The sequence below is a fragment of the Bradyrhizobium canariense genome, assembly GCF_018130465.1.
Classification (GTDB): Bacteria; Pseudomonadota; Alphaproteobacteria; order Rhizobiales; family Xanthobacteraceae; genus Bradyrhizobium; species Bradyrhizobium canariense_C.
In genome coordinates, this window is record NZ_JAFCKJ010000019.1 from 55,364 (window position 1) to 111,570 (window position 56,207).

Sequence of the window (56,207 nt, forward strand, 5' to 3'; positions counted from 1 at the left end):
CCGTTGAGCTGAGTAACGGTCCCATCACGGGGTTTCCGGCGCCGAGCTATTTTCGGCGGTGGCTTGCATACGGGATTAGCGACGTATGCTTTGCGAATTCGGAGGCGTTGCTGGTCTTGCTGCGAACGCTTGGCTTTGCCACGGAGCGAGTGCTGGGGACCGGCGGCTCGAACTCGTTTCACGGCAGCGTAATCGTTCGGATCGACGAGCAGCGCTATCTCGTGGACCCGACCTTTCTGGCCGAGGAGCCTCTGGCGTTGCTGTCCAGCGAGCGCAGCACGGCGGGAGCCGGACCACTCAAAGTGTGGGCCGACACCGACGGGACGATCCGCTGGCAGCCGCCGCAATGCAGGTTCCATGCGGTGTTCCGGATCGACGAGTTCGATTGCAGTTTCGAGACATTTCGGGAGCATCATCGGTTGGTCGAGGCCGGAGATGATGAGCATCCATTGGCGCGGCTCTATCACGACAAGCTCTTCATACGCCGAAATGCCGATGGCGGCGTTCGCACCTACGACAACGGGATCGTTGTCCGAAAAACGGAGCGGCGCAGCAATATCGCCAAGGCGGCCGGCGACCACCGTGATCTGCTCACGGCGGAGTTCGGTGTCGCGGCCGGGCTGGTTGCGCAGATTCCAGCAAGGTTTTTCCCGCAACATGAAATGCAAAGTGCCCGTTAGCCAAGCGGCATCCCAGATATGACACGGAGGAAATGATGACGATAACCCTGGAGCAATTGACCAACGGGATGCGCAGGCGTGTGGCGACGCGCTCCGGCCTCGATGGAACGGTCAAGTATGATTTCGGCGCCGACGGCGTCATTTTCGTCGATAATTCGACGGTGCCGTTCTCGGTCTCCAACGAGAACCGGGAGGCTGACTGTGTGGTCAGCGTGTCGCTTGCTGACTACGTCGCGATCGTGCGCGGTGAGCTCGACGACAACCTCGCTTTTGTGATGGGTCGGTTGCAAGTCACGGGTAATACGGCCATCGCCATGAGCCTGCCGTCGGTACTGGGGAGCATGGGCGGGTCTCTTGAAGGTGCAAACGGCCTGGCGTTACCTTCCGCGGAGATACTCCAGGTGGCGCGAACGGAGCAGCGTTAGCGGTGGGCATGCCGCATGATGTGCCCATGACCGATCTGGAGGTCGAACCAAAAGGGGTGAGCCGAGGAAAATGACAACGGTTTGGTTGGACGGTTGCCTGGTGAAGGAGGAAACAGCACGGCTCGCACCATCCGATCGCGGGTTCACGCTCGCGGACGGGGTGTTCGAGACCATTCGGGCTGTTGGGACGCTGCCGCTATGGTGGCCGGACCATTTGCTTCGGTTGAAGGCCGGCGCGGCTTGTCTCGGCATTGATCTTCCATATGAAGACAAGATCATTGAGGACGCGATGTCGAGCCTGTTGTTGGCGGAGGGCCATCAAGAGGCCGCCTTGAGGGTCACGTTAAGCCGGGGCCCGGCCAAACGGCGCGGCCTCTGGCCGCCGGGGGATGCACGGCCGACCCTCCTCGTCACGGTGGCGCCATCGCCACTCGCAAGGTCGCCGCAGACAGTCGTGATTGCGCGCAGAACCAGACGCAACGAGCTGTCGCCGCTGTCTCGGATCAAATCGCTCGCCTATGGCGATAACATCATCGCGCGCCGGGAGGCACTGGAGCGCGGGGCGGGTGACGCGTTGCTGCTCAATACACGCGGCAATCTCGCATGTGCGACCGTTGGAAACGTCTTTCTACGCTTCGGCGGCAACTGGCTGACCCCTCCGCTGACCGACGGTGCGCTTGCCGGCATCGCGCGAAGCCGATTGATTTCCTTCCTGGGCGCGCGCGAGGAAACGATTGTTGCTGCAAGTGTTGAGCGTGCCGATGCAGGTCTCATCAGCAACAGTCTTGGCTGGAGCAGCATCGTGCGGCTGGACGAGCGTGAGCTGCCGCCGGCGGACGAGGTGCTCGATCTCGCCCCGCTTTATTCGTGCTGACAGTTCACTGGCGCGCAACTTGTCGCGGCCACGGAAGGACGCGGAGACCACGATATGGATAATGCGGCGTTCTCTTGCTGCTCGGACTTGAACGTTGCCCTCCGCGAGCGGTCCGTCTCGGCGGTTGAGCTGTTTGAAGCGGCTGTCGCCCGGATCGAGCGGCTGGATCCGGAGCTCAATGCCGTCGTCGTACGCGACTTCGAGCGAGCTCGCGCAGCGTCTCGCGAAGCCGATCGCGCCTTGGCCGCAGATGATCGGCGTCCGCTCCTTGGCATACCGATCACGGTGAAGGAATCATTCAATGTGACGGGGCTGCTCACGACTTGGGGGATGCCCGACTATCGTGACTGGCGGCCGCGATACGATGCCGAGGCGGTCACGCGACTGAAGGCCGCCGGCGCGGTCGTGCTCGGCAAGACCAACGTTCCCTATGCGCTCGCTGATTGGCAGACCTCGAACCAGATCTACGGCCGCACCGCGAACCCCTGGAATTTGGAGTGTACGCCGGGTGGCTCATCCGGCGGCGGCGCTGCGGCTCTGGCGGCTGGACTGGTGCCACTGGAGCTAGGATCCGATTTCGCGGGATCGCTGCGAGCGCCCGCGCATTTCTGTGGAATCGTCTCCCATCGGCCGAGCGTTGGGTTGATATCGATGCGCGGCCATGCGCCGCCCACCGTGGAGGGAGGCTTGCCGTTCGATCCTTTTGATCTGGCTGCGATTGGTCCGATGGCGCGATTCGCGGTCGATCTGGAACTGGCGTTCGAACTGCTGCTGAACGAAAATGCCGCGGAACGCCTCGAGGCGCTGCAGCTACAGAACCTGGGAAATGCCAGGGTCCTGGTCATAAGCCAGCATCCCCTTCAACCGACGGCGCGGGCGATAAGCGTCGCGCTGCACCAGCTCGTTGAGCGGCTCGAAGCCGTCGGTGCACGCGTTTCGTATGCCGGCCCGAAGAGCCTCGACCTCTCGCTCTGTACGGCGGTCTTTCTCCAACTGGTCAGGTCCACCCATCAACATCCCTTGCTGAACAGTGTTCTTGCGCGTGCGCCGGATCGTGGCAGGGTGTTCCATCAACTGGCGGCGGCGATCGATAGACTTTCAACCAGCTCGACGGCCGAGCTATGCGGGTTGCAGGCACTCAATCAAGCACGCTTGGACCTGAGCGCGCAGTGGCGCACGATCTTCGAGCAGTGGGATGTCGTCTTGTGTCCAGCCATGTCGACGCCGGCATTTCGTCATAACGAGGAGTCGGCGGAACAGCGAACGATCATGATCGATCAAAAGCCGTATCCTTACTTTGACCAGGTTGCCTGGCCGAGCACTGCGCCCGGTCTGCCGGCGACGGTGGCGCCGATCGGCTTCGATGACGGTGGTCAACCGATCGGCGTCCAGATTATCGGCCCCATGTTTGGAGACCGCACCACGATCCGAATGGCCTGCTTGATGGAGCGCGAGTTCGGTGGCTTCATTCCGCCGCTCCATTACCGCTGACACGTTGGCGGGCGCCCCCAGTCGATGCATCATTTGGGAGCCAGGCGCAGCGCGCGGCCTCCTTCACGTGACCCGCGGGGCCACGGACCGGCGCGATCCTGCCCTGAACCTGTCTCATCGATGAGCGTCTATAGGAGAAGGACTTATCGGGTAGTATCATCACCGCCAGAGCAGCGTTCTGTTCGCGTGTCGCCGGCAATAGTGCGCGTGGCTCCGGATGCCGAAGCATCGTCGCGGACGAAGAAAGTTTGATCGATTGATCTCGCTAGTGAGCAGGCAGTATGGCAAGCCCCGTCGAAAATGAAGAAGTCGTTACATTGCGCCGGCTGCTTGTCTTGAAGGAGGCACGACTAGCCGAAGCAATGGCCGAGATTGAACAGCTCAGGAGGCATATCGCCGCCGAGCCTCGCGATCACTCGGCTCTGTCGAGCAGCGTTCCGGCTGTCGCTGCCGATGATACGCGTCAGTGAAGGCTGCGGTGGCGCCGCCGTCGACGACCACGGTCTCGCCGGTCATGAAATTCGAGGCCACACTCTAGGGAATCTTGCCAGCCGTTGCACCGGTGTCGCGGTTCGAGCCGGTGACGGCGGTCGCCTTGCCGGTGAGATCGAATGCGGTGAATGTCACGGTCTGCCTACACCTCGTTCGTCGGTCGCCTTGGCTGCAGGATCATCGGCAGGCCGCCTTGGGGCCGCAGCGTGATTCGATGGACCGGCCGTACGACGTGGCCGTGCTTGAGCTCGAAGCGGAAGGCGTATGTCAGATGTGCCAACGCGACGATCGTTTCGTGCAACGCGAAGCTCATGCCGATGCAAACGCGTGGTCCGAAGCCGAACGGAATGTAGGCGAAACGGTCGATCCGCTCGCGGTTGCCCGGTAAGAAGCGGGTAGGGTCGAATTCGTCTGGCCGGTCCCATAACTTGCGATGGCGATGCAGAACGAAGGGCGCAACCGTCACCATCATGCCGGGCTCGATGCGCGTGCCGGCGATTTCGTCGGCGGAGATCGCCGTGCGCGTGAGGATCGCCGACGGCGGATAAAGCCGCAGCGCTTCGTCCAGCACGGCCTTGGTCACCGGCAGGCGGTCAACGAGCGTTTCCTTCGGCCCGGCATTGAGTTTGGCATCGACCTCCGCCTCGACACGGTCGCGCCAGTGATGCGATTGCGAAAGCAGATACAGTGCCCAGGTGAGCGAATTAGCCGTGTTCTCGTGACCGGCACCGATGAAAGTTACGGTGTTGGAGCGCAGGACGTCCTCCGGCATGCCTTGCCCCGTCTCGGGGTCCCGCATCTCGAGAAGCAGCGTAAGCACGTCGCGCGGCGGCGTGACGCCGGATGCAATCAGCTTGCGCCGTGCGCTGATGGTTTCATCGATGGTCCGGCAGAACCAATTGAGCACGGCGCGGCCGCCGCGCGGAATTGGGCGTGGCAAGCCCAGCAGATCCAGAATGCTGATGCGGCCGACGGTGTTGAAGTAGGACGTCATCGCCAGCCGGTATTCGTCGGCCTCGCAGCTGAGACCGGATGAGAACAGGGTATGGTTGAGCATTTCGATCGCCAAGCGGGCCATCTCGCTCAAGACGTCAATCTCGCGGTCGTCGCGTCGCCGAAGCCGTTCCACGCTCTGTCGGGCAGCCTCGGCCATGGCCGGTGCGAAAGCGCCGATTTGGCGGGGCGTGAACATCGGCGCGAGCAGGCGGCGTTGTGCGCGCCACTCGTCGGCTTCGGCAGTCAGAATGCCGTTTCCACGCTGCGGCCGCAGTAAACGCAGTTGCAGATCGTCCTTGCGGTAGTTGGCCGCGTTGTCGAGGAAGATGCGCCGGACTCCCGCGGGATCGCTGACCAGAACGCGCTTGCCGGACGGTCTCCAGGACACGATGGCCGGACGCTCATAGTGGGCCTGCGTCCAGGTCTCAATCGGATTGCGACGCACCGCGGCAAGCCAACCGAACAGACCCAATGGCGTTTCACGTGGTTGCGGCGCGGGCGGACGAAAAGCTGTGGCGGCAATCATCTGTCAAACCCCCATGGCACGATCAGGCGCGCATTGGAGCGCGCGTCGAAAAAACGGCCAGCGATTATACCATCTATCGAATTTGCCCGACATGCCCAGCACGGCGAGCGCAATGGCGGTATCACCGCGTATCCGCAGCGTTCGCGCCTATCAACGAGAGCCGCATCGGAGCGATCGAGCGTGGAATGTTTCAGTGCTGCCCATTCGCTCGAGTGGCGCTAAACTGCCCATCTAAAGTTCTCGAGTGAAGAGCCGTTCGATGACGATGACCGCGCAAGTCTCACACGCGAAGCTCCCTACGATCGAAAAGGAAAGGCTGCGCTGCAAGTATCTGGAGGAACGCAACAAGCGGCTGCGTCCTGACGGCAATGACCAGTATTTGCAGATCAAGGGGCAATTCGCCCGCTATCTTGACGACCCCTACATGCCGGTGGTGGAGCGTGCGGCGAAGACCGATCACGTCACCTTCGCCTTCATCGGCGGCGGCTTCGCCGGGCTCGCAACTGCGGCGCGGCTGGCCGAGATCGGTATCAACGATGTCCGCATCGTCGAGAAGGGCGGTGATTTCGGCGGCACCTGGTATTGGAATCGATATCCTGGCGCGCAATGCGACACGGCGGCAATGGTCTACATGCCACTCCTGGAAGAGACCGGCTATATGCCCTCGGAGAAATACGCGCATGCGCCCGAAATCCTGGCGCACTGCCGGCGGATCGGCAAACATTTCGGCCTTTACGGCAATGCGTTGTTTCACACGGAGGTAACGGGTCTCGACTGGGACGACACGCGGTCGTGCTGGATGATCCGGAGCAGTCGAGGTGACGCGTTCACTGCGCAATATGTCGGCATCGGCATCGGCCAGATGCACGTGCCGAAGCTGCCCGGCATTCCCGGCCTCGAGTGTTTCAAAGGGCACTCGTTCCACACCAGCCGCTGGGACTACGGCTACACCGGCGGCAATTCCCAAGGAGCGCTGATGGAGAAGCTCGCCGACAGGCGCGTAGGCATTATCGGAACGGGCGCCACGTCCGTGCAGTGCATCCCGCACCTGGCGCGCGCCTGCGGTGAGCTGTACGTGTTCCAGCGCACGCCGTCGTCGGTTGACGTGCGCGCCAACGCTCCGATCGATCCCGGGTGGTTTGCCGGTATTGCCACGCCGGGCTGGCAGCAACGCTGGCTGGAGAACTTCAGCGCCAACCAGACCGGTGGCTCGGCGGAATTGGATCTGGTGCAGGATGGCTGGACCGATCTGTCGCGGCGGATTCGCGCCCGGGTCATGGGCCTGCCACGCGAGCAGAGGTCCGTGGAAAACATGCGGATCGCGTTCGAGGAGTGCGATCTCGAAAAGATGGAGGAGATTCGCGACCGGGTCGACACCATCGTTCGCAATCCTGAGACGGCCCGACATCTCAAGGCCTGGTACGGGCAGCTCTGCAAGCGGCCGTGTTTCCACGACGACTACCTTCAGGCGTTCAATACGCCGGGCACTCATCTGGTCGACACCGACGGCAAGGGGGTTGACGCGATCACCGAACGCGGGATCGTCGCCGCAGGCCGGGAATATCCGCTGGATTGCATCATATTTGCTTCCGGCTTTGAGATCGGGACCGAGTATCGCCGGCGGGCGGGCTTCGAGCTGACGGGCCGGGCCGGCGTTAGGCTGTCGGACCATTGGGCTGGGGGCATGCGGACCATGCACGGCATCCACATCCACGGCTTCCCTAACGTGTTCTTGGTGCAGCCGACGCAGGGCGCAAATCTCAATGCGAACGTGCCACACAATCTGACGGACGCGGCGCGGAGCATTGCCCTGATGGTTGGCCATGCGCGAGCGCATGGATTTAGGGAAATAGAAGTCAGCAGGGAAGCCGAGGATCGCTGGGTCGAACTGCTCCTGACCGGCGTCGGTCAGATGATCGGCGGAAGCGCCTGCACGCCAGGCTACTACAACAATGAGGGGCGTGAGCCCAGTCCGGCCGCCAGGCTCAGCGTCGGCCATCCGGCGGGTGCGCTGGCCTACTTCAAGTATATCGATGCCTGGCGCAACAGCGGACAGTTCGAAGGCTTGCAGATCCGCTGAAGCGCCAGGCCCCGCTCGACGCACGCGGGCCGCGTCGTCTTCGCCCCGCATTCACCTCGTGTGGATGATCATCGGCATGCCGCCATGCGGCCGAAGGGAAATCCGGTGCATCGGTCGCACGCGATGCCCAGGTTTGAGCTCGAAGCGGAAGGCGCGCGCCAGATGGGCTAGCGCCACGACCGATTCCTGCTGTGCGAAGCCCATGCCGATGCAGACGCGCGGTCCGATGCCGAACGGAATGTAGGCGAAGCGGTCGATACGATTGCGGATGCCAGGCAGGAATCGGGTCGGATCGAATTCGTCCGGACGATCCCACAATGTACGGTGGCGATGCAACACGAAGGGGGCAATCGTCACCATTGTGCCGGGCTGAATGAGCTTGCCCCCGATCTCGTCGGCAGCGATCGCCTTGCGGGTCAGGATCGACGCCGGCGGATAAAGCCGCAATGCTTCCTCCAGCACCGCCTTCGTCACCGGCAGGCGGTCCGGGAGTGTTTCCAGCGGTCCGGCATCGACTTCCGATTCCGCTTCGGTCTCGACGCGATTGCGCCAGTAGGGCGATTGCGACAGCAGATAGAGCGTCCACGTCAAGCCGTTCGCCGTGTTCTCGTGACCGGCGCCAATGAAGGACCCGGTATTGGCGCGTAGAACGGCCTCCGAGATGTCGTGGCCGGTGTCGGGGTCACGGGCCTCCAGCAGCAGCGTCAGCACATCGCGCGGCGGCGTCCGGCCGGCCGCGATCAGCTTGCGCCGAGCATCGATGGTTTCGTTGACGGCCTTATCCAGTACGGCGAGCGCGGCACGGCCCTTGCGCTGCCCCCGGCGCGGCAGCAACGGTGGCAAGCCGGTCAGATCCCAGAGGCTCATGCGGGCGTAGATGTTCAAATAGTCGGTCAATGCCCGGTGGAATTCGCCGGCGTCGCAGCCGAGGCCCGATGAGAACAGCGTGTGATTGAGCATCTCGAACGCCAGCCGGGCCATCTCTTGCAGTAGGTCGATGTGCCGGTCTTCGCGCCGGCGAAGCAGCTCGACGCCCTGTTGCGCAGCCTCGGCCATGACCGGCGCGAAGGCGGCGATCTGGCGCGGTGTGAACATCGGCGCGAGCAGGCGGCGCTGCAGGCGCCAATCGTCAGCTTCGGCTGTCAGGAGGTCGTTGCCAGGCGAGGGCCGCAACATCCGCAGTTGCAGATCGTCCTTGTAGTAGTTCGCGGCGTTGTCGACAAAAATCCGCCGGATGCCGGCGGGGTCGCTGACCAGGGCGCGCGTGCCGGACCGGTTTACCGTGACCCGGCTTTCGTAATGCTCCCGAGCCCAGAGTTCGATCGGATTGCGGCGTAGCGCGGCAATTCGGCCGAACAGACCTAACGGCTTTTCATGAGGTTGGGGGGCCGGCGGTCGAAAGGCTGTCGCAGTGGCGATGGTCATCTGTCACCCTCCATGGCAGTCGATGTTGCGTGCGCCGCATTCGCCCATCGCGAACGGCCAGCTGAAACAATGGTAGCATCTTTAGGTTGTATTTTGCATAGTAAACCCACCGCGGCGTCGCGCGACAATCGTGTGGGATCAATTGGCGCGACATCGCTGCGATCGAATTCAGGACGTCTCGAACAACTCGCAACGCATCGACCGGCACTGCTGTTTCGCAAGACATGCCGCGGACGTTCGACGCCGAACTCCTCAGGCAACAGATTCTGGTTATATTGAGAAGCTGTGTTGTCGCTGGCCGATATGCTTACGACTTTTCACATGAGACACAGGTGAGGTCGAATGTTTGGATTGGCGTCCCTGGTCCCTTCTTCCGCGGAAGTGATGGAAGTGTTCGATTCTACGGCGGGCACGCTGCTGCCCGAAGAGTATGCGGCTCTGGGCAACGTAGCCGACAAGCGTCGACGCGAATTTACGAGCGGCCGCGAATGCGCACATTCGGCGCTAAGTGAATTGGGTATCGGGCCGGCGCCAATTCTGTTCGGTGCCGCGATGGAGCCGCTGTGGCCGCCGGGCATCTGCGGCAGTATCACCCATTGTCAGGGATACGTTGCGGCGGTGGTTGCGCGTCGGGTGGATGTGCATGGCATCGGCATCGACGCGGAATCCCGGCGGGCACTGGGCGCCGGCGTCTTCGAGCGAATTTCGTTACCGGAAGAGCGTGCGTGGATTGGCGCCGCGACGCCGTTGCTGCCCTGGGAACTGCTCCTGTTCAGTGCCAAGGAGAGCGTGTTCAAGGTGTGGTATCCTCTCGTTGGGACCATGTTGGGCTTCCGACATGCACGGATCGAGTTCGATTCGGCCCGGGCCGGCTTTCGCGCCATGATCCACCCGGACGCGCCACGAGCGGGAAGGGACGAGCCATCCGAACTGGGCGGACGCTTCTGCGTCAGCGAGCGGCACGTGCTGACCAGTGCCTTCATTCTGACGAAGGAAAAGTAGCGCCAGTCCGGACCGATGTCAGCCAGCCGTCAGCTTCCTCTGCGATATTTCGTGATTCCGTAACACGATCTCAAGTAGCTGTAGCGACAAGATACACGTCTTTCTTTTGCCGACTTTTTGTCTGCCTATGCGAGCACAGCATCGATTGCCGTTCATCAAGCGTGCTTGTTGAACGGCGAGAACATGCCGATCGAGGGAACGCTGGCTGCTGCTTCGTGACCGGCTTTCCGGATCAGTCCAAACACGATCTCGGGGGCAGCCCGCCCCATTGCATAGCTCGGCTCGCGACAAGGAGACAGGTTCATGCTTGGTAACGACGATATGGCCGGCACCGTTGAAAAGTACCCGCAACACCGGATATTCGACTATCGTGACTTGTCTGCGCCAGTAGCCGCGTTTCTCAAAGGACAAGCGGAACGAATTCGTCGTCAGGCGACGTTATCCGTCATCAACATCGGCAGAGACCTTGCTTCGGCCAAGCAATATGTGTCTCACGGTGCCTTCATCGCGTGGGTGGAAAGCGAAATCGGAATTCCGGCACGCACTGCGCAAGCGTATATGCGCCTGGCGAAGTGGGCTCCGCCGAAGAATTCAAAGATCGGGCATCTGCCGATTTCGCTCCTGTATCTGCTCTCGGCGTCGACGACGCCGGACGAATTCGTTGCGGATGTACTGACGCGTCTGGCTGCCGGTGAATGCATTACGACTCAGGCTGTCCGTGATGAATTGCGAAATCTGCGCGAAACGTCCGAGGGAACGTCTCGCGACAGCCGGCGCCGGCGGTTTCAGCGCCCCGACCAAAACGGGAGCTGCGAACGGGACCATGGCGAGGTGGTGACGAGCGACTTCGACGTCGAAATGAACAGCGCTGCGCTGCTTGAGGCTGTGACGATCTTCGCCCACAGGCTCCCCAGTCAGGATTTTGTGCGTGTTCAGGATATCCTGACCGATCGCATTACAATCGAGGATCCGGACCTGCCACAAAAGATCATGGATGCATTTTCGACTTTCGAGCGGCAGCGATCCGAACGGTCACCCTTCGGACGAGATGGTCTTCATGAGTCCGCAGCCGGGTTTCAATCCGAATGATTGTCAGCGCCGCAAACGAAACGTCGGAGCCGAGCGCGCTCGTCCGCGAAAGGCGATTGCAAAGAGAACGAAGGCAAATGCGCGGCTGTTGCGCTTTTGGAATCGGTTGGCCAAGCGATTAAGAGTCGATCGAGTTTCAGATGAGCGGAGCGCGCGACACTCTCCAGCCTGCAAAGGGAACTCCTGCCCGAATAGTCAGGGCGCGATTCACACCTGCCGGTCCCGGCTTCAGGCATGGAGGACCATCGCGTTGACAGCAAGGGATTAGCTCGATGAACGGGGCAGGCAAGATCGCGCTTGTGACCGGCGCTGGAACCGGCGTCGGAAGGGCTGTTAGCATCGCCTTGATACGCGAAGGCTATGTCGTCGTGCTCGCGGGGCGGCGTGCGGACAAGCTCGGCGAAACAGCCGCCGCCGGAGCCGCGCTTGGCGGGCAAAGTCTGGTCGTTCCAACCGACGTCACGGAACCGAGTTCGGTCAAGGCACTGTTTGAACGGATCAGGGATACTTATGGCCGGCTGGACCTGCTCTTCAACAATGCAGGAATTGTAACGCCGCCGATCCTGCTCGAGGACCTGCCGTTCGAGATATGGCAACGGGTGATTGCGACCAATCTCTCCGGCATGTTTCTGTGCACCCAGCAAGCCGTCAGAATGATGAAGTCGCAGAAGCCGGCCGGTGGGCGGATCGTCAACAATGGCTCGGTTTCCGCTCATACGCCGCGTCCGCGCGCCGTCGCCTATACCGCGTCCAAACACGCGGTCACGGGATTAACCAAGCAAATTGCGCTCGACTGCCGCGGTTACAATATCAGCTGCGGCCAGATCGATATTGGGAATGCCGAAACGCCACTTGCCGCGGCGATGACATCCGGCGTGTTGCAGCCGGACGGCGCCATACGGGCGGAACCGCGCATGGACGTCGACGGCATCGGCCGGGCAGTGGTGTACATGGCCAGCCTGCCGCTGGATACAAGCGTGCTTTTCATGACCGTCATTCCGAATCAGATGCCGTTTGTCGGACGAGGCTAGCTGCTCGACGCGCTCTTCATATTTCCGGCGTGCTCGCATGAAGCGCCGGGGTCCGCACACCGCATGGGAGTCTTGGCCGACCATGTCTGCGGCAAGCATTCACAATACCGATATAGTAATACAACTTTAAGAAGTATTCGCGACGGTCGTAAGGCGCGATCGGAGCTTTGTGAAATGGATGATTTGCTGTGATGTCACCGGATCGTCATTGCGACAAATCGCAGAACTCGCCTTAAAATTGTCTGGTCGATACTTTCGTTTTGTGGGACAGTTCGCTGCAAGAAACCACGAGTTGAAGGAGACGTGGTCGTGCCTGTCGGTAATCTTGTTGTACGAGCAACGGAGGTCACGGCGTCCGGGGGCCAGTGTCCGAGGTTCGATTATAGTGACATGTCGTCTTCGGTGGCGACCTTCCTGATGGGACGCGCGGAGCGCATCCGTCGACAGGCATCGTCGTCCGTCATCGGCATCGGGAAAGACCTTATCGAGGCGAAGCGCTACCTGTCCCACGGTGCATTCGTAGATTGGGTGGAGGGTGAGGTCGGCATTCCGGCACGCACGGCTCAGGCCTACATGCGTGTAGCCAAATGGGCGCCGGCAAAAAGCGCAAAAATTTCGAAGCTACCGGTATCGCTTCTGTATGTGCTCGCGGCATCGGGAACGCCGGAAGAGTTCGCTGCGGATGTCGTGAAGCGCGTCGAGTCGGGCGAGCGCATTTCAGTGCGGGCCATTCATGCCGAATTGCGCGACATGCGGGAGATGAAATGTGAAGATCTTCGGGGACGGCCGTCGTTCCGCGAAGCTCGAGGCAAGGAGACAGCAGCGATTGCCGTCAGGACCCATGTCGCGACTGCGGCCGCGCTGCAGGAAGCTGTCGCCATATTGGCGCATGCGCTGTCCGAACAGGAGTTCGCACGAGTGCAGGACATAATGACGGATAAGTCCATCATGAATGATCCGGAACTGGCGTGGAAGATCCGCAATGCCTTCTCAACGCTGGCAAAGGGTGGCGACCTGAGCGGACGCCATTTCGCGGCAGAGAACGCAGAGGCCGTCTGTGCGCAGTAATCAAGCCGAGATCGAGAGGAAGTCGTGACGGCGGGAACGACGCGTGAGGCCGCGTCGACAGCCGCCCTGCCGACACGGTGATCTGGCCTCAGGCCACGACGACTGTCGCGGTCGTCCCGGAGCTCCCGTTATGCACTCCAGCGTGTCAGAATGAAGAAACTGTCATTCGATTCCGGGCAAATACATTGTTATACATTAGACAACCAGAGGGTGTTATTCAAGCCGGGAGGCCGGTTCCATGGATGACAAGACACGGTTGTTGCGCTCGCTCGCGATCGATCGGCCCCAGCCAGCGACACCGTCGGTAACACGACGAGACCGCAGAGCTGGGTTATTGACCCTGGGAGCAGTCGGCATCGTGGCTGTGCTCGGGGCGGCCGCCGGGATGTGGCTATGGTTCGCGCCGCCTTCGGCGAAGGTGCCAACGGTCGAGACCGCCGCGGCCCACCCGCCGCAACCAGAACCGGTGCAGCGGGCAACGGCTGTATCAGAACAGCGCAACGGGAGCAGTCTCGTGGCATCGGGCTTCGTCGTCGCCCGCCGCAAGGCCACCATCGCGGCCGAGATCACCGGGAAGGTTGTCGAGCTTCTGGTTGACGAGGGTATGGTGGTGCAGGCCGGTCAGGTTCTCGCCAAACTCGACGATATCCTGGCCGACAAGGATTACGTGCTCGCCGAGGCGCGCGCCGAAGCGTCGGACGCGGCTGTTGCGGCGATTGCCGCCGATCTGCGCGACGCGGAACGCATACTCGAACGAACCCAGACGCTGTCGCAGAAGAATTTCGCCACCGAGGCCGATCTGACCAAGTCGCAGGCGAGGGTAGGCGTGCTGCGAGCCCAGCTCCGCCAAGCGGAGGCGCAGCGGTCGGCGGCACGGGTGGAGGCCCAGCGTTTCGGGGCGGTGCTGAGCAAGTATCAGATCCGCGCCCCGTTTCCCGGCATCGTGGTCGACCGCAGTGCGCAACCCGGTGAGATGATTTCGCCCCTGTCGGCCGGTGGCGGCTTCACGCGTACCGGAATTTGCACGATCGTCGACATGGACTCGATCGAAGTCGAGGTCGATGTCAACGAAGCCTCGATCGGCCGCCTGCATGCAGGTACGCGGGTCGGAGCGGCGCTCGATGCCTATCCGGACTGGACGGTGCCGGGTGCGGTCATCGCCATCGTGCCAACCGCCAATCGTGAGAAGGCCACTGTCAAGGTTCGCGTGGGCCTGGATGTCAAGGATCCGCGGATTCTGCCTGACATGGCGATCAAGGTGACATTCCTGGGAGACAGTCCGGGACGACCGGACGCTCCCTCAGCCGGCGAGAGCAAGAACAATGTCGTCAGCAAGTGATCCAATGATTGGCATCGTCGATCTGCGCAAGACGTTCACCAAGGGCAAGGAGACGATCACGATCTTCGATGGCCTCAACCTGGCCATCCCAAAGGCGGATTTCGTCGCCGTGATGGGACCGTCGGGCTCCGGCAAGACGACCCTGCTGAATTTGCTCGGTGGCATCGATTGCTGCGACGCCGGTACCATCGAGATCGCCGGTATCCGCATCGATCGGCTGTCGGAGGGGCAACTTGCGCACTGGCGGGCGTCCCATGTCGGCTTCGTCTTCCAGTTCTACAACCTGATGCAGATGCTGACGGCAGCGCAGAATGTCGAACTGCCGCTATTGCTCACCCGGCTCGGCGGCAAGGCGCGACGCGAGCGCGTCGAGGCTGCTCTGGCGGTGGTCGGGCTCTCCGACCGGCTCAAGCACTACCCGAAGGAAATGTCGGGCGGGCAGCAGCAGCGGGTCGCCATCGCTCGCGCCATCGTATCTGATCCCGAACTTCTTCTGTGCGACGAGCCTACGGGCGATCTCGATCGCCGTACGGCCGACGAGATCCTGTCTATTTTGCAATTGCTCAACCGGGACTTCGGCAAGACCATCGTGATGGTGACCCACGACCCGGCGGCGGCGCAATATGCCAGACGAGCGCTGCACCTCGACAAGGGGCACTTCATCGAGAAGGAGCTCGCGGCGTGAACGATCTCCTCATGATTCGGAAGAATCTATTCCGCCGGCGATTGCGGGCGATCCTGATGATCGTCTCGATCCTGATCGCGTTTGCGATTTACGGCGTGCTCGCGAGCTTCGAGCGTGCCTTCAACGCCGGTCAGGAGCGGGCCACGCCGGATCGACTGGTCGTCCTGAACAAGATCAATCTGAGCCAGCCGCTGCCGATCTCCTATTATAGCCGGGTCGGCGCGGTCGACGGTGTCGCCCAGCTGTCCCCGATCAGCTGGTTGGGAGGCTATTACCGGGAGCCGAAGAACTTCATCTCCGCCTTTGCGGTATACCCCGAGGACTGGATGAAACTTCGCGACAGCGACTTCGTGTTTTCGCAGGATGCGCGCACGGCTTTCGCCCGCGAACGCACCGGCGCGCTGGTCGGTGCGCGCATGATGGAAAAATGGGGCTGGAAGGTCGGCGATCGTATTCCGATATCGAGCAGCATCTACGCGCAGAAGAGCGGGGCGCGCGCCTGGGACTTCACCATCGTCGGCAGCTTCACGCCCCGCATTCCTCAGGCAGACACCAACATCATGCTTGTGGGCTATGACTATTTCAACGAGACGCGTTCGTTCGGCAAGGACTTGATCAACTGGCTGATGCTGCGCACCACATCCGCGGCCGTGAACGAGAGAGTTGGAAACACGATCGACGGGATGTTCGCCAACTCGCCCTATGAGACCACCACGGATAGCGAGAAGGCGTTCCAGAAGTCCTTTGCGGCGCAGCTGGGGAACGTCGCACTGATCGTCGAACTGGTAGTCGGGGCGGCCTTTGTGACGATCCTGATGATCGTCGGCAATACAATGGTGATGAGTGTGCGCGAGCGCACGCGTGAAATCGGTGTCCTCAAAACCCTTGGATTTCCCGGCGGCCGGATCCTGCGCATGGTGCTCGGTGAATCGATCCTGCTGGCCCTGATCGGCGGCCTGCCGGGCCTCGGCGTTGCAATGCTGTTGATCACACAGGTGCGTGGCAGCCTGATGAACTTCGTTCCCACGCTGACGCTGTATCCCGATATCGCAGTGGGGGCGATCGGCCTGATGATTCTTCTGGGCTTCATAACGGGACTACTACCGGCGCTTGGCGCAATGCGGCTCAGGATCGTCACCGCGTTGGGACGGAACTGATACGATGCGCTCGGTCCTTTTGCAGATGCTGGCGGTGACCGCCATCAACCTCAGGAGCCTGCCGAAACGATTGTGGCTCTCGCTGGCGACGGTCGTCGCCGTCGGCCTCGTGGTGATGGTGCTGCTGACGTTCCTGGCAATGGCCAACGGCTTCCAGCGCACGATAGCTGGTAGCGGGGCTGAAGATATTGCGGTGGTCTTGCGTGGCGGCTCGCGGGCCGAGCTCAATAGCGTGGTGTCGCTCGACCAGGTTCGACTGATCGAGGACGGGCCAGGTATCGCCAAGCGAGCAGACGGCAAGCCGCAGACTTCGGCCGAGCTCTATGTCACCGTCGATGGCATCAAGCGCAGCACCCGAACCAAGGCCAACCTGCCCCTGCGCGGCCTCGGTCCGCAGGGGCCTGCGTTGCGCCAGGGGATTGTCATCACTGCGGGTCGAATGTTCAATCCGGGCAGCAACGAGATCATTGTCGGAAGGGCGTTGGGCGGTGAATTCGAGGGCTTCGATCTCGGTCAGACGGTTGCCTTCAACAACACGAGATGGACGGTGGTCGGGATCTTTTCGGCCGAGGCCGGCGTGTTCGAGTCGGAGATTTGGGCGGATCTGCCGGTGCTTCAAAGCTTGTTCAAGCGTACTGGCGCGTTCCAGGTGGTGCGCGCACGGCTGACAATGCCGGCGTCGATCGAGGCGCTGCGGAGCTACAGCGACGGCGATCCGCGTCTCAAGCTCGACGTGATGTCCGAGGCCGACTATTTCGCGCAGCAAGCCTCCTCTACCGCGGATCTGATCCAGAAGCTTGGCTGGCCGCTGGCGATCGCGATGGCGTTCGGCTCACTGGCCGGTGCACTCAACACCATGTACTCTTCGGTCGCAGCGCGGGCGAGCGAGATCGCGACCCTCCGCGCCATTGGTTTCGGAGGTTTTTCGACGTTTGTCGGGACCTTGGTCGAGTCGATGATCCTCGCGTCGTTCGGCGGTGTGCTCGGCGCTGCCGCCACCTATCTGATGTTCGACGGCTTTACAGCATCGACGGTGGGGGGCAACTTCGGGCAGGTGGTGTTCCATTTTGAACTCAGCCTGCGGGTCATTGGCCAGGGACTATTGCTCGCGCTCGCCGTCGGCCTTCTTGGTGGCTTGTTTCCGGCAATGCGCGCCGCCCGCATGCCAATCGTTGCCGCGCTGTATGGATGATCGCATTCGAAAGTTGTGACGCCTTGCCGGTCAATCCCCACCATCGCGGCCGTTGCTCGGATCGTCGATCGTCGGGGGCATGCAGAAAAAGCTTCAGCCAATTTTATGGGACGAGGAACCGGAAGGCCTACGCGGCGGCCGGAGACGTGAAACGGCGTGAGCGACGTCCGCCGGTTAACGAGCAGTCAGCAACGCGTTACGGCCAAGAGCGCGGTTCTTCTCGTTGATGTTCGCTCAAAGTCTCGCGCGCATCGTTGTGCGGTTCACCGGCGGTTCCAAAATTCGGCTCTTTACGCCAATTCTAGTCATCGCCTGGAGGTCAAATTTAATTCATCCAATAGATGTTCAATATTACCATTGCTATGCTCGGTAGAGTGGATATCCTCAGACAAGCGCGCGACTGGACAGGGGTCGTATAAATGGAAATGCGCAGTGAAGTGGAAAGTCGTCTAGTGGCTTCTGATCGGTCCAAGGAGCTCGACAGCGCACAGTTTGACTACGATTGCGTCACCTCGTCCGTTGCCAAATTCCTGAAAGGCCAAGCGGATCGGATCAAGCGGCATTGCGTTACGTCGATCATTCAAATTGGCAAGGCGCTGCTCGAGGCAAAGCGTCATCTTTCTCACGGTGAGTTTGTGCACTGGGTTGAGAGCGAGGCGGGCATCCCCGCGCGCACCGCACAAGCCTACATGCGGGTGGCGAGCTGGGCATCCAGCAAAGACTCAATGGTGGCTCAGCTGGCGCCATCCACCCTCTATTTGCTATCGGCCTCGAGCACCCCCAAGGAGTTCGTATCCGACGTTCTCGGCCGGATTCGGGCGGGTGAATCCATTCCGCCATCGGTCTTGCGGCGGCAGCTGGCGGCCTTGCGCAAGACGGGACATCACGCAAGCTCGGAAGAGCTGGCGCCGGGTGTGACAGATGAAGCCCGCGGCAGGCAGGGCTGGAGCGCGATGGCCATCGCCGAGCTCGTCGAGATTCTGATGCGCGGGTTGTCGGAAGCCGATTTCGATCGGGTCCGATGCATCGCCACCGACGACACGGTTTTGTCCGACCCTTTTCTGGCAAAGAATCTCGAACGGGCCTTTGCGCGCCATGACACCGCAAGCCCGGCGCTGGTTTCAGCGAGGAGAAATATCGAAGAGCGGATGGGGACGTGATTGCCGGTGTGGATGGGCAGCCCCGGCCGCCGCCGTATCAAGACGCCGGCCGAAGCAATAGCCGTCCAGCGGCCTGAAGCGCCGTCTTATTCGTCAGATTGTCCCGAAAGGGAGCATGACATGAGAAAACGACACTGCTGGTCGGTTCCTGCCTGCGCTTGTTGTGATCGCGACACGCTTGCGCTGACCGGAGGGAGGTTCGATCGCCGCGGCTTCCTCGCCGGAGCCGCAGCGATTGCGGCGGCTGGCCTGCGGGTGCGAGGGGCGACTGCCCAGACTTCGCAGGCCGCAAAGCCATATCGGATCGATATCCACCATCATTTGTCGCCACCAAGCTACGTCGCGGCAGCGAATGCCAGACATTTCGGCGAGCCGCTGATGAACGGCTGGACGGTGGAGAAATCGCTCGAGGACATGGACGAAGCCGGCGTTGCCGTTGCAATGCTTTCGATTACCGCGCCGTCGCTCAGCTTCGTGTCGGGGGAGCAGGCACGCCGGCTGGCGCGTGAATGTAACGAGTATGCGGCGAAACTTGTCGCAGAGCATCCCGGGCGGTTTGGTGCTTTCGCGGCGATTCCGCTGGTCGACATCGATGGAAGCCTGAACGAGATCGCCTACGCCCTCGATACGCTCAAGCTTGACGGCATCGGCCTCATGACGAGCTATGGCGACAGGTGGCTCGGTGATCCCCTGTTCCAGCCGGTCATGCAGGAATTCCACCGGCGCAAATCCGTGGTCTATACCCATCCCACGGCAGCAAATTGCTGCGTCAACCTGATCAAGACCCTGCGGCCGGCTGTGATCGAGTTCGGCACCGATACCACGCGAACGATCGCCGACATCGTGTTCAGCGGAAATGCGCGAAAGTTTCACGACATCCGCTGGATATTCTCGCATGCCGGCGGCACCATGCCGTTTCTGATCGAGCGCTTCGCCCGCAACTCCCTGATCGTTCCCGATGCCAGGGCGGCGGTGCCGGACGGCGCCTTGGCCGAGCTGAAGCGCTTCTACTACGACACCGCGCAGACCTCGAACAAGGCTGCGATGGCCGCGCTTTCGGCGATTGTTCCAGTGTCGCAGATACTGTTCGGCAGTGATTTTCCGTACCGGACCAGCATCGACCACGTCAACGGATTGCGCAGCGCGGAAGTATTCACCGATTCGCAGCTGCTCGATATTGAGCGCGGCAATGCGCTGCGGTTGTTGCCGCGGCTTTCGAGCTGAAGGTTCGGCGCGGCCCGGCTGGCGGCATCACGGCGGCGAGGGATCGGCGAACGGTCTCACCCGCGCCAACAGTTCCGCCAGAAACTGATCGGGCCGGTCAAAAGGAATAAAATGATCACCGCCGTGGATGAGGACGAATTCCTTGTGAGGTGCTTCGATCTGCTCGAAGTACCGTTCGGCAGGTTCATACGGCGTCACGTAATCCTGATCGCCCTCGATGAAGAGAACGCGCATCGAGAATTCGAATCCAAGTGAAGCCAGGTCTCGTTGAAACATCGGACTACGCACTCCGCGCAGAAGCCTGTCGGAGAGCGCGATCCCCCTGTTCCAGTAGTACCAGTCCAGCAAGGAATAATCGGGCATGAAAGGCGGCGACACCGCGCCGGCCAGATCAAAGCTGTCGACCGGCGGCAGAGCCAGGGCCTTGCTCCATTTTTCCGTGACAGAATGATTTTGTTCGTTGACGGTGGGTTGGGAGGCGATCGGTGCCAGCTGCGCCAAAGCATCCACGTTGTTTGCGGACCTCGCCAGCGCTTGCAGGCGAGCGATGGTGAGTTCGAATGCTCTCTCGAAGGTCGCCCTTCCAACAACCTGGCCCGTGCCGATATAAGCATAGAACAAATCAGGGCGTTGCTTGACGATATGAACTCCCAGGAATGAACCCCAGGAATGCCCGATCAGGCCGATCTTGTCCTTATGCAGACGGGTTCGCAGCTGCTCCGCCAGCTCGATCCCGTCCTGTGTCATCCGCTCCAAAGTCATCGTTGGCGCGATCGCGTCTCCGGACTTGCCCCAGGTCCGGCCGGTGCCGCGTTGGTCCCACTGCACGATGGTGAAATGCCTTTCCCAGGAGCGCCAGCCCGATGACATCGGCAAGGTGGAGCTGCCGGGACCGCCGTGAACGAACAGCAGCACCGGGTTGTTTCGATCCTCACCCCGGATCTGCACCCATTGTTCGATCCCTCCGATGGTGAGGTATAGCCCCTGCTCCACCCCATTGGGGGAACGGATGGCAAGCTCACCGGCCGCGAGATGCTGAAGGTAGGCGCGAATAGTCAGCCCGGTGACGACGAACAGCAGAAGTAGTCCAGCGGTCCATAAGAGCGAGACCCGGATCAGCCCCGCAACGTCACGCGGCATCATCATGCGGCTCGTAGTCGAAGTAACGCGAGCTCCAGCGGCCTTTCAGCTCGCGTCCGCAATGGACACAAGATAGCTGCTCGTCGTTCGGCAGCGGAATCTCCTTGGAAACGACGACATAGCGCGCCCCGCACCTGCAATGATGGTTCAAATCTGCGAAGCGATCCTGCGAGATCATCGAATGGCCTCTGTGTAGCTGCCAGGCGGCGAAAGCGCGATCGAGCAGCTCCTGCGTCCTCGCCGGAAGCGAGGACGAATTCTACCACAGGACTATGAATCATACAGCACGATCCCTGAGATTGCTTGCCTGGGCGTCCCGTCGTTGACCGGTTTGCCCGGAGCGTTCAATCAGGCGTGCTGCGAGTTCGGCGCATTGGTTGCGGATGTCGGGAATTGCGATGATCTCCCAGAAGGCCGCCCGCGTCAGCGGCCCGATCGCGAACAGCCGTTGCGAGGAAGATCCGTTGCGAGCGACGATGGCGCAGTCCGTGCCGATTTCGATGCCGATATGTAAGGGATCGACGCGCGCGAGCCCCTGCTCCAGCAGGCTGCGCACGGCCGGGTTGCTGGACGTGGCGGGATCCTTGACGAGACCGGTGCAATCGACGATCGCGCCGACCCGAAGCTCCGACAGCTCGGTGCAGCCGCGTCTGCGAAAGCGAACCAGGGCCTCTCGCTCGTTCGGGGTGACCGCGGAGAGCTTGCCCGGGATCACGACGACGCGCCGTGCAGCAATCGCCTCTCCGAGGCGATGCTCCACTTCCGGCGCCATGCGATGGCGGTGAACATCCCACCAGGCGCGGGCGTGCTCCAGAAAGCGTCGTTTGGAGGCGTCTGGAAGCTGAAGCCACAGCCGCTGCGTGAAGGGCCTCAGTCCATCGATCACGCTACGCCAATCACCCCCACCTGCAATATGCGCTTCCGCGCGTTGACGGAACCAGCGCAACAGAACGGTGATGCTGGCCCCGAACGGAATCTCGCGCTCCTCAATCCGCAAGGAATCGACCCGTCGATGGCCCTTCGCCAGCAGGCCGCGGCGCGACAGCGCGACAATCGGCCCTTGATGTCCGTTGCGGAGCAGGGAGAGGACATAGTCGGCCATAGTGAGGCCGGAACCGAGGATCAGCACCGTCGCGAGCCTGTCGACACCGACCGCGGACAGCGAAGTCCAGGGATCGACCTGACAGTGAAAGTTGACGGCCGCGGCATCATGGCCGGTGGCGCAGATCGCCAAATCGCCAGTGAACCGCCGGCCGTCGTCCAACGTGGCCGCAACGCCGGCAGGACCTTCCTGGACCGAGACGCATTCGCCTTGCACGACGGCCAGGCGCGCCGCTCCGCCGTTCGACGTCAGGGACTCGATGAGGCCTGCGAGATAGTCGCCATAGATCTGACGCGGCACGAAGCAATAGGGATCCGGGCACATTGGACCGTCGGGGCGTGTACAAAGCCACCTCCAAAAATGTTCGGGCTCGTCCGGCAGTGCGCTCATATTCCCAACCCGCACATTCAAGAGGTGCTCGGGATTGCCGGTGTGATAGGCGACACCGCGTCCGATCTCGGGCCGCCGCTCAATCAGGGTCACACTAAGGTCCGAGGCGGGGTCCTTCAGCAGTTGATAGGCCAGCAGAACGCCGCTGGCGCCCCCGCCGATGATGATCGCGTGTTGCCATGCGGGAGCGTTCATGCGGCAGCCTCATGCGCCGGTGATCGACTGCAATGGCGCAAGCCTACCGTTGACGCGCAAATGCGTTGATCTTCAGATGAGAAATTCATGCCATTGGGAGCCTATCCGAAGCGGTCACTTTCCACGAAGCGTATCGCGTACTTTCGTTTGCCGGACGCGAAGTTCCGTATTGTGTGAGCCGGCCTTGAGGGTTGTCGAGTTGCCTCTGCTATCCCGACGCTAGCCCAATTTAGCCCATCTCGGTTTGAAACGAGAGTCAGGAAGAGAGTGCCAAGCGCAACCGCGGCGGACGTTGAATCTGCCAACAGGCGTATTGGGTGGCAAAAGATATGCGTTCGCTCCGGCCGCCAGAAGCGCGGCAAACATGTCGCCGCGCTTGAACTGTCTGCCCATCCATTCCATGTCGCGGGCGAGGAAACGCGGTTTGGTCATCTGAACTGGCGATACGTAGCGAAGGCATTCTTCAACGCAGCTTGGAATGAGCCCGGGATCGCGGCGCAGCCGCCGCAACTGATCCTCGCGTGAAAGTAACGCCAAAAGGCCGCCCGCGATGAGGTGGGTCGCAGTTTCCTGGCAGATAGCGGACGACTCGGATTATCCCGGGAATGGCGAGAATGACAGCGCCTACATTGGCCGTATCTTTCAGGGCCTTCGATACGATTTGGAGCGATTGACCTCACGCGGCACTGCGGCGGGCCTTTGCCTTCGCCTTCGCCTTTGTCTTCTCTGGCGCCGCTGATGCCGGGGTGCGTCGAGCTCCGGGGCCGGGGTGGGTATGAACCTCCCTGGCCGAAAGCGGTTCGCCGCATTCGGAGCAAACCATGACCGGATTGAAGTCCTTGCCGCATTTGCGGTGTTGATGCAGCAAAGGTCGCCCGCGCACGTCGACCATATGAGTGTCGCCCCAGTGCACGATCGCCATCATGATCGGATAGAGATCAAGTCCCTTCTGGGTGAGGATGTATTCGTGCCGCTTGGACGAGTCCTGATAGGGGATACGACGCAGCATGCCCTGCCGGACCAGCTTCTTCAGCCGTTCGGCGAGCAGGTGGCGCGTGATTCCGAGCGAAGACTGAAACCCCTCGAAACGGCGTGTGCGCAGGAAGCATTCACGCCGCTCGTCAAGGAGATCGAGAACGCCGGCGGCGAAATTCACGCGCGCACACTCGACGCGCGCAAGGAAGACCAGGTCATCTCGTTTCTCGGCGACGCCGACAAGCACGCCCCGCTCGAGGTCTGCATCTTCAACGTCGGCGCCAACGTCAACTTTCCGATTCTGGACACGACCGAGCGGGTGTTCCGCAAGGTCTGGGAAATGGCTTGCTATTCCGGCTTTCTCGCCGGCCGCGAGGCCGCGCGCCTGATGCTGCCCCGCGGCCAGGGCAATATCTTCTTCACCGGTGCGACGGCGAGCTTGCGCGGCGGGAGCGGCTATGCGGCCTTTGCCAGCGCCAAGTTCGGCCTGCGGGCGGTCGCGCAAGCCGCGGCGCGCGAATTGGGCCCGAAGAACATCCACGTGGCGCATCTGATCATCGATTCCGGCGTCGACACGGAATGGGTACGGCAGCGGCGGATCGAGGCGCTGGGTCCGAACGCGCTGGATGATCCCGACCTCCTGATGCCGCCATCGTCGGTCGCGGAATCCTACTGGCTGCTCTATCAGCAGCCCAGGAGTGCCTGGACCTTCGAGCTGGAGATTCGTCCCTTCGGCGAGAAATGGTAGCGGAGCCGCTCACGATCGGCCGTTTGCAACAGTTCAGAATGAATTGCCGAAGCGGTGTTCTGGAAGCCCCTGTGCAATCCCATCAATGGCCAGAACATGACCCGCCTGGGGTTCGAGGCTCAATTGGCCGCGATCCAGAAACTTTCTCGCCGTCGTCACGAACAGGGTCTTCAGATCGGCTCCTCCGAAGCACACGCAGGTCGGATTGGTCGCGGGCACTGGAATGACGGTGTCGATCCGGCCGTCCGGTCGATAGCGTATCACCCGGCCGCCGGAGAAGAATGCGGTCCACAGTCCGCCGGCGACGTCGATACACGCGCCGTCAGGCCTCTCCCCGGAGGCGCTGTAGTCCGCGAACAGCCGTCTGTTGCGGATTACGCCGTCATCGAGATCGAAGTCGAACTGCCAAGTGCGGTATCGCCTCGTATCCGTGAAATAGAGCGTGCGATTGTCGGGTGAGAACGCTAGCCCATTCGTCACGATGACATCGCCGAACATGTGCGCCGTCCGGCCGTCCGCGTCCACGCGATACAACGACCCGTTCGGCCGATGCAGCTGGTTGTCCATGGTGCCGATCCATAGCCGGCCCCGCGCGTCGACGCGCCCGTCGTTAAGGCGGTTGTCGGGGCCGCTTTCGACCTCACAGAGCTGGCTTGCAGCACCATCGCCGGACGAGCGGCGATAAAGGCGCAGATCCTGCGCGAGCAGGTGGGAGCCATCCGTCGTCAAGGCCTGACTGCCGAGGAAGTTGCACGCGTAGGGAAAGACCTGATGAGCGCCGGTCGCCGGATCGAAGGATTGATGCAGCCGCCGGTCGATGTCGACCCACCACAGCTTGCGGGAGCGGTCGCACCACAACGGCGTCTCGCCGAGGATGTCGGCCGTGGCCACGGCCGTCTCGACCCGATGCGCGGGGATCATGTCGGGCGTCATCTCAAGATCCGATTCCGGCCACGAACGTTGTTTCCGAAAGACGTCAGGCTGCGGGCGATCAGCCCTCGTTCCAGGAGGCGAGGGCGTGCGCGACGCAGCCGTTGATGTGATCGGTGAGTACGGCTCTGGCACTTTTGATATCGCGCTTGAGGGCACATTCCAGCAGCGCCTTGTGCTGATTGATCGTCTCCGCGCCGCGGTAGCGCAGCGCATAGCGGAAATATTTGTCGAACACGACCGCGTGGGTCTGCATCAGCTCGCGCGAACCGCAACTCGAGATGAGCGCCTGGTGGAATTCGCCGTCGTAGCGTTTGCGCAGCTCGGGATCGTCGCCTTCGCTGAGGACGGTGCGTTCGGTCGCCGCCAGCTTGTGATGCGCCGACACCACGCGGCCTTCCCACTCCACGTCGCCGGCGCGGAATGACTCGGCCATCGCATGATGCTCCAGCAGGATACGCAGACCGGCGAGCTCGCGCAGGTTCTGGATGGATATCGGCGCCACTTCGAAGCCACGCTGACCTTCGGCAACCACAAAACCCTCGGACGTCAGACGATTGAGGATCTCGCGCAGCGTGGAGATGCTGACGCCGTAGTCTTCCTTCATTGCATCGAGCTTGAGCCGCACGGAGGGCGTCAGCACGCCGAAAATGATGTCGGATCGAATCCGCTGATAACCGCTGTCGCCCGCCGACAAGGGGCGCCCCTCGAGTGACGTCATGCTCTCCGATCCCGCAAAATGCGCGCAACACCCTGTGACGGGCGGCCGAACCATCAATGTTACCAGCAATATAGCAGATACCGATGATCGTAGATATTCGAAAATCTCATATGAATTGTGATTTATCATTTGACCGAGAAATATAGTTATGTTTTTTGATTGGACTGAGGGTGCAGAAAAGAATGGCCAAAGCCGCCGTCGTGCCCCGATCGAACAGGGAGGTAAAAATGAGCTTGTTGGTACGGGCGCTGTCTGCGACGGCGATCTGCGTGGCACTGACGTTTGGCGCATCCGCTCAGGAGATTCAGGAGCGGACGATCAGGTGGGGACATCTGAACAACACCGATCATCCCGTCAGCGCGGGGGTGCAGAAATTTGCGGAGATCCTGCTGGCGAAGAGCGGGGGCAAGATGAAGATTCGCGAGTTCGCGGCCTCGCAACTCGGCAACGAACTGCAGCAGCAATCGGCGCTGCGCGGCGGCACGCAGGAAATGCTGTCGGCCTCCACGACGTCACTTGCCACCGTCGTTCCGGAATTCGGTCTGATCGATTTCCCGTTCCTGTTCAACACGACCGAGCAGGCCGATGCTCTCGCGACCGGCAAATTCGGCAAGGCGATGATGGATACGCTGCCGTCGAAGGGGCTGATTGGCCTCGGATATTGGGGCCTGGGCTTCCGCAACGTCACGAACAGCACCCGCCCGATCACCAAGCTTGAGGACTTCAGCGGCCTCAAGCTTCGTGTGATTCCGAATCCGGTCTATCTCGAAAGCTTCAGTGCCTTTAAGGCAAATCCGGTCCCGATGGCTTTCGGTGAGCTGTATTCGGCGCTCGAGACCCGCACCGTCGACGGCCAGGAGAATCCCTACACGGTCATTCTCTCGAACAAATTCTACGAAGTGCAGAAGTACGTTTCCGCCACCAATCACACTTTCACCCTGAACATCATCCTGGTGAGCAAGGCCTTCTGGGACAAGCTGTCGCCGACCGAGCAGGGCCTGATGCGCGAAGCCTATGAAGAAAGCCGCGGCTATCAGAAGGAGCAGACCCGCCTTCAGACCGAAAAGGCTCTGACGGAGCTGCAGGCCAAGGGCATGCAGTACAACGCGATCGCTCCCGAAGAAACGGAGCGCATGCGGAAGGCAGCGCAGCCGGTCGCGGACAAGACGTCGGCCAGCCTTCGTCCCGAGACGGTGAAGCTCTTCAACGAAGAGGTCGAGCGCATCCGCAAGGACGTGAAGTAGTCGACTTCTGCTGTCACGCAGGAGGCGGAGCCGGCCAGTAGCCGGCTCCGCCCCTCATTTGCCCGGACGTCACGCATGGCGCGAGTTCTCGACCTTTATTGCACCTTCCTGAAGGCCGTCATTGCCGCGTGCCTCGCGGTCATGGTGGTCCTGGTCTTCGGCAATGTCGTCCTGCGTTACGGCTTCAACTCCGGAATCACGATTTCCGAAGAGTTGTCGCGCTGGCTGCTGGTCTGGTTGACCTTCCTGGGCGCAATCGTCGCGCTTCGCGAGCACGCCCATCTTGGCGTCGACAGCCTCGTCCGGATGCTGCCGGCCTCTGGCAAGCGCATATGCTTCGTTATCAACTATTGCCTGATGCTGTTTGCCGACTGGCTGCTGCTGTCGGGAAGCTGGCGCCAGACCATCATCAACATTGACGATCGCGCTCCGGCGACCGGTCTCTCGATGGCCATCTTTTACGCGGTCGGCGTGATCTTCGGCGCGTCTGCCGCAGTCATCCTTCTCTACGACCTCGTCCGCGTGCTCACTGGACAGGCGAGCGAATCCGACATGGTGGCCGTCAAGGAATCGGAAGAGCACTGATGTCTCATCGAACCGTGCTAGGCGGCGTCCACATCCAGCAGTCCACCGGGATCACGCCATGACGATTGCCGTCTTCACCTTCTCGCTGCTCGGCGCCATGGCGCTAGGCATGCCGATCGCCTTTGCACTGATCGTCTGCGGCGTGGCCCTGATGAGCACGATCGACATGTTCGACGCCCAGATCGTGGCGCAGAACGTCATCAACGGCGCGGACAGCTTTCCGCTGATGGCCATTCCCTTCTTCATGCTCGCCGGCGAGGTCATGAACAAGGGCGGTCTGGCCAAGCGAATCGTCAACGTTGCACTCGTCGCAGTCGGACATTTTCGCGGCGGACTGGGTTACGTCACGATCCTCGCGTCCTGCATCCTTGCGTCGCTCTCGGGCTCTGCGGCCGCCGATGCCGCGGCGTTGGCTGCCCTGCTGGTGCCGATGATGGTGGCGGCCGGCCACAAGAAGTCCTATGCGGCGGGTCTGGTGGCGGCCGGCGGCATCATCGCGCCTGTCATTCCGCCCAGCATCGGGTTCGTCATCTTCGGTGTCGCCGCGGGCGTGTCGATCTCCAAGCTGTTTCTGGCCGGGATCGTCCCCGGGCTGCTGCTCGGGGCAGGGCTCTGCCTGGCCTGGTGGTGGGTGGTGCGCCAGGAGAACCTGACGCCCCCGCCAAGAGCATCGCTCTCGGAAATGGTGAAAGCGGTGGTCGACGGCTTCTGGGCGCTGATGCTGCCGGTCATCATCGTGGTCGGCCTGCGCTTCGGCATCTTCACGCCGACGGAAGCCGCAGTGGTCGTCGCCGTCTATTCGCTGTTCGTCGCGACCTGCATCTATCGGGAATTGAAGCTGTCGCAGCTTTATGAGGTATTCGTCTCCTCGGCCCTGACGACGAGCATCGTGATGTTCCTCGTGGCAGCGGCGCTGGTGTCGTCCTGGCTCATCACCGTGTCCGAGATCTCGGCACAGATCGTCACCCTGCTGAAGCCTTTCATGGGCAACAACACGCTCCTGATGCTGGCGATCATGGTCGTGGTGGTGATCGTGGGAACGGCCCTCGACATGACGCCGACCATCCTCATCCTCACGCCGATCCTGATGCCGATCGTCAAGGCGGCGGGCATCGATCCCGTTTACTTTGGCGTCCTCTTCATCATCAACAACGCGATCGGCCTGATCACGCCGCCGGTTGGCATCGTGCTGAATGTGGTCTGCGGTGTCTCCAGGATCAGCATGGAGGACATCATCAAGGGCGTCTGGCCCTTCTTGATTGCACAACTCGTGGTCCTGTTCCTGATGGTTCTGTTCCCGGGGCTCGTCACCGTCCCCGCCAAATGGTTTGCCGGCTAGAGCATGATCCGGAAGCGCGAAGCGGTTCTCGGAAAGATCGTCAATTCAGGATAAGGAGGGCGTAATGGCCGCAAGGATCATGATCCTCAACGGACCCAATCTCAATTTCCTCGGCATTCGCGAGCCCCACATCTACGGCTCGACGACGCTCGAGCAGATCCAGGCGAGCTGCCAGGCGCTGGCCGATCAGCTCGGAGTTTCGATGTCGTTCCATCAAACGAACATGGAGGGCGAACTCGTCAGCCTGATCCAGTCCGCCCATGGCAACGCGGACGCCATCATCATGAATCCCGCGGCCTATTCATTCACCTCGATCGCGCTGATCGATGCGCTGAAGATTTTCGAGGGTGTGAAGATCGAGGTGCATATCTCGAACATCCACGCGCGGGACGAGCTGCACCGCCACTCGATCACGTCGAGTGCCTGCACGGCGGTCATTTGCGGTCTGGGTCCATATGGCTATCTCGCCGCGATGCTCGCGGCCGTCCAACGGCTAGGGCAATTGCCTGAGACCATTGCACCGGCTCTGCGCGGGCTTGCAGCCGGCGGCAAGGCGTAAGCATGGAGGGCGGGATGCGCGGCACGGGATTTCTCGCCATCTGGAGCGACGTCGAGGCTCACGACCTGACCGACTACCGGCACTGGTTGACGCGCGAGCACACGACCGAGCGCGTGACGACGAAGGGCTTCCTGGCATCGCGCGTATTCCGCGCGGCAAGGGACGACATCGACCGCTTCTTCATTCTGTATGAGCTGGAAACACCGGAGGTCCTCGACGGCGAGGCTTATCTGGCGCGCCTCAACGCACCGACGCCGTGGTCACAGCGCATCATGCCGAAGCTCGGCAATTTCATCCGGGGCGGAGGTGCCATGATCGCGCGGGCAGGGCGGGGCGAGGGCGCATCGATCGTGGCGCTCCGGATCGAGGCGCTGCCGAAAGATCCCCAAGGTCTGGCCCAGGCGCTCGTTGCGTGCGACGGGGTTGCCGCCGTGCAGATCGGCGCGACCGACGAGGCGCGGACATCGGTGCCGACGACTGAGAAGGGCATGCGGAAGAACGAGGGCTCTTTCGCGGGGCTTTTTCTGATCGAGGCGCTCGACGTCGCGTCGTTGCAGGCTGCCTTGCAGCGGGCGAGCGAGCTTGCGCCTGACGTCCTCGGCCGGGCGAGCGAGCCGGAAGTCTATCGGGGCATGTTTGCGCTCGACGCCCGTATCGCGGATTTCGGCTGATGGCAACGTTCTCGCTCGCCGCGTTGACCGTGCTCGAGCTTGCGCCGCCCGAGATGATCGAATTGGCGGCGCACTGCGGCTACGAAAAGGTCGGGCTCAGGCTGCTGCCCGCCACGCCTGGCGGTGTTGCCTATCGCCTGATGGACGATGCGCCGCTGCTGCGGGAGACGCTCCGGCGGTTGGAGTTGACGGGGGTGACCGTCGCCGATCTCGAGGTCGTTGCGTTCAGACCGGAAACCGAGATTGCCTCGTTTACGCCCTTCTTCGAGGTGGGCGCGCGCCTCGGCGCCAAACACATCCTCGTCGCGGCCTACGATCCGGATCTGGCGCGGTTTTCGGATCGCTACCGGCAATTTTGTGAAGCGGCAGCAGACTATGGCCTGACCTCCGATCTCGAATTCATGCCCTGGACGAGCGTTCCGGACCTGAAGACCGCGCTGCGGATCGTCGGCGACGTCGATCGTCCCGGTGCCGGCATTCTGGTCGATGCGCTGCATTTCGATCGGTCGCAGAGCTCGCTTGCGGACCTCCGCGCCGTCCCGGCGCAACGCTTGCATTACTGGCAACTCTGCGACGGCCCGGCCGAACGCCCGGCGACCACGGAGCAGCTCATCCATGCGGCTCGCGAGGAGCGGATGTTTCCGGGCGAGGGCGGAATAGACCTGATGGCGCTTGCAAGCGCGATGCCGAATGATCTCACGATCAGCATCGAGGTTCCGACCGTTCAACTGGCCAGGAGCGTCGATGTCGTATCGCGAGCACGCCGGGCGCTGGCGGCAGGCCAAGCCGTCGTGGAGCGGGCGCGCAGCCAGAGGTGAAGAATTTCGGGACGGAAGGGTAGTTCGGGATGTCGCAAGCCGATCGCTGCTGGGACGTCGAGACCGATCTCCTGGTCGTCGGGGCGGGTGCCGCCGGCATGACGACATCGCTGGTGGCTGCCCTTGAGGGGCTCGACGTGATCCTTTGCGAGAAGTCGGACACGGTTGGCGGCACGACCGCGACGTCAGCCGGCACCGTCTGGATTCCGGGCAATCGGCAGGGACGGCTTGCAGGGACGCCGGACTCGACCGAGGCGGCGCGGATCTATCTTGCAGCATTGCTCGGCGAACACGCCGCGGACGCGCGCCTGGATGTATTTCTCGAGGCGGGTCCGCTCATGCTCGACTATCTCGATCAGAGGACGGGCGTACGGTTTGCAGCCCCACCGGTACACCCCGACTACAAGAATCTTCCCGGGGCAGCGATCGGCGGCCGCGCTCTCGGCGCCGTTCCGTTCGACGGCCGCAAGCTTGGCAAAGACTTCGATCGCATCAGGCCCCCGCGGCGAGAGTTCATGGTGCTCGGCGGCATGATGGTCGGAAAGGCGGATATCCCGGCGCTGTTGGCGCCATTCCGCAATTGGACGAACTTCAGGCATGTCGTGGGTCTTCTAGGTCGGCATTTGCTCGATCGGCTCCGCTACAGGCGCGGAACGCGTCTGATCATGGGCAACGCTCTCGTCGCGAGGCTGTTCGACAGTCTCCGCCGTTCCGGCGTCCATCTGAGATATGAGACCGAGCTCAGCGAGCTGATCCGCAACGGCGACGCAATCGTTGGGGCCGTTCTCTCATCACCTTCGGGAGCATTGGCGATACGTGCCCGCAAAGGCGTGGTGTTGGCAACGGGAGGCATCGGCTGGAGCCGCGAACTTCGCGAAAGGTTTTTTCCGGAGGCCGCGCGACGATTTTCACTGGCGCCTGCGTCCATTACCGGGGACGGAATGCTCGCCGCCGAACACGTCGACGCGGTCATCGAGCGCGATCTCGACAGCCCCGCTCTGTGGATGCCAAGCTCGGTCATGACGCAAGCGGACGGTTACGTCTCGGTATTCCCGCACATCATGCTGGATCGTGCCAAGCCGGGACTTCTAGCGGTGAACAAGTCGGGCCGCCGTTTCGTGAATGAAGCCGACTCCTATCACGACTTCGTGGAAGCGATGTTGCGCTCGAATTCGTCTTCCGTGTTGGCTACGCCGGCTTTCCTGATTTGCGATCGCGCCTTTATCAGGGTCTATGGCATCGGTCTCGTTCATCCCGGGACGAGGGATTTGGGCAAATTTCTGAAGGCCAAATATCTGGTAGCGGGCGAGACGGTCGAAGCACTGGCCGAAAAAATCGGCGTCGATGGCGGTGAGCTTGCTCAAACGGTCGAGCGATACAATCGCTACGCCGAGAGCGGCGTGGACGAAGAGTTCGGCCGCGGTTCAAGCGAATTGAACCGGTTCAATGGTGATCCCCTGACCAAGCCAAACCCGTGCCTGCGGCGGATCGGTCCCGGACCATACTATGCTGTCGCGGTATGGCCGACGGATCTCGCCAGCAGTGCCGGCTTGTGCACGGATTCAACCGCCCGGGTCTTGTCTCGCCGTGGGACGGTCATACCCGGACTCTACGCCGTCGGTACCGATTCATCCTCGATCTTTCGAGGCACTTATCCGGGGCCCGGCACGATGATCGGACCTGCGATGGCATTCGGATGGTGCGCGGCGATGCATGCCGCGAGCGCGTCAGTGCAAGACGCAGGCAACTGAGTTCTCGGGGCATCCTGGTCATGGGAGGATCCCGCCTTGATCTCGTGAGATCCAAAGTTCATAGAAACGCATTCGACGGGCAGGATAGTGGCTCCATTGTGCAGAAAGTGTAGTTCTCGTCGTCGTCAAGGAAAGCAATCAAAGAAGGTCGTCGATGGATTGGGAGCGGGTGCGGATATTCCTGGAGGTTGCGCGGGCGGGGCAGATCCTCAAGGCATCGAAGAATCTGCGATTGAACCACACCACGGTCGCGCGTCAGCTGACCGCGCTGGAAAAGAGCCTGAAGGCGACGCTGCTCGAGCGGCACACGACCGGCTGCACGCTGACCGCCGCGGGCGAGGCGCTGGTCCAGGCGGCGGAGCGTGCGGAAAGCGAGTTTCTCAAGGTCGGCGCCAGCATCGGCGGCAGTGCGGACGCCGTCACCGGCACGGTGCGGGTCGGCGCACCGGACGGACTTGGCAATTATTTCCTGGCCGAGCATCTCGGCGCATTGGCAGCGCGCCATCCGGGACTGGTCATTCAACTGGTGCCGCTGCCGCGCACGTTCTCGCTGTCGCGCCGCGAGGCGGATATCGCGATCACGCTGGACCGGCCGAAGCAGGGCCGGCTCATCCTGTCCAAGCTGACCGACTACACGCTGAGCGCCTACGCTTCGGAGCGCTATCTCAAGCGCGAGGGCCCGATCAAGGCTCATGCCGATCTGGCCGGTCGTCTGTTCGTGACGCATATCGAGGATTTCGCCTACAGCCGGGCGCTCGACTATGCCGCTGTCCTCGGCCGGCTGACGTCCCGCCGTTACGAATGCGGCAGCATCGTTGCCCAGATCGAAGCGGTCCGCGCCGGACACGGCATCGGCATTTTGCACGACTACGCGGCCAGCCGTTACCCCGAACTGCGCCGCCTGCTGCCCGACGTCCGCTTCGTCCGAAATTACTGGCTGACGTCACATCCCGACACCCACGGAACGCGCCGCGTCCAGGAAGTGCACCGTTTCATCGCGGCGTCGGTGAAGGCGGCGAGGGCTTCGTTCGAGCTGGAGTGATCGCAGCTTCGGGCTAGGAACTCTTGCGCACCATCGAGGCTTGACTCAGCGGGCCAGCGTCGCCGCCGATTGCTGGTCCGCACGGCCCCGCCTCCAAGCCCCCCATACCCCCCAGGTGGGGCCGTGTCTCTTCGCAGGAGACGCAATGCCTGAGCCGACCGAGCACGACATCAGAGAGCGCGCGCACCGATTGTGGGAGCGAGCCGGCAAGCCGGAAGGCCGCGAGGAAGAATTCTGGCACGCGGCCGAGCAAGAATTGCGCAACGAGGACAAGTCGAACACCCTGCGGACGCCGGATACGCTGTGACCGACAAGAGGTGGCACCAGGCGGAACAGAGCCTTCCAGAAGGAATTGAGGTTCTGAGCAGCACGGGCTGCGACGCAGGCCCGTCCCTACGGCGGTGTGTGCGGTGGACGAGCGGCAAAAGATAGAGCACCAGATTGAACTCGCAACGCGAGCGGCTGCGCTGGTCAAAGACGAAACCACCGTCCAGCGATTCAGGAACTTCGCCGAGGAGCTGAAGCAAAAGCTCCTTCGCATGATGCGGCGTGGCAAAGTGCGAGCGCGTGCGTACGAGATATGGGAGCAGGCCGGTCGCCCGGTCGATCGCGAAGTGGAGTTTTGGCTCGAAGCGGAACGGCAGATCGAAGACGAACGCGAACAGAGGGGGCTCCCGGACTCCTCGGAGAAACGATAGAATCCGTCGCTGCTGGTAACCAGATCGGCAGCGAACAAGTGGTCGGCTTCGGCGGCGCGTTTCCCTGGACAGAGAAAAAGCCGCCGAGTTCTTCACCCTGACGGCTTCGGAAGTCCGTAGCTGTTGGTGGTCTCTCCAGCCTCGAGCGTACCGCCGTTACCTTGTTTGCGGCCATGCAAGATCATTCTACGCGAAGGCGCTTCATTCTGCTGTGATCTGAAGCACACATTCGGGTGCGAGCCGGCACCCGGCCTTCGCTGCGCCCTCTTGGGCTCGGAGGGTGAAGCGACGAAGCAAAGCTCGGGCGAAACGCGCCGCGAGGATGCGAGGCTGTGTCCGCGAATTGAAATGTGCATTGGAGGATGGCGGTGCTGCCCCTTGCTCCGTCATTGCCCTACGCGCCGGCGGCGAGACCCAGGCGGCCGATGCCTGGCAGCTTCAGCGCCGGGCGGCGGATGTCGAGGCCGAGCACCGCGCCGAGGAAATTGATCTCGATCCCTTCGACCCAGCCGATGGTCATGCCGAGATAGCCCGACAGCGAGGCGTAGAGGCCGGTGCCGGACGCCGTGATGCCGGCCCAGCGTCCGCTGTAGGGAAAGTCCTTGCCGATCGCGGTCGGCGGCAGCACCGCGCGCAGCTCGGGAACGGCGTCCAGCGCCGCCTGCACAAAAGTGTTGGAATTCGGTCCCGGCCAGGCGCTGTAGTCGCCATAGGCGCGGAACCTGTAATTCTCGATGACGTCACGGATCTTCGGAATCAGCGCTTCGGCCCGCGCGCCGTCGACCGCGACGACCGTTTCCGGAAGGGCGCCGAACCAGCGGCCGTCGGGGGCAAAGCCGTTGCTGCGAATCGGGTCGCCCCAGGCCGTGTAGTCGTATCGGCTGTAGGTGGCGGCGCCCTTCTCCTTGACGACGATCCAGGTGTGGACGGCAAAAATGCTGCGCCAGCGCACGGTGCGCGCGGCGAACACGCGGATCAGCGCGTCCGGATTGGCGGATGCGGGCGGCAGCAGGCCGGCGCTGGAGCGATCCGCCGTCTGCCAATTGCCGCGGCCGTCGCCGCGCAAATAATAGCGGCCGGCCGACACGCCGATCGGCAGGAAGATCAGCAGCAGGAACAGAATCAAGAATTTCCTCAAGGGCAAACGGGGGGCAGGCGGGACGATGCCACCAATATAGTTCGCAAGGCACGCCGCGCCAGCGCGCTCCTGCTCTTGCATTCGGGTGGTGCGGCCATATGTTGCGTTCATGAGAAAGTTGTCACTCGTCGAGGACCAGGCCATCCAGGCGCGAATCGCGTACATCGCGGGCGCCGAGATCTTCGATCGCCTCTTCGCCGGCATCCGGTTCGACGAAATCGACGGCAATCTGCTGTTTGCCATCGCCTGCGACGAAGACCGCGCGGCCGAGATCGAGGACGAGTTCTCGCACCAGCTCGCCGTGGTCGCGACGCAGATTCTGGCGCAGAGCGTCGACGTGGTCGTGGTGCTGCCGAAGGTCCTGCAATAGCCTCCTGCCCGCTGGCCTTCCGCCCGCACAGGCCGCTTGCCTTCGCCCTGTGTCTCTGCTTTTCAACGCAATTGCAAAATTGTAATGACGTCATTGGGCGCTCAGGCCCGAGGTGCGTTATCGATCGAGCTCGATGGGAGGGCTCGTCGTCGCTCGCCTCCATTTGCGAAACAAAGTTGGATACAAATTGGCGCCCACCAAAAAAGCCCGGGCCACGACCGGCGCGATAAAGACAAAAAGCAAGAGCTCAAAAAGCAAGAGCTCAAAAAGCAGCGGCTCGAAAAGCACAAGCTCGACAAGCAAGCGCCCGAACAAGAGCGCCTCGCGTTCCGCGGTTGCCTCCTCGTCGCCGCTCGGCATGCTGGCGCTGCATCTGCTCGAGCAGTGGGAGAAGTCCGGCCGCGACGGCCTCGTCTTCCTCTGCGACGACGAGAGCAGGGCGGAGCGGCTGGGCGGCGTGATCCACGCCCTCGATCCTTCGGTCGAGGTGCTGGTGTTTCCGCGCCTGAACACGCTGCCGTTCGACGGCCTCGAGCCATCCCGCGAGATCGCGGGCCGGCGCAGCGCGGTGCTGCGACGCCTCGCCAAGGCAAAGAAGCCCGTCTTCCTGGTGTCGACCGCGGAAGCCATCATGGAACGGCTGCCGCTGCCGGCGAGCTGGTCGCGGTCGAGCCTCACGCTGAAGGTGGGCGCGCCCTATTCCGGGCCCGAGCTGAAGACGCGGCTGGAAGCTCTCGGCTACGATCTCGACGAAGAGGCGGAGTATCCGGGCGGCGTCCTGTTCCACGGCAAGACGTTCGAAGTGTTTCCCGCCGGCGCGCTTGCTCCATTCCGGATCGAGCATTCCGGCGAAACGATCCGCAAGATCGTCGCCGTCGATCCGATCGAGCACGAGGTCGTCTACGAGACCGCGGAATTGATCGTCGATCCCATGTCCGAGCGGATCGGGCTGGGAGCTACGCGCGGACAGCGGGCGACGCTGCCGGATTATTGCGGTCGCGCGCGATGGATCGTGGATGCCGGGGTGTCGGCCCACGCCGATAGCTGGATGGGCACGATCGAGGAAGCCGCGGGCCGCAGGGATGCGGAGCGCGAGTATCTGGGGCAGGCGGACTGGAAGCAGCTGAAGAAGCGCATCAGCGTGCTGCCGCGCAAGGCCGCCTTCATCTCGACGCCGGAGTTCTCGAAGCTGGCATCGCCGCGCAAGGCGCTTCGCGCCTTCGTCGCCGACATGCAGCGCGGCGGATCGCGGCTGCTGTTCGTCGCGGCCGTCGAGGACGACCTTCGTGCGATGGAGCGCATGAGCGGCATCAAGACGGAGCGCCTGGCCGATTGGAGCGAGGTGACGAAGGCACGGAGCCGCGAAGGCGCGCTGCTGGCTGATTTCGACGCAGGGTTCATTGGCGTCGGCCGAAAACCGCTTGTCGTCGTGACCGCGTCCGACGTGCTCGGCAGCCGGGCCCATCATCCTCAGCCCATGGCGCGCGCCTGGAATCCGGCTTTCGATCATCCTGACGTGCCGGAAAAGGGCGCCGCCATCGTCCATCTGCAACGCGGGCTCGCCGTGCTCGACGGCTTGCAGACCCTCGACATGGGGCGGGGATCACGGCGCGAGATGGTCAGGCTCGCCTTTGCGGGCGACAATGCCGTGCTCGTTCCGCCGGCCGATCTTGCGGTGATCTGGCCCTATGCCGGCGAGCCCGGCAAGCTGACGCTGGACAAGGCGGACGGCAGCAGCTGGTGGGCGCGGCGCACCGCGGCGGAAGCGGAAATCCAGGTCGCCGCCAAGGCGCTCGCCAAACACATCAGCCAGCGCCGCCGCCGCCGTGCACCCAAATTGGTGCCGCCGGGGGCGAATTATGAAAAATTCGTCGCGCGTTTCCCCTATTTCACGACGAGCGACCAGGCCAAGGCGATTCAGGACGTCCTCGACGATCTGGCGTCGGGCCATCCCATGGACAGGGTGATCTGCGGCGACGTCGGATTCGGCAAGACCGAGGTCGCGCTGCGGGCGGCGGCCGCAGTGGCTCTGTCGGGCAAGCAGGTGGCGATCGCGGCGCCGACGACCGTGCTGACCCGGCAGCATGTCGAAACCTTCCGCAAACGGTTCGGCCCCCTCGGGATCGAGGTGGGAAGCCTGTCGCGGGCCAGTTCGGGCCCGGAGACGCGAGAGACCAAGGAGGGGCTGCGGCGCGGCACGCTGAAAGTCGTGGTCGGCACGCAGGCTCTTGCGGCAAAGGACGTGAAGTTCGCCGACCTTGGCCTCGTCATCATCGACGAAGAGCAGCATTTCGGGGCGGCGGAGAAGGCAAAGCTTTCAGGTCTCGCCAAAGGTGCTCATTCGCTCTGGATGAGCGCCACGCCGATCCCGCGCACGCTCGCGGCGGGTCTTGCCGGCTTCAGGGATCTCAGCGTGATCGCCTCGCCGCCGGTTCATCGCCTTCCCATCGTGACCAGGATCGCGCCGTTGTCGGAGGCTGCCATTGCCGCGGCGCTGCTCCGCGAGCGCAGGCGGCACGGGCAGAGCTTCCTGATCTGTCCGCGCATCCAGGATCTGGAGCCGATGCTGGCCCGTGTGCAATCGGTGGCGCCGGAGCTGCGCATTGTCTGTCTTCACGGCCGATTGCCCGTCGAGGAGATCGACGACCGGATGATGAGTTTCGTCGATGGCGAGGCGGACGTGCTGTTGGCGACCAATATCGTGGAAAGCGGTCTCGATATTCCGCGCGCGAACACCATCGTGGTGTGCTGGCCCGAAAAGTTCGGACTTGCGCAGCTCCATCAGCTCAGAGGACGGGTGGGACGCGGCGGCACGCGCGCGTTTGCTCATTTGCTGACGGAAACGACCTCGGAGCAGTCCGAGAAGCGTCTGGCGGTGCTGGAGGAGTTCAGCAAGCCGGGCGCCGGCTTTGCGATCAGCGAGCGCGACCTCGACCTCAGGGGCGCGGGCGATCTGTTCTCGGAACTGCAGTCCGGCCACGTCCAGGTGTTCGGACCCGTGCTCTATAGTCACCTTCTGAAGCTGGCCTCCGAGCGCACCAGCGACACCGGCACCGATCTGTGGGTCCCCGATCTCAATATGCCGCTGGCCGACATGCTGCCGGAAGGCTACGTGCAATCCGAGGCGGTCCGGCTCGAGATCTATGGGCGCGCTGCCAGGTGTCGAAGCGACGACGATCTGGAAGATTTGGAAGAGGAAATCTCGCGTCGTTTCGGCAGGCTGCCGCCGGAGGCTCGCGACTTCTTCGCATCCGCCAGGCTCCGGATCGATTGCAAGCGGCGCGGCATCGTCAGGCTCGATGTCGGACCCGAGGCCGTCGCCGCGACGTTCCTGCCGGGGCGGCTGCGGAAATCGAGGGGGAAGTCCGAGGCACGATCGCTGCAGCGCGACGGCGACCGCGTCGTTCACGCCGGCCGCCGCAACGATGATCCGTTCAGCCGGGTCGAGGAGTTCCTCGACCTGCTGGACGCCTAGGGATCACTCGGTCTGCTCGACCGCCGCCGGCATTTTCGCCACCGACATCAGCGAGCGGGCCACCTGGTTGAGGAGCTGATCGGCGTTCTCCTCCTCGGCCAGCGATTTCGACAACAGGCTGACGATGGCACTGTGCCGAAGCTGCTGGGCGAGGTTGCGCGCTGTGGTATAGCCCGCGATCTCGTAATGCTCGACGCGCTGCGCCGCGCCGATCAAGGCGAGGTCCGCCGCCGCGTCCTCCTTGTTCTCGCCCTCGGCCATGATGTCCTGGCCTTCCTCGACGAGGCCCATCATGCCCTTGCAGGGCTTGGCGCGGGCGGACTTGCCGAGCATTTCGAAGCACTCGTTGATGCGCTCGACCTGGGCTTCCGTCTCCGCGAGGTGCTGCTCGAACAGCTCGCGCAGCTGATCGAAACGGGCAGCCTCCGCCATCTTGGGAAGCGCCTTGGTCAACTGTTTCTCGGCATGCAGGATATCGCGCAGCTCGTTGATGAGCAGATCGCCGAGGCCGGATTCGTCCGCCGGTGGCGAGCTCTCCGTGACGATGGCCGTGGCCGGGCCGGGCTCGCCGGCCTGGATCGCCGGTGAGTCCGTGAAGACCCAGTCGCCGCCCTCGTTCCACGGCCCGCGCGTGTCGATCTCGCCATGGTCGCCGGCGCCGGTGGAATCGTTGAAGAACTGGTCCACCAGGCCGGGCGTCGGCGCGATGCGGCCGATGCTGAACGCTGGCTTGCCCATGCTCTCGAGCGCGAGTGCGAACGCCTTCATGTGTGTGATCTCGCGAGTCATCAGGAATTGCAGCGCGTCCTTGCTGCCGGCGTCATCGCAGAAATTGATCAGCCGCTCGTAGACGATCTTGGCGCGCGCCTCTGCCGCGATGTTGCTGCGCAGATCGACGTCGAGCTCGCCGGTGATCTTCAGATAATCGGCGGTCCAGGCATTTCCCTGGGAGTTGAAGAGATTGACCCCGCCGCCGCCCGCGATCGCGATGAGGGGATCGGCTTCGGCCGCCTGGCGGTCGAACTTCGACGGCTTGAGATGCATCCGCGCCAGCGTGCCGACTACTTCCAGATGGCTGAGCTCTTCGGTGCCGATGTCCATCAGGAGGTCCTTGCGGTCGGGATCCTCGCAGTTCAGCCCCTGTATCGAATACTGCATGGCGGCTGCGAGCTCGCCATTGGCGCCGCCGAACTGTTCCAGCAGCATGTTGCCAAAGCGGGGATCCGGCTCGTCGACGCGAACGGTGAACATCAGCTTCTTGACGTGGTGATACATGAGAGGACTCTCGGGTTGGAAGGACAGGAGAAGATATCTTCCGAACCGACGGCTTCAGCGTTCGTTCCTATCGAGACGATCTGCACCGGTGATGTCAGGCGCAGATCGTTCGATGTCGACCGGCAGGATTGTAAGCGTGTTCGTTCAGCGTTGGTCCGGACGCTTGGCGGCCGGCCCGCTCTTGCTGCCCGGTGCGCCCTGAATATGCGCCGGGTCTTGCGATTGCACGGCGGTGTTGCCCGTGGAGTTCGTTGTACTCGATCCGACGGTTTCACCGGGCTTGGCGGCCGGACCGTTCTTGTTGCCGGGCTGTCCGGCAATGCCGGCTCCCGAATTCTGCGCGCTCGGCGCGGACGAAACGTCAGGCTTGCTGGACTGCGCCCAGGCTGCTGTGGGCAGCGCGAGCGCGACGAGGATAACGGCACCTGTGAACTTCATCTTGGTGTTCTCCGGCTGATGCCCCATCTGATCGAACGCCGGCGACCTGCGTGCGTTCCTTGTTGTCGTCAACTCGAAGGTCGGCTCACCGCATCATGACAAACTATCCCGGCAGCGGCGCCTCCACGACGTCCAGCAGCGCTCCGAGGCCTTGTCGCAGGCGGCGCGTGGCGATCGTCTCGGTGGCGAGACCGAACACCACGAGGGACCGCCCGGTCATCGCATAAACGTGCCCGAGGTCGAACGCGGGCATCTGCCCCTCCGGTTGATTGGTGTCGATCAACCCGAGCCAGCTGCGTCCCTCGGCGACGGCGGGCAAGGTGAAATTGACGACGTCGTGGTGGGCGTTGTAGACCAGCAGCATGGTTGCGTCCGAGCCGCGGCGCTTGATCCCGGTCTCCTGGGCGCGACCGTCGAGCAGCAAAGCGAAACATTTGGCGTTGCCGTCCTGCCACTGCTCCGTCGTCATTTCCTCTCCGGACGGCGCGAGCCACGTCACGTCCTTCACGTCCAGCTCTTCGTTGTGGGAGCCGACCAGGAAGCGGCTGCGGTAGAGAATCGGAAATGCCTTGCGCGTGGCGATCAGCTTGCGCGTGAATTCGCGAAGGCTGCGGCCGTTCGCGGTGATGCCCATCCAGGCGAGCCATGTGGTCTCGTTGTCCTGGGCGTACGCGTTGTTGTTGCCGTCCTGGGTGTGTCCGAATTCGTCGCCGGCAAGCAGCATGGGCGTGCCGTGGGACAACAGCACGGTCGCCAGCAGATTGCGCTTCTGGCGCTCGCGCAGCGCCGTGATTTCCGGATCGTCCGTCGGTCCCTCGACGCCGCAGTTCCAGGAGTGATTGCTGCTATGGCCGTCGCGATTGTCCTCGCCATTGGCTTCGTTGTGCTTGTCGTTGTACGAGACGAGATCATTGAGATTGAAACCGTCATGGGCGGTGACGAAGTTGACGCTGGCCCATGGCCGGCGTCCCCGCTTGTTGAAGAGATCGCCGGATCCCGACACGCGCTTGGCGAAGTCCGCGATCGATCCCTCGTCGCCCTTCCAGAAGGCGCGCACGGTGTCCCTGAACTTGTCGTTCCACTCCGCCCATCCCGGCGGAAACTGACCGACCTGATAGCCGCCCGGACCGATGTCCCAGGGCTCGGCGATCAGCTTGACGCTGGAGAGCACGGGGTCCTGGCGGCAGGCATCGAGGAAGCCGCCGCCTTCGTCGAAGCCATAGGGCTCCCGTGCCAGAATGGTGGCGAGGTCGAAGCGGAAGCCGTCGACCCGCATCTCGGTCGCCCAGTAGCGCAGGGAATCCGCGACCAGTTGAAGCACGCGCGGGTGCGACAGGTTCACCGTGTTCCCGGTGCCGGTGTCGTTGATGTAGTAGCGCTGCTGGTCCGGCAGCAGGCGGTAATAGCTGGCGTTGTCGATGCCCTTGAACGACAGGGTCGGGCCGAGCTCGTTTCCTTCCGCGGTGTGATTGTAGACGACGTCGAGGATGACCTCGATGCCATGGGCGTGGAACTGGTTGACCATGGCTTTGAATTCGTTCGCGAGCGGCGTCTTGAGGTAACGCGGCTCCGGCGCGAAGAAGGCGAGGGAGTTGTAGCCCCAGTAATTGCGTAAGCCTTTCTCGACCAGATAGCTGTCGTCGACGAAGGCATGGATCGGCAACAGCTCTGCACTGGTGATGCCGAGCGATCGCAAATAGGCCGGAACCTCTGAATGCGCTAGCCCTGAGAACGTGCCGCGGTCTGCGTCAGGCACCAGCGGATGCAGCTGGGTAAAACCCTTGACGTGCATCTCGTAGACGATCGTCCGCTCCCACGGGACTTCCGGCTTGCGCGAGGCGCCCCAGGTGAAGGCCGGGTCGATGACGCGGCATTTCTGCATCAAGGGCGCGCTGTCGCGTTCGTCGTAGGAGAGATCCTTGTCGGCATGGTCGAGCTGGTAGCCGAACAGCTCCGGTCCCCAGCGCAACCGGCCGACCAGCTGCTTGGCGTAGGGATCGAGCACGAGCTTGTAGGGATTGAAGCGATGCCCCGCGTCGGGTTCGTAAGGGCCATGGACGCGGTAGCCGTAGACGGTGCCGGGACGGGCCGAGGGCAAATAGCCGTGCCAGACTTCGTCGGTATATTCGGGGAGCTCGATCCGCTCCAGTTCGGTCTCGCCGCTGTCGTCGAACAGGCAGAGTTCGACCTTGGTGGCATGGGCCGAAAACAGCGCGAAATTGACGCCGAGCCCGTCCCAGCTGGCGCCGAGCGGAAACGGCTTGCCCTCGGTGATCCGGGAGCGGCGCAGACTCGAGGCCGCCCGCGTCAGGGCGTCGTCTGAATGTACCGATTGATCCATCGTCGCCCCCGAACAGCCCTTCAAGAAGTTGGTGCAATCGCCGTTATTTCGGGGGTGCCTGCTCGCCGACGGCGGCCGAAGCGATCACGGCGGCAGGAAGCACATCGTCCGGCTTGGGCAGCGTGGTTGCCCTTTGCGGCGCCGCCTCCTTGCTGATGGCTGCAATCGAGTTGCCGATCCGCTCGACGATGCTGGTCAGCTCCGCGTCGGACAGTCCGAGACGCTTTCTGACGAGGCGCACCTGGGTACGGTCGGCCAGATCGAGCTTGTTGCGGATCGGTTGTGGCTTCGAGCGGCGCATGGCTAAACTCCCGTGTAGAACTGCAACCGTCCCTCAGGCGATTCCGTTCCCTGCTTGCCTTGCAGTTGCCCGTCCAGATCGAAGATTTGTAGATGGCTGCGTACGACTTGGCCGACTGTGTCCGGCTGAAGGCCATGTGCCATAGCAGCGCGGACACGCGATCGAGGCGGTCCTTCATGCCGACCCCGCTGGCTTATGTCAGGACCAAGGGCGCCATCCAGAATTTTACCGGTGGGCTCGCTCAGTCAACGCGGTCGCCCCGGGTCCGATCTGGACGCCGCTCATTCCAGCCCGTGCAGCAGCAGGTCTTCCATCGATCTGATGTCCTTGGTGAAGATACCCATGAACGATGTCTCCTGTCACAATCATGGAACTGGAACGCCGCGCCGCCGCGGCTGTTCCATTCCCGTGACCCAGATCAGGAGAGCCGAATGAGCGATGGAGCGGATCATCTTGCGGGCCTGCTCGGACGAGCGGCCATGGACGTATGGGGCGACATGCCTCGCGACATCCAGGAAGCGCTGTTCGAGGCCGCCATGAAGGGACGTGCGTCGGAGCGGGAAGAGCTCGCGCGGCTGCTGCACGAGCGGCATCCCCGTACGCTTCATCCGGCGCGGCCGGGCTGACGCCGCGGCGGGAACGATCGTCCGAGAAGCCGATTGGTGAATTGGGCGATGCGCGGCGAATGGATTCGGACGAAGCCCGTAGCGCTCCACTTTAGATCAAAGCTGTGAGTCGATCGGCGGGACTGAGATGATCATCGGAAAATGGTACGACCCGATCTCGCAGCGGTGGATCATGCCTCGCGAGGCACGTCCGGTGGCGGTCTATTCGCAGTCCAGCGCGGAGAAGGGACTCGACATCCGCAAGACGGGTGAGGTGCAGCGGATCTGGGACCTGTTGGTCGATTGCTGCGCAGATGGTTGATTGATGCTAGGTGGTTGATGCCACGTGGTTGATGCCACGCCGATAGGTCACCCTCGCCCCGATGCGAGGGCCTGGCTGGGTCTGTTCACACGCGAACAGAAGTGTCCCAATATGCCGGCTGCGAACGGCGCGCGCTGTATCATTTGATACAAGCGAGCTCTTGAAGCGATTGAGAAGTCGACCCAGCCTCAAACCTCGACCGGCGTCAGCTGCGGTACCAACTCGCCAGATTCCAGGTCGTGACGTCCCACCCCGAGATGTCGGCCATGAGGTTGTTGACGCCGGCGCCGACGATGTTGCGCGAGAGCAGCGGCAGGAACACGTTGGCCTCGCAGAAGGTCTCGTCGACCTTGATCAGCAGCGCGGCGCGCTTGACCGGGTCGAGCTCGTTCTGGGCCGCCTTGTAGGCCTTGTCGGCCTCGGGATCGGACCAGCGCGAGATGTTTCGACCCAGCCATTTGTTCTCCTTGTTGGCGATCTCCCAGGAAACGCACTGGTTCAAGAACCGCTCGGGATCGGGCTGCGGTTGCGTCGTGTTGTACATCTCCATGTCGCAATAGAATTTCGAGTAGGTGTCGGGATTGCCGACGTCCGACGAGAAGAACACCGATGCGGTGACAGACTTGAGCTCGATCTCGATGCCGGCGCGCTGGCAGGCCTGCTTGATGATGGACTGGGTCTTCTGGCGTGGGGCGTTGATCGAGGTCTGGAAGACGTATTTGAGCTTCTTGCCGTCCTTCTCGCGGATGCCGTCCGCGCCCTTCTTCCACCCGGCCTCGTCGAGGATCTTGTTCGCCTTGTCGACGTCGAACGCATATGTGAGCTTGCCCGACTTGAACTGCGAAGGGGCGTTGACGAAGCCCGCCGTGGCGATACCGCCACGGCCGTAGATGAATTTCTGGATCGCCTCACGATCGATCAGGAGGTTGATCGCCCGGCGAACGGCGGGATCGGACAGCGTCGGATGCTTGGTCTTGACGCTGGAGCGCTCGCCCTCGACGTCGGTCCACGGGTCCGTCGTGTTGAGGATGATGAACTCGACGTTGCCGGAGGGGGTGACATCGACCTTGCCTTTCCCGCTGGCTTCCATGCGCTTGAGGACCTCCTCCTCCACCAGCAGGTTCCAGGCATAGTCGTATTCGCCGGTCTGGAGCACCGCGCGTGCGGCGGAGACGGCGTCACCGCCGCCCTTGACCTCGAGCGTGTCGAAATGGGGCTGGTTCTTGACGTGATAGTCGGGATTGCGCTCGGCCCTGATCAGGTCGCCCGGTTTGAACTCGACGAATTTGTAGGGGCCGGTGCCGACCGGCTTCAGATTGCCGGGAGCTTCGCGCGACTTTGCGCCGGCATAGTCGCCGAAATGATGCTTTGGCAGGATCTGGCCGACCGAGCCGACGAAGGGGTCGGCCCAGAACGGCGTCGGGCTCTTGAAGTTCACCTTGACGGTGTGGTCGTCGACCTTCTCGACCTTGATGTCCTTGTAGGATCCCGTGCTGTACGCGGCGGTCGCCAGATCCGCGGCATAGACCCAGGTAAAGACGACGTCGTCGGCGGTGAAGGGCTTGCCATCGTGCCATGTCACGCCCTGCTTCAGCTTCCAGGTCACGCTCATGCCGTCTGCCGAAAGGCCGCCGTTCGCCTTGGTCGGGACCTCGGCGGCGAGGCAGGGGATGAGGTTGCCGTCCCTGTCCCAGCCGGCGAGCGGCTCGAAGAAGATGCGCGAGGCGATCTGATCCTTGGTGCCGATCGCGAAATGCGGATTGAGCAGCGTCGGAGCCTGCCAGAGCAGGATCTTGAGCGGGCCGCCGCCGCCGGCCTTGGTCGGCTTGTAGGGCAGCGTGGCGTCGGCCATCGCCACGTCGTTCCAGACTAGGATCTGGCTCGCCACCGGCGCTGCGATCCCGATCGCAGCCATCGTCTTCATGAACGAGCGTCGCGACAGGGTGCCTTGCTTCACCTCCGCGACGGACTTGCGGATTTCGTTTTCGTTCATCGGAGGATCCCCACTTCAAAGACAAGTCGTCACCGGCCAAGACCCATCATGTTTCATCAGGGGCGAGGCGGCAATGCCGACAGGGTCAGAAAACCCTGCGGCGAAATGACGAACGTGCGGACGGCAGTCATGGCTGCCGGGGCGCGGTAGCTGGATCGCCGCCCGGGAGACCCGGGCGGCGATCCAGTGCGAGCTAAGTGAACTTGGGGAAGTTCTAAGGCCGCGCCGGAACGCTAACCCGGTCGCCGCGGGCACATCAAGTTTCGTGATGTTGCCCCAGTCGGAGATTCATTGCAGCCGCCAGGAAATTGCCACACATGACGATCCGAGACCCGAATGCATCACCGTCCATTCGCAAGCGCCAGCGCTGCTCCAATCGCGTTCTCGAGAATTTCCTCCGACAATTGCCTGTCGCTCACCGCGCGTGACAATTGCAGCGCGCCGACGATGGTCGCGTAGACCGACATCGCGCGTCGCCGACGCTCCGCCGCCGGGCCTTCCGGCATCTGCGCCGCCATCAGCGCGATTATCTCGGACGTCTTTCCGGTGAAGGCGTCGCGCGTCGCCTTGGGATGTCGCGCGATCTCGGCGACGAGTGCCGCGGTCGGGCAACCGGCGCCGGCCCGGTCGCGATGGCGCGGGGATAGGTAGTCGCGGATCGTTGCTTCGAGCGCGACGCCGCTTGCGAGATTATCCCTGTGCCTCTGTTCGCGCCGCTCCAGCGTCTCGCACAGCACCGCGCGCACCAGATCCTCCTTGGAGGCGAAATGGGTGTAGAAGGCGCCGTTGGTCAGGCCAGCCTCCGCCATGATGCCGGCGAGGCCGACCGCGGCGATACCGCTCTCGCGGAACTGCGAAGAGGCGACGTCGATGATGCGCCGCCGCGTCGTGTCCCCGTGTCCCTTGTCGTAGCGCGCCAATCCCGCCTCCTATGCGACCCGGCCACAAAATCGTGAGGCAGGGCCCCATTGCATTACGATCATAATAATACATTATGACCATAATGCAATGGGCGGCCGACCGGCGGTCCGACAGGTACCCAGGATCGAACCCATGTCAGTCGAGGATGCCGCCGTGCCGGCCTTGTCCGCCATGCCGATCGTGGCTCGCACCGCCGCTCCGGTTCGCCAGGTGGCGGCATCAACACCAGCCGCGGCCGAGCAGCGGCGCGCGGCGCTGCTGACGGCGCCGATCCTGCCGACGCTCCTGAAGCTCGCGCTGCCGACCGTGACGGTCCTGGTGGCGCAAACCGCGGTCAACATCGCGGAAGCCTATTATGTCGGCTTCCTCGGCACCGATGCGCTGGCAGGTGCCGCGCTGGTGTTCCCGATCTTCATGCTGATGACCATGATGTCGAATGGCGGGTTCGGCAGCGGCGTCGCATCCTCGGTCGCGCGGGCGGTCGGTGCCGGCCGACGCGACGATGCCGAGGCCGCGTTGTTTCACGCCGTGGTGCTCGCGATCATTGCCGGCGGCGTGTTCACGCTCGGCGTCATCGTCGGCGGTCCGCACCTGTATCGCGCCCTCGGCGGCGCGGGCGATGCGCTCACCGCTGCGACCACCTATTCCAACTACCTTTTCGCCGGCGCCATCCCGGTGTGGATCGTCAATCTCCAGGCGGCGGCGCTGCGCGGCGCGGGCAACGTCAAGGTACCCGCGCTGGTGACGCTGGTCGGTGCGATCGTGACGATTCCGGTGTCGCCGGCGCTGATCTTCGGTCTGGGACCGATCCCGCGGCTCGGCATCGGCGGCGCGGGCATCGCTTTCGGCCTCTATTACGGCGCGGCGATGCTGTTCCTGCTGCGCTACATGTCGTCGGGCGGGTCCGGTCTGCGGCTGCACATCGTGCCCATGCGTGCAAAAATCTTCGGCGACATGCTGAAGGTCGGCATTCCCACCGCCCTCAACGCGGTGCTGACCAACCTCACCGTCATCCTCGTCACCGGCGCGGTCGGCCTGTTCGGCACCTCCGCGCTTGCCGGCTACGGCATCGCCTCGCGGCTCGACTACATCATGATCCCGCTGCTGTTCGGCATCAGCACGGCGACGCTGACCATGGTCGGCGTCAACATGGGCGCCGGGCAGACGGCGCGGGCGCGGAAAATCGGTTGGGTCAGCGGCATCGTCGGCATGATCATGACCGGCACGATCGGCCTTTTGGTGGCGATCTTCCCGACGTCGTGGCTGAACCTGTTCAGCCACGATCCAGAGGTGGTGAACGAAGGCATGACCTACCTGCGCATCGTCGCACCGGCCTATGCTGCGCTCGGCTTCGGCTTCGTCAGCTCATTTGCCGCCCAAGGCACCGGCCGCGCCATGGGGCCACTGGCTTCGTCCGTCGCGCGTATCCTGATCGCAGCAGGCGGTGGCTGGATCGCGGTGGTGAGCTTTGGCGCCGGCATGGCGGGCCTCGCCACCATGGTCGCGGTGGCGATGGTCGCCTATGCTGCGATCTGCGTCCTGATCATGCTGTCGCCGGCGACTTGGCGTTCGGAGTAATTGGCGTTCGGAGTAGTTGGCGCTCAGAGTAAACCGGCTCACTGGAGGCCGGCCACGCCGACCGCCAGGGCCGACAGCAGCAGCAAATTGCTCAGCAATTTGAGCGGCGTGTTCGGATGCGCCAGCCAGCGCGAGACTTTTTCCGAGAACGACAGCGCCGGATCGGCGAACAGCGGCTCATAGTTGTGTCTGAAGAAATGCGGAAATCTCGGCCCGAGCCACGGCGTTACCAGTGCGTGGAAGGTCGATACCATCGCGATGAAGATGGCGGCGCCAAAGGGCTCGCCGACGAATTCGGTCGCGTTGATCAGCTTCATCACCAGCGCGACGCCGGAATAGAACGGCACGCCCTGGAGCAAGAAATAGAGCGCAAAACATTCGAGGCGGTTCCGGCCTGCGAGCTTCGGAGCGGCGAGGGTGGTCATGGCTGGTCTCATGGCAGGTCTCCTGGCTGATCTCGCCGCCAATCTCGCTCGCCGCGTGCCGTTTTGCCGTGATGCGCCTCACGCTTGCGAGGTGCATTCGTTCCCCACATGCGGTCGAACGGAGAAGCGTAATCCGCCCCGGCCAGCCAATATGGATTTCAATTTCATTGATTTCGCCCTTCGGAGAAGCGAATACGGTTCCAATCATTGCTGAGCTATGGAGATCAAGATGTCGTTTCGCCTCCCCCTGATCCTCGCGACCGTGCTCGCCGCCTGGTCGGCCGCCGCTTCAGGCGAGACCATCAAGATCGGCGTGACGCCGGGGCCGCACGCCCAGATCTTCGAGGCCGTGAAGCCGATCGCCGCCAAGCAGGGTCTCGACATCCAGCTCATCGAATTCTCCGACTACGTCGTGCCGAACGCCGCGCTCGATGCCGGCGAGATTCAGGCCAATTCGTTCCAGAACCAGCCTTATCTGGACAACCAGAAGGCCGACCGTGGCTACAAGATCGAAGCTGTCGGCCTGACCGTGAATTTCCCGATCGGCGTCTATTCCAAGAAGCACAAGGCCTTCGCGGACATCCCCGAGGGCGGCAAGGTCTCGATCCCGAACGATCCGACCAATGGCGGCCGCGTGCTGCTGCTCCTGCGCGACAAGGGCGCGATCAAGCTGAAGGACGGCACGGGCTTCAAGCCGACGGTGCTTGATATCACCGAGAATCCCAAGAAGCTGAAGTTCATCGAGGTCGACGCGGCGCAGGCGCCGCGCGCGCTCGACGATGTCGACGCCGCCGCGATCAACACAAATTATGCAACCCAGGCGGGCCTCGATCCGGTCAAGGATCCGATTCTGCGCGAGGACCCGAAGGGTCCCTACGTCAATCTCATCGCCATTCGCACGGCCGACAAGGACAAGCCCTGGGTCAAGATCCTCGTGGACAGCTACCACACCGCCGAGGTTAAGGAGTTCGTCCTGACCAAGTTCAAGGGCGCGGTGCTGCCGAGCTGGTAGGCATTCTGCCCAGACAAAGTCCAGCGCAGGGGCGATCCCGGCGGGCAGCCTTGCGTACTAGCCTTGCGCAATGCCCGCTTGTCTGGAGCTGCGGCAACCGACATCATCGGGGCCCATCCTCGTCCGACAGGGGTCGTATGAAACGCTTAGCAAACCTGAAACGCCTGGGGTTTTTCACACGGCTTCTCGACGAGGCCCCGCCCGCCGACCGATATCGCTTCGCGGCCGAGCAGATCGTGCGCGCCGAGAAGGCGGGCCTCGATTCCGCGTGGATCGCGCAGCACCATTTCCACGAGCGCGAGGGCGGCCTGCCGTCGCCCTTCACTTTCCTCGGTTACGTCGCAGCGCAGACCTCGCGCATCCGGCTCGGCACCGGCATTGTCACCTTGCCGCTGGAGAATGCGGTGAGGGTGGCGGAGGACGCCGCGGTGCTCGATCTCCTTTGCAACGGTCGATTCGAGCTCGGTGTCGGCACCGGCGGCAATCCCTCGGCCTTTGCCGCCTTCGGCCTCGACAGCGCCCAGCGCAACGAGATATTTGCGCGCAATCTGGACGTCGTCCGCACGGCGCTGGTGGGCAAGCCGCTCGACGGCGGCGATACGCTCTATCCGCAGCGGCCGCAATTGGACAACCGGATCTGGCAGGCGACGTTCTCTGTCGCGGGCGGCGCACGTGCCGGCAAGGCGGGCGACGGCCTGTTGCTGTCGCGCACCCAGCCTCGGACCAAGGAGGCGCCGAAGGCAACGCTGGCCGAGATTCAGAATCCGGTCATCGATGCCTATCTCGAAGCGCTGCCGCCGGGACGCGAACCCCGCATCATGGCCTCGCGTACCGTCTTCGTCGCCGACGACCGGACCGAGGCGATGCGGCTTGCCGATATCGGGCTGCGGCGCGCGCTGCCGCAATTCCTCAAGGGCGGCCACGCCAGGCCGGGCGAGACGCTGGAGGAGATGATCGCGGCGTTCGACACCCATGTCGGCGCGGCCGACGACGTCATCGCCTCGCTGCGCGCCGACGCCACGCTGGAGCGGGTGACCGATCTCGTCTTCCAGGCGCATTCGGTCGACGCCCCGCATCCCCATATCCTGCGCTCGATCGAGCTGGTCGCAGAGAAGGTCGCGCCGGCGCTGGGCTGGACGCGGACGGCGCCCGACGTGGCGTTGGCGGGTTAGTCGGAATGAACGGAATCGCGTTGCACGAGGCTGCAAGAGGCTGAATGATGGCTACGAAAGATATCATCGACACGCTCGCCGGGATCGAACCGGGTTCGTCCCTCGATGCCATTCGCGGGCGCCGCCTGCAGGCGCGCGACAACGCGCAGAAGAGCTATCTCTCGCTGCTCGAGCCCGTGGACGCCGGCGATGTCTCGCTGGTGGAGCGCGCCGCGGTCGCGCTCTTCGTGATCGGTCTTCACCGTGAGCCCACAATGGCCGGCTTCTATCGGGCGAAGTTAGCTGCGACCGCCGATGGCGCGCGTCTGGTCGAAGCGGTCGATGTCGAAATCGCGCGCGGCGAGACCTCAGGCCCCTACGGCGCGTTTCCGGCCGGCCCCCTGTCGGTCGAGAACAAGGCCGGCCTGATCTATCGCGTCAGTGCGGAGCGCAAGCCCGACCTCGGCGCCCGGCTCGTTGCTGCGTTCGAGCATGCGCATCTGCTGGTGTTCCGCCCGCGAGATGCGGCCGCGGCCGACATGAAGGCGCTGCTCGCCGCCGGCTGGTCGAACACCGGCATCGTCACGTTCTCTCAGCTCGTCGCGTTCCTGTCGTTCCAGGTGCGCGTCGTCACCGGACTGCGCGTGCTCGGTGCCTCGCTTGGGCGCGCAAACGCCGCGGCCGGCGCATAAGGAGGCTGCATCATGAGCGCTGCAAACAATGTCAATCCGCCCGTCGTCTTCACCCAGGACGAACTGGGCTGGGTGTCGTGGATCGATCCGCTGCCCGAAGCCGAGCTGACCGAGCGGCATTTCGCCGGCCTCGTCGATCGCTCCCGTTCCAAGTCCGAGTATTTCCGTCTGCTGGTGCGCGATCCCGAGGTGCTGGAGGCCCGCACCAAGACCGACAAGGACATCTTCTACAACGTCGCCGACGGCCTGCCGCGTGCCGAGCGCGAGCTCGCGGCGGCTGCGACCTCGCGCTACAACGGCTGCATTTACTGCGCCTCCGTACATGCGCGTTTCGCCAGCACCTATTCCAAGCGCCGCGACGATGTGCAGCGCCTGCTCGACGAAGGCGTTGGCGCCGATCTCGGCGAGCGCTGGAATGCGGTCGTCAAGGCCTCGGTGGCGCTGGCTGCGACGCCGATCGCGTTCGGCCCCGACAATATCGATGAGCTGCGCCGCGCCGGGCTCGACGATGCGGAGATCGTCGACGTCATCAACGGCGCGTCGTTCTTCAACTGGGCGAACCGGCTGATGCTGTCGCTCGGCGAGCCCTCGAAATAGGCAATCTCACCGGCATAGAAATTGCTGGTTGTTTCAACACTGGATGGAGCCGTACATGAGCAACATCGATCGTCGTACCCTGGTCAAGGGCTCGCTTGCCGCCATGATGGCGGGAGCAGCCTTCTCGCGCGCCGCCTTCGCGCAATCGTCAGAGCCGATTTTGCTGGGCGTCAGCGGTCCGCTGACCGGGCCGAACGCGCAATATGGCACGCAGTGGAAGCAGGGCTTTGATCTCGCGCTCGACGAGATCCAGGCAGCGGGCGGCATCAACGGCCGCAAGCTCGCCTACAGCTTTGAAGACAGCCAGAGCGACCCGCGTCAGTCGGTGGCGATCGCCCAGAAGTTCGTCTCGGATCCCAGGATCGTCATGGAGCTCGGCGATTTCTCCAGTCCCGCATCGATGGCGGCCTCGCCGATCTATCAGCGCGGCGGGCTGGTGCAGTTCGGCTTCACCAATTCGCATCCCGATTTCACCAAGGGCGGTGACTTCATGTGGAGCACCTCGGTCAGCCAGGCCGACGAGCAGCCGCTGCTGGCGGCCTACGCCGTCAAGCGTCTCGGCCTGAAGAAGCTCGCCGTGCTGCACCTCAACACCGATTGGGGCCGCACCAGCCGCGACTATTTCGTCAAGGCTGCGAAGGAGCATGGCGCCGAAATCGCCGTTACCGAGGGCTACATCGCGGAAGAGCGCGACTTCCGCTCCACGCTGGTGCGTGTCCGCGATGCCAATCCGGATGGGCTGATCCTGATCTCCTATTATTCCGACGGTGCGCTGATCGCGCGCCAGGCGCGCCAGGTCGGGCTGAAGCAGGTGATCTGCGCCGCGAGCTCGGTCTACTCACCGAAATTCCTGGAGCTCGGCGGCGAGGCGGTCGAGGACGTCCATGTCGGCACGCGCTACTTCCCGGAAGACCCGCGCCCCGAGGTGCAGACGTTCATCGCGGGCTTCAAGAAGAAGTACTCCGGATTGGAGCCTGACGCGTTCAACGCCTACGCCTATGACGCGATGAACATGGCGGCCGCCGTGGTGAGGATCGGCGGCGCCGACCGGCGCGCGGTCCGCGACGCCTTCACGAAAGTGAAGGACGTCTCGAGCGTGATCTTCGGCAAAGCGACGTTCGACGTCGAGAGCCGCCGCGTCAAGGGCGCGATGAACGCCGAGCTCGTCGTGCGCAAGGGCCAGTTCGCGCTCTGGGACGGCAAGCCGACCTGAGGGGATCTCCTGCGTGTCTTCCTGGCTCGACTACACGATCAACGGGCTGATCGTCGGTAACGTCTACGCGCTCGTTGCGGTCGGGCTCGCGCTGATCTTCGGCGTCAGCCGGCTGATCAACTTTGCGCAAGGGTCGATCTACCTCGTCGGCGCCTATATCGGTTGGGTCGCGGTGGTGCAGCTGCATACGCCGCTGCCGCTCACCATCATCGTGGTCGCGGTGGCGGCGGCGCTGGTCGGCTTGATCATCGAACGGTTCGGCCTGCGTCCGCTGCAGAACTCGGTGCGCATCGCTCCGTTGCTGGCGACCATCGGCATCAGCTTCGTGCTCGATCAGCTCGTGATGCTAACTTTCTCGCCCAATCCGCGCGCGCTGCCGAGCCAGTTGCCGGATGTCCGCTTCCAGATCGGCGGCGGCACGATCGGCCCGCTCGATCTGCTCATCGCTGGCGTCGGCATCACTAGCGCGCTGCTGCTGTTCGTGTTCCTGCGCTATAGCAAGCTTGGCTGGGCCATCCGCGCCACGGCGCAGGATCGCGACGCCGCGATGCAGATGGGCGTCGACGTCAACCGCGTCAATCAGGCGGTGTTCGGCATTGCGGCTGCGCTCGGTGGCGTCTCCGGCCTGCTGGTCGGCATGTACTACAACCAGATCGACACTGCGATGAGCCTGCAGGCGACGCTCAAGGGCGTCGTCGCCGAAGTCGTCGGCGGCGCCGGCAACGTGCCGGGTGCGGTGATCGGCAGCCTGCTGCTCGGACTGGTCGAGAGCTACGGCGTCGCCGTGTTCGGCACCAGCTACCGCAATCTGTTCGCGTTCCTGCTGCTGGTCGTGGTGCTCGTGCTGCGCCCGAACGGCCTGTTCGCCAGCGCACGGCAGGCGCCGCCCGAGCCGCTCACCGGCACTTTCATTGCGCCGAGCCGCCCTGTGCGAATTCCGCGCTGGGCGCTGCTGGTCGCGACCGGCATCTTCGCGGTTCTGCCGCTGTTGCCGGTGTCGTTCTACGTGCTCCAGACCCTGATCAACGCCTGGCTGCTCGGCATGCTCGCGCTGAGCCTTACCCTGGTTGCAGGCACGATCGGCCAGGTCTCGCTCGGACACGCCGCGCTGCTCGCGATCGGTGCCTACACCTCCGCGCTGCTGTCGCTCACGTTCTCCGTTCCTGTCGGCCTCGCCATCATCGGCGGCGGCCTGATGAGTGCCGCGCTCGGCACGGCGCTGATCTCGCCGTCGTTCAGGCTGCGCGGGCACTATGTGTCGATCGCGACGCTCGCGATCGGCGAGATCGTCTCGCTGGTGATCCTGAACTGGGAGAGCGTCACCCGCGGTCCAATCGGCATCTCCGGCATCCCGCCGCTGTCGCTGGCTGGCTATGAGCTGGTCAGCCCGATTTCGATCTACTGGTTCAGCTTCATCGTGATGGTCGTGCTGGCGCTGCTGCAGGGACGCCTGCTCGGCTCGCATCTCGGCCGCAGCTTTCGCGCCATCCGCGACGACGACATCGCCGCGCGCGCC

53 protein-coding genes and 2 pseudogenes (1 of these 55 cut by a window edge) are annotated in these 56,207 nt (G+C 63.0%); 38 read left to right on the forward strand and 17 right to left on the reverse strand.

The window, feature by feature from the left end; translation table 11 throughout:
- Nucleotides 1-107: 107 nt before the first annotated feature.
- From JQ591_RS33215 to JQ591_RS33230, 4 genes are all read left to right on the forward strand, one after another.
- Entirely contained in the window at nucleotides 108-680 is a 573-nt protein-coding gene (locus JQ591_RS33215) for a hypothetical protein (protein WP_211400184.1), read from the forward strand.
- 32 nt (nucleotides 681-712) lie between these two features.
- The gene (locus JQ591_RS33220) at nucleotides 713-1,105 is read left to right on the forward strand and encodes an SCP2 sterol-binding domain-containing protein (protein ID WP_211400185.1); all 393 of its coding nucleotides are present in this window, start codon (nucleotides 713-715) and stop codon (nucleotides 1,103-1,105) included.
- A 100-nt stretch (nucleotides 1,106-1,205) separates the two neighbouring features.
- Entirely contained in the window at nucleotides 1,206-1,979 is a 774-nt protein-coding gene (locus tag JQ591_RS33225) for an aminotransferase class IV (protein ID WP_349630424.1), read from the forward strand.
- Nucleotides 1,980-2,033: 54 nt separating this feature from the next.
- The gene (locus JQ591_RS33230) at nucleotides 2,034-3,470 is read left to right on the forward strand and encodes an amidase (protein WP_211400187.1); all 1,437 of its coding nucleotides are present in this window, start codon (nucleotides 2,034-2,036) and stop codon (nucleotides 3,468-3,470) included.
- 634 nt (nucleotides 3,471-4,104) lie between these two features.
- Here JQ591_RS33230 and JQ591_RS33235 read toward each other — a convergent pair.
- On the reverse strand, nucleotides 4,105-5,484 hold the full coding sequence (locus tag JQ591_RS33235) for a cytochrome P450 (protein WP_211400188.1): 1,380 nt from the start codon (nucleotides 5,482-5,484) through the stop codon (nucleotides 4,105-4,107).
- 259 nt (nucleotides 5,485-5,743) lie between these two features.
- Between JQ591_RS33235 and JQ591_RS33240 the strand changes: the two genes are divergently transcribed.
- Entirely contained in the window at nucleotides 5,744-7,564 is a 1,821-nt protein-coding gene (locus JQ591_RS33240) for a flavin-containing monooxygenase (RefSeq protein WP_211400189.1), read from the forward strand.
- Between the two features lie 51 nt (nucleotides 7,565-7,615).
- On the opposite strand, the gene JQ591_RS33245 is transcribed toward JQ591_RS33240, so the two are convergent.
- Entirely contained in the window at nucleotides 7,616-8,989 is a 1,374-nt protein-coding gene (locus JQ591_RS33245) for a cytochrome P450 (protein ID WP_211400190.1), read from the reverse strand.
- A gap of 342 nt (nucleotides 8,990-9,331) precedes the next feature.
- Between JQ591_RS33245 and JQ591_RS33250 the strand changes: the two genes are divergently transcribed.
- The 10 genes from JQ591_RS33250 (at nucleotide 9,332) to JQ591_RS33295 (ending at nucleotide 19,936) form a co-directional block, all read left to right on the forward strand.
- The gene (locus JQ591_RS33250) at nucleotides 9,332-9,991 is read left to right on the forward strand and encodes a 4'-phosphopantetheinyl transferase family protein (RefSeq protein ID WP_211400191.1); all 660 of its coding nucleotides are present in this window, start codon (nucleotides 9,332-9,334) and stop codon (nucleotides 9,989-9,991) included.
- Nucleotides 9,992-10,294: 303 nt separating this feature from the next.
- On the forward strand, nucleotides 10,295-11,080 hold the full coding sequence (locus JQ591_RS33255) for a DUF3102 domain-containing protein (RefSeq protein WP_211400192.1): 786 nt from the start codon (nucleotides 10,295-10,297) through the stop codon (nucleotides 11,078-11,080).
- A gap of 272 nt (nucleotides 11,081-11,352) precedes the next feature.
- On the forward strand, nucleotides 11,353-12,111 hold the full coding sequence (locus tag JQ591_RS33260) for an SDR family oxidoreductase (protein ID WP_211400193.1): 759 nt from the start codon (nucleotides 11,353-11,355) through the stop codon (nucleotides 12,109-12,111).
- Between the two features lie 390 nt (nucleotides 12,112-12,501).
- Nucleotides 12,502-13,179, forward strand: a complete 678-nt coding sequence (locus JQ591_RS33265; RefSeq protein WP_211400194.1) for a DUF3102 domain-containing protein — start codon at nucleotides 12,502-12,504, stop codon at nucleotides 13,177-13,179.
- 238 nt (nucleotides 13,180-13,417) lie between these two features.
- The gene (locus JQ591_RS33270) at nucleotides 13,418-14,518 is read left to right on the forward strand and encodes an efflux RND transporter periplasmic adaptor subunit (RefSeq protein ID WP_211400195.1); all 1,101 of its coding nucleotides are present in this window, start codon (nucleotides 13,418-13,420) and stop codon (nucleotides 14,516-14,518) included.
- On the forward strand, nucleotides 14,502-15,203 hold the full coding sequence (locus JQ591_RS33275) for an ABC transporter ATP-binding protein (RefSeq protein ID WP_211400196.1): 702 nt from the start codon (nucleotides 14,502-14,504) through the stop codon (nucleotides 15,201-15,203). Before JQ591_RS33270 ends, JQ591_RS33275 begins: the two co-directional genes overlap by 17 nt.
- Nucleotides 15,204-15,259: 56 nt before the next feature.
- A complete protein-coding gene (locus tag JQ591_RS35715) occupies nucleotides 15,260-16,360 on the forward strand; it encodes an ABC transporter permease (protein WP_349630426.1) in 1,101 nt (366 codons plus the stop codon).
- A gap of 34 nt (nucleotides 16,361-16,394) precedes the next feature.
- A complete protein-coding gene (locus JQ591_RS33285) occupies nucleotides 16,395-17,552 on the forward strand; it encodes an ABC transporter permease (protein ID WP_211400198.1) in 1,158 nt (385 codons plus the stop codon).
- Nucleotides 17,553-17,971: 419 nt separating this feature from the next.
- Nucleotides 17,972-18,712, forward strand: coding sequence for a DUF3102 domain-containing protein (locus JQ591_RS33290; protein WP_211400199.1), 741 nt, complete (start codon nucleotides 17,972-17,974; stop codon nucleotides 18,710-18,712).
- 120 nt (nucleotides 18,713-18,832) lie between these two features.
- Nucleotides 18,833-19,936, forward strand: a complete 1,104-nt coding sequence (locus JQ591_RS33295) for an amidohydrolase family protein (RefSeq protein WP_211400200.1) — start codon at nucleotides 18,833-18,835, stop codon at nucleotides 19,934-19,936.
- 27 nt (nucleotides 19,937-19,963) lie between these two features.
- Here JQ591_RS33295 and JQ591_RS33300 read toward each other — a convergent pair whose 3' ends face one another.
- The 4 genes from JQ591_RS33300 to JQ591_RS33315 all read right to left on the reverse strand — a co-directional run bounded on the left by JQ591_RS33300 (nucleotide 19,964) and on the right by JQ591_RS33315 (nucleotide 23,919).
- Nucleotides 19,964-21,082 (reverse strand): alpha/beta fold hydrolase, encoded by a 1,119-nt coding sequence (locus JQ591_RS33300; protein ID WP_249137976.1) that lies wholly within the window; start codon nucleotides 21,080-21,082, stop codon nucleotides 19,964-19,966.
- Entirely contained in the window at nucleotides 21,066-21,254 is a 189-nt protein-coding gene (locus JQ591_RS33305; protein ID WP_211400201.1) for a hypothetical protein, read from the reverse strand. Before JQ591_RS33305 ends, JQ591_RS33300 begins: the two co-directional genes overlap by 17 nt.
- A gap of 99 nt (nucleotides 21,255-21,353) precedes the next feature.
- A complete protein-coding gene (locus JQ591_RS33310; RefSeq protein WP_211400202.1) occupies nucleotides 21,354-22,763 on the reverse strand; it encodes an FAD/NAD(P)-binding protein in 1,410 nt (469 codons plus the stop codon).
- 676 nt (nucleotides 22,764-23,439) lie between these two features.
- On the reverse strand, nucleotides 23,440-23,919 hold the full coding sequence (locus tag JQ591_RS33315; protein ID WP_349630425.1) for a winged helix-turn-helix transcriptional regulator: 480 nt from the start codon (nucleotides 23,917-23,919) through the stop codon (nucleotides 23,440-23,442).
- Here JQ591_RS33315 and JQ591_RS33320 point away from each other — a divergent pair.
- Nucleotides 23,866-24,486, forward strand: a pseudogene (locus JQ591_RS33320) (SDR family NAD(P)-dependent oxidoreductase); the annotation flags it as partial. The gene JQ591_RS33315 and the pseudogene JQ591_RS33320 overlap by 54 nt on opposite strands.
- A 33-nt stretch (nucleotides 24,487-24,519) precedes the next feature.
- Here the strand turns inward: JQ591_RS33320 and JQ591_RS33325 are convergent.
- Both JQ591_RS33325 and JQ591_RS33330 read right to left on the reverse strand, forming a co-directional pair.
- Nucleotides 24,520-25,419, reverse strand: a complete 900-nt coding sequence (locus tag JQ591_RS33325) for an SMP-30/gluconolactonase/LRE family protein (RefSeq protein ID WP_211400203.1) — start codon at nucleotides 25,417-25,419, stop codon at nucleotides 24,520-24,522.
- A 58-nt stretch (nucleotides 25,420-25,477) separates the two neighbouring features.
- The gene (locus tag JQ591_RS33330; protein WP_211400204.1) at nucleotides 25,478-26,137 is read right to left on the reverse strand and encodes a GntR family transcriptional regulator; all 660 of its coding nucleotides are present in this window, start codon (nucleotides 26,135-26,137) and stop codon (nucleotides 25,478-25,480) included.
- A 227-nt stretch (nucleotides 26,138-26,364) separates the two neighbouring features.
- On the opposite strand from JQ591_RS33330, the gene JQ591_RS33335 reads away from it, so the two are divergent.
- The 10 genes from JQ591_RS33335 to JQ591_RS33380 all read left to right on the forward strand — a co-directional run bounded on the left by JQ591_RS33335 (nucleotide 26,365) and on the right by JQ591_RS33380 (nucleotide 34,844).
- Nucleotides 26,365-27,381, forward strand: coding sequence for a TRAP transporter substrate-binding protein (locus JQ591_RS33335; protein ID WP_211400205.1), 1,017 nt, complete (start codon nucleotides 26,365-26,367; stop codon nucleotides 27,379-27,381).
- 75 nt (nucleotides 27,382-27,456) lie between these two features.
- A complete protein-coding gene (locus tag JQ591_RS33340; protein WP_106942116.1) occupies nucleotides 27,457-27,966 on the forward strand; it encodes a TRAP transporter small permease in 510 nt (169 codons plus the stop codon).
- Nucleotides 27,967-28,024: 58 nt separating this feature from the next.
- On the forward strand, nucleotides 28,025-29,305 hold the full coding sequence (locus JQ591_RS33345; RefSeq protein ID WP_211400206.1) for a TRAP transporter large permease: 1,281 nt from the start codon (nucleotides 28,025-28,027) through the stop codon (nucleotides 29,303-29,305).
- A gap of 64 nt (nucleotides 29,306-29,369) precedes the next feature.
- Nucleotides 29,370-29,864, forward strand: coding sequence for a type II 3-dehydroquinate dehydratase (locus tag JQ591_RS33350; RefSeq protein ID WP_211400207.1), 495 nt, complete (start codon nucleotides 29,370-29,372; stop codon nucleotides 29,862-29,864).
- A gap of 14 nt (nucleotides 29,865-29,878) precedes the next feature.
- Entirely contained in the window at nucleotides 29,879-30,535 is a 657-nt protein-coding gene (locus JQ591_RS33355; RefSeq protein ID WP_211400208.1) for a hypothetical protein, read from the forward strand.
- Nucleotides 30,535-31,353: a sugar phosphate isomerase/epimerase family protein gene (locus JQ591_RS33360; RefSeq protein ID WP_211400209.1), complete on the forward strand. Its 819-nt coding sequence runs from the start codon at nucleotides 30,535-30,537 to the stop codon at nucleotides 31,351-31,353. Before JQ591_RS33355 ends, JQ591_RS33360 begins: the two co-directional genes overlap by 1 nt.
- 29 nt (nucleotides 31,354-31,382) lie before the next feature.
- A complete protein-coding gene (locus JQ591_RS33365) occupies nucleotides 31,383-33,104 on the forward strand; it encodes an FAD-dependent oxidoreductase (protein WP_211400210.1) in 1,722 nt (573 codons plus the stop codon).
- A 154-nt stretch (nucleotides 33,105-33,258) separates the two neighbouring features.
- Entirely contained in the window at nucleotides 33,259-34,146 is an 888-nt protein-coding gene (locus JQ591_RS33370) for a LysR family transcriptional regulator (RefSeq protein ID WP_211400211.1), read from the forward strand.
- A gap of 145 nt (nucleotides 34,147-34,291) precedes the next feature.
- Complete coding sequence (locus JQ591_RS33375) at nucleotides 34,292-34,453, forward strand: DUF2934 domain-containing protein (RefSeq protein ID WP_211400212.1); 162 nt, start codon at nucleotides 34,292-34,294, stop codon at nucleotides 34,451-34,453.
- 103 nt (nucleotides 34,454-34,556) lie between these two features.
- A complete protein-coding gene (locus tag JQ591_RS33380) occupies nucleotides 34,557-34,844 on the forward strand; it encodes a DUF2934 domain-containing protein (RefSeq protein WP_211400213.1) in 288 nt (95 codons plus the stop codon).
- 394 nt (nucleotides 34,845-35,238) lie between these two features.
- Here JQ591_RS33380 and JQ591_RS33385 read toward each other — a convergent pair whose 3' ends face one another.
- Entirely contained in the window at nucleotides 35,239-35,970 is a 732-nt protein-coding gene (locus JQ591_RS33385; protein ID WP_211400214.1) for a DUF3750 domain-containing protein, read from the reverse strand.
- Between the two features lie 121 nt (nucleotides 35,971-36,091).
- Between JQ591_RS33385 and JQ591_RS33390 the strand changes: the two genes are divergently transcribed.
- Entirely contained in the window at nucleotides 36,092-36,352 is a 261-nt protein-coding gene (locus JQ591_RS33390; protein WP_211400215.1) for a hypothetical protein, read from the forward strand.
- A gap of 117 nt (nucleotides 36,353-36,469) precedes the next feature.
- Here JQ591_RS33390 and JQ591_RS33395 read toward each other — a convergent pair whose 3' ends face one another.
- Nucleotides 36,470-36,712: a hypothetical protein gene (locus JQ591_RS33395; protein ID WP_211400216.1), complete on the reverse strand. Its 243-nt coding sequence runs from the start codon at nucleotides 36,710-36,712 to the stop codon at nucleotides 36,470-36,472.
- Between JQ591_RS33395 and JQ591_RS33400 the strand changes: the two genes are divergently transcribed.
- Nucleotides 36,711-39,827 (forward strand): DEAD/DEAH box helicase, encoded by a 3,117-nt coding sequence (locus JQ591_RS33400; RefSeq protein ID WP_211400217.1) that lies wholly within the window; start codon nucleotides 36,711-36,713, stop codon nucleotides 39,825-39,827. The genes JQ591_RS33395 and JQ591_RS33400 overlap by 2 nt on opposite strands.
- 3 nt (nucleotides 39,828-39,830) lie before the next feature.
- Here JQ591_RS33400 and JQ591_RS33405 read toward each other — a convergent pair whose 3' ends face one another.
- From JQ591_RS33405 to JQ591_RS33420, 4 genes are all read right to left on the reverse strand, one after another.
- Entirely contained in the window at nucleotides 39,831-41,102 is a 1,272-nt protein-coding gene (locus JQ591_RS33405) for a DUF892 family protein (RefSeq protein WP_211400218.1), read from the reverse strand.
- Between the two features lie 144 nt (nucleotides 41,103-41,246).
- Complete coding sequence (locus JQ591_RS33410) at nucleotides 41,247-41,540, reverse strand: hypothetical protein (protein ID WP_211400219.1); 294 nt, start codon at nucleotides 41,538-41,540, stop codon at nucleotides 41,247-41,249.
- A 103-nt stretch (nucleotides 41,541-41,643) separates the two neighbouring features.
- On the reverse strand, nucleotides 41,644-43,881 hold the full coding sequence (gene glgX, locus JQ591_RS33415) for a glycogen debranching protein GlgX (RefSeq protein ID WP_211400220.1): 2,238 nt from the start codon (nucleotides 43,879-43,881) through the stop codon (nucleotides 41,644-41,646).
- Nucleotides 43,882-43,924: 43 nt separating this feature from the next.
- Complete coding sequence (locus JQ591_RS33420; RefSeq protein WP_211400221.1) at nucleotides 43,925-44,182, reverse strand: DUF3606 domain-containing protein; 258 nt, start codon at nucleotides 44,180-44,182, stop codon at nucleotides 43,925-43,927.
- A gap of 152 nt (nucleotides 44,183-44,334) precedes the next feature.
- On the opposite strand from JQ591_RS33420, the pseudogene JQ591_RS35550 reads away from it, so the two are divergent.
- The 3 genes and pseudogenes from JQ591_RS35550 to JQ591_RS33430 form a co-directional block, all read left to right on the forward strand.
- Nucleotides 44,335-44,474: pseudogene (locus JQ591_RS35550) on the forward strand (NAD(P)-dependent oxidoreductase); the annotation flags it as partial.
- Between the two features lie 139 nt (nucleotides 44,475-44,613).
- The gene (locus JQ591_RS33425) at nucleotides 44,614-44,808 is read left to right on the forward strand and encodes a hypothetical protein (RefSeq protein WP_211400222.1); all 195 of its coding nucleotides are present in this window, start codon (nucleotides 44,614-44,616) and stop codon (nucleotides 44,806-44,808) included.
- Between the two features lie 127 nt (nucleotides 44,809-44,935).
- Nucleotides 44,936-45,109: a hypothetical protein gene (locus tag JQ591_RS33430; protein ID WP_211400223.1), complete on the forward strand. Its 174-nt coding sequence runs from the start codon at nucleotides 44,936-44,938 to the stop codon at nucleotides 45,107-45,109.
- 205 nt (nucleotides 45,110-45,314) lie between these two features.
- On the opposite strand, the gene JQ591_RS33435 is transcribed toward JQ591_RS33430, so the two are convergent.
- Together JQ591_RS33435 and JQ591_RS33440 are read right to left on the reverse strand one after the other, a co-directional pair.
- On the reverse strand, nucleotides 45,315-47,102 hold the full coding sequence (locus JQ591_RS33435; protein ID WP_211400224.1) for a peptide ABC transporter substrate-binding protein: 1,788 nt from the start codon (nucleotides 47,100-47,102) through the stop codon (nucleotides 45,315-45,317).
- A gap of 341 nt (nucleotides 47,103-47,443) precedes the next feature.
- Complete coding sequence (locus tag JQ591_RS33440; protein WP_211400225.1) at nucleotides 47,444-48,022, reverse strand: TetR family transcriptional regulator; 579 nt, start codon at nucleotides 48,020-48,022, stop codon at nucleotides 47,444-47,446.
- A 133-nt stretch (nucleotides 48,023-48,155) separates the two neighbouring features.
- On the opposite strand from JQ591_RS33440, the gene JQ591_RS33445 reads away from it, so the two are divergent.
- A complete protein-coding gene (locus JQ591_RS33445; protein ID WP_211400226.1) occupies nucleotides 48,156-49,601 on the forward strand; it encodes an MATE family efflux transporter in 1,446 nt (481 codons plus the stop codon).
- A gap of 38 nt (nucleotides 49,602-49,639) precedes the next feature.
- On the opposite strand, the gene JQ591_RS33450 is transcribed toward JQ591_RS33445, so the two are convergent.
- The gene (locus JQ591_RS33450) at nucleotides 49,640-50,038 is read right to left on the reverse strand and encodes a hypothetical protein (RefSeq protein WP_249137977.1); all 399 of its coding nucleotides are present in this window, start codon (nucleotides 50,036-50,038) and stop codon (nucleotides 49,640-49,642) included.
- Between the two features lie 205 nt (nucleotides 50,039-50,243).
- Here JQ591_RS33450 and JQ591_RS33455 point away from each other — a divergent pair, with 205 nt between their 5' ends.
- The 6 genes from JQ591_RS33455 to JQ591_RS33480 form a co-directional block, all read left to right on the forward strand.
- A complete protein-coding gene (locus JQ591_RS33455; RefSeq protein WP_211400227.1) occupies nucleotides 50,244-51,038 on the forward strand; it encodes a MetQ/NlpA family ABC transporter substrate-binding protein in 795 nt (264 codons plus the stop codon).
- Between the two features lie 137 nt (nucleotides 51,039-51,175).
- Nucleotides 51,176-52,210 (forward strand): putative FMN-dependent luciferase-like monooxygenase, encoded by a 1,035-nt coding sequence (locus tag JQ591_RS33460; protein WP_211400228.1) that lies wholly within the window; start codon nucleotides 51,176-51,178, stop codon nucleotides 52,208-52,210.
- A gap of 47 nt (nucleotides 52,211-52,257) precedes the next feature.
- Nucleotides 52,258-52,881 carry a CMD domain protein gene (locus JQ591_RS33465; RefSeq protein ID WP_211400245.1) on the forward strand — a complete coding sequence of 208 codons (624 nt, stop codon included), beginning with the start codon at nucleotides 52,258-52,260 and terminating at the stop codon, nucleotides 52,879-52,881.
- 12 nt (nucleotides 52,882-52,893) lie between these two features.
- Nucleotides 52,894-53,478: an alkylhydroperoxidase domain protein gene (locus JQ591_RS33470; protein WP_211400229.1), complete on the forward strand. Its 585-nt coding sequence runs from the start codon at nucleotides 52,894-52,896 to the stop codon at nucleotides 53,476-53,478.
- A 55-nt stretch (nucleotides 53,479-53,533) separates the two neighbouring features.
- Complete coding sequence (locus tag JQ591_RS33475) at nucleotides 53,534-54,691, forward strand: ABC transporter substrate-binding protein (RefSeq protein ID WP_211400230.1); 1,158 nt, start codon at nucleotides 53,534-53,536, stop codon at nucleotides 54,689-54,691.
- A gap of 13 nt (nucleotides 54,692-54,704) precedes the next feature.
- Nucleotides 54,705-56,207, forward strand: partial view of an ABC transporter permease gene (locus JQ591_RS33480; RefSeq protein WP_211400231.1) — the 5' portion only. It continues 321 nt past the right edge of the window; 1,503 of the gene's 1,824 nt are visible here — the first part of the coding sequence; the start codon lies at nucleotides 54,705-54,707; the stop codon falls past the right edge of the window.

Bases quoted from the DNA above. Each gene is read 5' to 3' on its own strand.
- JQ591_RS33220 (WP_211400185.1), top strand. From the start codon at position 713: ATGATGACGATAACCCTGGAGCAATTGACCAACGGGATGCGCAGGCGT.
- JQ591_RS33230 (WP_211400187.1), top strand. From the start codon at position 2,034: ATGGATAATGCGGCGTTCTCTTGCTGCTCGGACTTGAACGTTGCCCTC.
- JQ591_RS33235 (WP_211400188.1), bottom strand. From the start codon at position 5,484: ATGATTGCCGCCACAGCTTTTCGTCCGCCCGCGCCGCAACCACGTGAA.
- JQ591_RS33240 (WP_211400189.1), top strand. From the start codon at position 5,744: ATGACGATGACCGCGCAAGTCTCACACGCGAAGCTCCCTACGATCGAA.
- JQ591_RS33245 (WP_211400190.1), bottom strand. From the start codon at position 8,989: ATGACCATCGCCACTGCGACAGCCTTTCGACCGCCGGCCCCCCAACCT.
- JQ591_RS33250 (WP_211400191.1), top strand. From the start codon at position 9,332: ATGTTTGGATTGGCGTCCCTGGTCCCTTCTTCCGCGGAAGTGATGGAA.
- JQ591_RS33255 (WP_211400192.1), top strand. From the start codon at position 10,295: ATGCTTGGTAACGACGATATGGCCGGCACCGTTGAAAAGTACCCGCAA.
- JQ591_RS33260 (WP_211400193.1), top strand. From the start codon at position 11,353: ATGAACGGGGCAGGCAAGATCGCGCTTGTGACCGGCGCTGGAACCGGC.
- JQ591_RS33265 (WP_211400194.1), top strand. From the start codon at position 12,502: ATGTCGTCTTCGGTGGCGACCTTCCTGATGGGACGCGCGGAGCGCATC.
- JQ591_RS33270 (WP_211400195.1), top strand. From the start codon at position 13,418: ATGGATGACAAGACACGGTTGTTGCGCTCGCTCGCGATCGATCGGCCC.
- JQ591_RS33275 (WP_211400196.1), top strand. From the start codon at position 14,502: ATGTCGTCAGCAAGTGATCCAATGATTGGCATCGTCGATCTGCGCAAG.
- JQ591_RS35715 (WP_349630426.1), top strand. From the start codon at position 15,260: ATGATCGTCTCGATCCTGATCGCGTTTGCGATTTACGGCGTGCTCGCG.
- JQ591_RS33290 (WP_211400199.1), top strand. From the start codon at position 17,972: ATGGAAATGCGCAGTGAAGTGGAAAGTCGTCTAGTGGCTTCTGATCGG.
- JQ591_RS33295 (WP_211400200.1), top strand. From the start codon at position 18,833: ATGAGAAAACGACACTGCTGGTCGGTTCCTGCCTGCGCTTGTTGTGAT.
- JQ591_RS33300 (WP_249137976.1), bottom strand. From the start codon at position 21,082: ATGATGATGCCGCGTGACGTTGCGGGGCTGATCCGGGTCTCGCTCTTA.
- JQ591_RS33305 (WP_211400201.1), bottom strand. From the start codon at position 21,254: ATGATCTCGCAGGATCGCTTCGCAGATTTGAACCATCATTGCAGGTGC.
- JQ591_RS33310 (WP_211400202.1), bottom strand. From the start codon at position 22,763: ATGAACGCTCCCGCATGGCAACACGCGATCATCATCGGCGGGGGCGCC.
- JQ591_RS33325 (WP_211400203.1), bottom strand. From the start codon at position 25,419: ATGACGCCCGACATGATCCCCGCGCATCGGGTCGAGACGGCCGTGGCC.
- JQ591_RS33330 (WP_211400204.1), bottom strand. From the start codon at position 26,137: ATGACGTCACTCGAGGGGCGCCCCTTGTCGGCGGGCGACAGCGGTTAT.
- JQ591_RS33335 (WP_211400205.1), top strand. From the start codon at position 26,365: ATGAGCTTGTTGGTACGGGCGCTGTCTGCGACGGCGATCTGCGTGGCA.
- JQ591_RS33340 (WP_106942116.1), top strand. From the start codon at position 27,457: ATGGCGCGAGTTCTCGACCTTTATTGCACCTTCCTGAAGGCCGTCATT.
- JQ591_RS33345 (WP_211400206.1), top strand. From the start codon at position 28,025: ATGACGATTGCCGTCTTCACCTTCTCGCTGCTCGGCGCCATGGCGCTA.
- JQ591_RS33350 (WP_211400207.1), top strand. From the start codon at position 29,370: ATGGCCGCAAGGATCATGATCCTCAACGGACCCAATCTCAATTTCCTC.
- JQ591_RS33355 (WP_211400208.1), top strand. From the start codon at position 29,879: ATGCGCGGCACGGGATTTCTCGCCATCTGGAGCGACGTCGAGGCTCAC.
- JQ591_RS33360 (WP_211400209.1), top strand. From the start codon at position 30,535: ATGGCAACGTTCTCGCTCGCCGCGTTGACCGTGCTCGAGCTTGCGCCG.
- JQ591_RS33365 (WP_211400210.1), top strand. From the start codon at position 31,383: ATGTCGCAAGCCGATCGCTGCTGGGACGTCGAGACCGATCTCCTGGTC.
- JQ591_RS33370 (WP_211400211.1), top strand. From the start codon at position 33,259: ATGGATTGGGAGCGGGTGCGGATATTCCTGGAGGTTGCGCGGGCGGGG.
- JQ591_RS33375 (WP_211400212.1), top strand. From the start codon at position 34,292: ATGCCTGAGCCGACCGAGCACGACATCAGAGAGCGCGCGCACCGATTG.
- JQ591_RS33390 (WP_211400215.1), top strand. From the start codon at position 36,092: ATGAGAAAGTTGTCACTCGTCGAGGACCAGGCCATCCAGGCGCGAATC.
- JQ591_RS33400 (WP_211400217.1), top strand. From the start codon at position 36,711: ATGCTGGCGCTGCATCTGCTCGAGCAGTGGGAGAAGTCCGGCCGCGAC.
- JQ591_RS33395 (WP_211400216.1), bottom strand. From the start codon at position 36,712: ATGCCGAGCGGCGACGAGGAGGCAACCGCGGAACGCGAGGCGCTCTTG.
- JQ591_RS33405 (WP_211400218.1), bottom strand. From the start codon at position 41,102: ATGTATCACCACGTCAAGAAGCTGATGTTCACCGTTCGCGTCGACGAG.
- JQ591_RS33410 (WP_211400219.1), bottom strand. From the start codon at position 41,540: ATGAAGTTCACAGGTGCCGTTATCCTCGTCGCGCTCGCGCTGCCCACA.
- glgX (WP_211400220.1), bottom strand. From the start codon at position 43,881: ATGGATCAATCGGTACATTCAGACGACGCCCTGACGCGGGCGGCCTCG.
- JQ591_RS33420 (WP_211400221.1), bottom strand. From the start codon at position 44,182: ATGCGCCGCTCGAAGCCACAACCGATCCGCAACAAGCTCGATCTGGCC.
- JQ591_RS33425 (WP_211400222.1), top strand. From the start codon at position 44,614: ATGAGCGATGGAGCGGATCATCTTGCGGGCCTGCTCGGACGAGCGGCC.
- JQ591_RS33430 (WP_211400223.1), top strand. From the start codon at position 44,936: ATGATCATCGGAAAATGGTACGACCCGATCTCGCAGCGGTGGATCATG.
- JQ591_RS33435 (WP_211400224.1), bottom strand. From the start codon at position 47,102: ATGAACGAAAACGAAATCCGCAAGTCCGTCGCGGAGGTGAAGCAAGGC.
- JQ591_RS33445 (WP_211400226.1), top strand. From the start codon at position 48,156: ATGTCAGTCGAGGATGCCGCCGTGCCGGCCTTGTCCGCCATGCCGATC.
- JQ591_RS33450 (WP_249137977.1), bottom strand. From the start codon at position 50,038: ATGAGACCAGCCATGACCACCCTCGCCGCTCCGAAGCTCGCAGGCCGG.
- JQ591_RS33455 (WP_211400227.1), top strand. From the start codon at position 50,244: ATGGAGATCAAGATGTCGTTTCGCCTCCCCCTGATCCTCGCGACCGTG.
- JQ591_RS33460 (WP_211400228.1), top strand. From the start codon at position 51,176: ATGAAACGCTTAGCAAACCTGAAACGCCTGGGGTTTTTCACACGGCTT.
- JQ591_RS33465 (WP_211400245.1), top strand. From the start codon at position 52,258: ATGGCTACGAAAGATATCATCGACACGCTCGCCGGGATCGAACCGGGT.
- JQ591_RS33470 (WP_211400229.1), top strand. From the start codon at position 52,894: ATGAGCGCTGCAAACAATGTCAATCCGCCCGTCGTCTTCACCCAGGAC.
- JQ591_RS33475 (WP_211400230.1), top strand. From the start codon at position 53,534: ATGAGCAACATCGATCGTCGTACCCTGGTCAAGGGCTCGCTTGCCGCC.